Source organism: Kitasatospora sp. NPDC052896, from assembly GCF_044547075.1.
Taxonomy (GTDB): Bacteria; Actinomycetota; Actinomycetes; order Streptomycetales; family Streptomycetaceae; genus Kitasatospora.
This window is the reverse complement of the sequence record NZ_JBITZU010000015.1, coordinates 1-57671: the sequence shown is the minus strand read 5'-3', so window position 1 is coordinate 57671 and position 57671 is coordinate 1. Positions and strand designations below refer to the sequence as shown.

Below are 57671 nucleotides of genomic sequence, written 5' to 3'. Positions count from 1 at the left end.
AGGCAGACCTCGCCGGGGGCGAGCAGGCCCATGTGGTAGCCGAAGCAGGCACCGCAGGTGGAGTTGGTGACCACCGCGCCGGCGTCGGCCAGGTCCTGGAGGTAGCCGGCTCGCATCGCCTCGCGGTAGACGGCCTGGGAGGCGGGGGTGACGAGCAGCCGTACGCCGGGGGCGACCCTGCGGCCCTTGACGGTGGCGGCCGCGATGGCGATGTCCTCGAGCTGCCCGTTGGCGCAGGAGCCGATGAAGCACTGGTTCACGGGGCGCTTTTCGATCGCGGACACCGGGAAGGAGTTGTTGCTGACGCTGCCGGGACGGGCGACGTGGGGCTCGAGCCGGGAAAGGTCCACCGTGCGCACGGCGGCGTAGACGGCGTCCGGGTCGGGGTCGGCGGCCTGGCAACCGTCGGGCGCGGCACCGCGCGCGGTGAGGAAGTCGCGGGCCAGGTCGTCGATGGGGAAGGTGGAGTAGTCGGCGGAGATCTCCGCACCCTGGGTCGCGATGGTGCGGCGGTCGTTCATGGGGATGGAGGCGAGTCCGGTCCCACCGAATTCCACGTTGTGGTTGGTCGCGTCGCCCCACGTCCCGGCGATGTGGAGGAAGATGTCCTTGCCGCTGACGACATCGGGTTTGGTGCCGGTGAACTCGTAGCGCAGCGTGGGGGCGACCTGGATCCAGGTCGATCCGGTGCACAGGATCGAGTAGATCTCCGCGGGGCCCAGGCCTCGGGCGGCGGTGTTGTAAGCACCCGCGGCGCAGGTGTGGGAGTCGGTGCAGGCCAGGATCTCACCCGGGCGGGCGAGGCCGTTCTCGGCGATGACCTGGTGGCAGATACCGTGCCGGCCGACGTCGTAGAACTTCGCGATGTTGAAGTGGCGTGTGAACGCACGGGCGTTGGTGCCGGCGGTGGCGTCGCCGACGGAGGGGGCGGGGACGGCGTGGTCCATGATGACCGCGACCTTGTCGGGATCGTTGATCCTCAGTGGCTGGACCCACAGGGTGGAGAACTGCAGGTCGATCATCACGGTCATGTCGACGTCACAGACGACGGTCTGGCCTGCCGTCACCTGCTCCTTGCCGGACTTGCGGGCCAGGATCTTCTCAATCATGGTCATGCCCATGAGGCATCCACCTTCCTGTACGGAGTCGACTGCGGGGAGCCGGTCGATGCTCGGGGGGGGTGTCAGCGCCGGCCGGTCCGGTACTGCTCGCCGATGGCGCTCCATTCGCGCAGGCCGACGAGTTCGAACAGGCCCTGGGGTCCGGGGGTGAGGCCGGTGGGCGGCCTGCCGCCGAGACGCAGCAGGGCTTCGAGCCCGGCGAGGGCGAACGGGCCGAGCAGGGCACCGGGGTGGATGGCGATGCGATAGCCGAGTTCGGTGAGGGTGGTGGCGGCGGTCTCCGGGCTCAGTCCGTCCTGGACCATGTTGATCAGCAGGGGGGCCTTCACCTCGGTGGCGATCCGCTCGATCTCGGCAGCGCTCCGCGGGGCCTCGACGAAGATGACGTCAGCTCCGGCGGCGGCGTAGCGGTTGGCCCGGGTGATGGCCTCGGCGAGGCCGAGCGGGCCCCGGGCGTCCGTGCGGGCCACGATCACGGTGTCCGGGTCGCTGCGGGCCTCGAGCGCGGCCTGGAGCTTGAGCTCGAACTCGGCGGCCGGGATGAGCTCCTTGTCGGGCAGGTGGCCGCACTTCTTGGGGAACGCCTGGTCCTCCAGTTGGATGGCGGCCACACCCGCGCGCTCGTAGGCGCGCACGGTGCGGACCACGTGCATGGGCTCGCCGTAGCCGGTGTCCGCATCGGCGATCAGCGGGACGTCGCCGAGCACCTCGGCGACGATGCGGGCGCGTTCCACCATCTCGGTGGCGGTCAGCAGGCCGATGTCGGGCAGGCCGAAGCCGGCGACGGCCACGCCGGCGCCGGTCAGGTAGGCGACGGGGAAGCCGCAGCGGGCGACGAGATGGGCGGTCAGGCCGTCATGGACGCCTGGTGCGGTGATCAGAGCGTCCCGTGCCAGGAGCTGGCGCAGGCGGGCGGCGGGGGTGAGGGTGGTGGTCATGGCTGCCTCGTCTCCTGGGCGAGCGGCTCAGTCGAGAGCGCCGCGGACAGGGGCGGCGAGTAGCTCGGTCAGGAGGCCGAGGCTGGTCTGCTGCTCCAGGGCGAGGACCGTGCGCTCGATCTCCCGGGCGCGGTCCTGGCCCATGACGTGGCTGGTCAGGGTGCGGAACTTGGCGACGATCTCGTCGTTGGTCAGCGGGTCGTCCGGCCCGCCATGGGGCTGGTCGAGGGCCCGGGTGAGCTCCCGCCCGTCCTGGAGCCGGAGCGTGACCCGGGTGTTGTAGCCCGGCTGCTCCCAGGACGGATCCTGCTGGGTGTCGACCTGCTCGACGCGGGTGCGCGCGATGAGGGCCCAGACGTCGTCGGCGTCGATGCGGGAGTCGGTGAACTGGGCGGGGCCCACCACGCCGTCGAGCAGGGCGACGGCGACGGCGTAGCCGATGTTCATCTGCGCGCCGATGGTCGTCAGCGGCCGTTCCGGCTGCCACCAGCCGTGGTGGTAGACCGCGGCCGGCACCTGGATGTGGATCCCGGCCACGTCGGCGGCGGACACCTTCTCCTCGTCCCGGAGGGCGACCACGGCATCGATGGCGGGGTGCAGACCTCCCATCGCCGCGTGGTTCTTGACGGTGATCGCCTCGGTGTGCCACTGCCGGCCCAGGCCTTCGGTGATCCGGGTGGCGTCGGGGTTGTGACCCTCGCCGAAGGTGGACAGGAAGCCGCCGTAGGGGCGCTCGAAGACCCGCTTGATCCCGGTGTATCCGGCAGCCGCGAGGCCCGCGGCGTAGAAGCCGTTGCGGGCGGCCAGACCGTGGTGCATCCGCTTGGACATCGCTTCGTACTGTGCGGCCATCAGCCCGGCGGACTGGGTCGCGGCGAGGCCGAGTGCGTCCTCGAAGGCGGCCGCGTCCAGTCCGCGCAGGACTCCCGAGGCGGCCGCCGCGGCGTGGGTACCGAAGACGGAACCCGAATGCCAGCCGCGCACCAGCATCTCGGGACCGTTGAGGGACAGTCCCACGCGGGTGCCCACCTCGAAGCCGGCGATCGCGGCGCGCAGGAAGCGGTCGCCGGGGACGTGGTCGAGGTGCGCGGCCGTGGCCAGCAGGGCGGGCAGCACGAGGGAGGCGCTGTGCAGTGGCGCGGCAGGGAAGTAGTCGTCCAGCTCGAAGCCCTGGACGAAGGTGCCGTTGAGCACGACCGCGGCGGGGGCGCTGGTGGTGCGCCCCCAGCCGATGACCGGGACGCTGCCGGCGCCCTCCATCGCGAGTACCGCGTCGACCGCGGTGCGTGACCACGGCAGCTGCGCGCCGATCAGGGCGCAGCCCAGGCCGTCGAGGATCAGGTGGACGGCTCGCTCCCGTACCCGCGAAGGGACTTCCCAGCCGTCTGTCCCGCTCAGCCACCGGGCGAGCTGCCCCGTGGGGTCGTGCGCCGCTGTCGGCTGTCGGCTCTGGTCGGTGGCGAACGGCTCGGACATCGTGGCGTCTCCCAGGTCGGCGCGGGCTCCAGATCGGAGCATATTCGAATTTATAACATCTATTTTTGCTCCTGTCGTGGGGTAGGCTGCGGGCATGGCTCTCCGACGGACCTCCCTCCCCCGCACCGCCGAGGCGGTGGCGCTCACCGAGTTGCGCGAAGCGATCATCCGCGGAGACCTCGCTCCCGGCGCGCAGATCCGCCAGGGGGCCGCGGCCGAGCAACTGGGGCTGAGCGTCATCCCCGTGCGGGAAGCACTCAAGACGCTCGCGAGCGAGGGCATCGTCAGCTACCAGCCGCAACGCGGCTACGCCGTCACGGAGCTGCGCCCGGAGAGCGTCGACGACATCTTCCGCCTGCGTGAGCTGCTGGAGACCGAAGCCGAGGCGCGGGCCGCCAGCCGCGTGCGACCGGAGGACCTCGCCGCCATGCGACAGGCCGTCGAAGCCCAGCGCAAGGCCGCCGACGAGTCGGACGCCCACACCGCGATACTGGCGAACAAGGCCTTCCACTTCGCCCTGCTCGACCGCTGCGACAACGAGTGGCTGCTGCGCTTCGTGCGCCAGCTCTGGGAGGCGCTGGAACCCCACCGCGCCCTGGCCTACCGACGTGCCGCCGTCCGGGGAGACCGTTCCCGGGCGGAGGAGATCCTGCGGGAACACGAGGCGATTCTGGCCGTGCTGGAGGCAGGCGACACCGCTGAGGCTCTTGAGATGATGGCCAGCCACCGTGCGAACGGCCAAGGGGACTTCCACCGACTGCTGCGGCCCGACGGACAGTAGCCGCTGCGCGTCGACGCCGCGTCACACGAGGTGCTGGCGCCGGCCCGGAAGGCTGGACACCCGCACCCGCGACCGCCCCGTCAACCAGTCACGCGGGCCGGCCCGCGTCGGCATGGTGTGCTGTTCGACGCCCTCGGGAGGGCCCGCCGCGGCCAACATCCGTGTTCATGGCCCTGCTGCCTCAGGCCGTTCCGTCACGTCCCGCACCGATACGCCGACCAGGCAGGTGTCATCGTCGGTGTCCGCGCCGCTGTAACGCAGGAGATAGTCCAGGTGGGCTTCGAGGGCCGCCTGGCTGCCGTCCAAGGCACTGCCGGTCTTCTCCGCGAGGGCGAGCAGGCCGGCCAGGGAGGTCTGGACGGACTCGTGGCGGCGTTCGATGAGCCCGTCGGTGAACATCACCAGGGTGTCGCCCGCTCTGAGGTGGACCTCGTCCTCCTGGTAGTCGGCGTGGTCGAGGGCGCCGAGCAGGATCCCGCCGAGCTGGGGCAGGGTGTCGGCCCGGCCCTCGCGCAACAGGACCGGTGGCAGGTGACCGGCGCGTGCCCAGCGCAGCCTGCGCGTGGTGGGCTCGTAGAGGCCGCAGACGGCGGTGGCGGTGACGCTGTCGGTCAGGTGGTGGGTGACGCTGTTGAGCCAGGTGAGCAGTTGGGCCGGTCCGGCGCCGGTGGCGGCCAGGCCGCGCAGGGCGTTGCGGAGCGCGACCATGCCGGTGGCCGCTTCGATGCCGTGCCCGGCGACGTCGCCGACGCACAGCAGGATCTCTCCGGTCGGTAGCGTGAGCGCGTCGTACCAGTCGCCTCCGACCATGTGGTCCTTCTCCGCCGGTCGGTAGCGCACTGCGACATGGAGGTCGTGCAGCGTCATGGGTCCGTGGGCGGGCGGCATGATGGCGTGCTGGAGTTGCAGGGCGAGGCGGCTGCGCTCGGCGGCCTGCTGCTCGGTCTGGGCGAGTTGGTCGCGTGTCGCGGCGAGTGCGACCTCCGTCCAGTGCTGTGCGGAGATGTCCTGGTAGGCGCCGCGGACGATGTCGAGCCGCTTCTCGGCGTCGTGCACCGGCTCGGCGACCACGCGGATGTGGCGGGCGACGCCGTCGGGCCGCTGTAGCCGGAAGGCGGTCGAGGCCGGGCGCCGGTGGTGCAGGAGGGTGCGCAGGAACCGGCCGATCGCGGGCCGGTCGTCGGGGTGGGCGTGCTCGGCGAGTTGGTCGAGGGCGATCGGCTGCGCGCTCGGTGGCAGGCCGTGCAGTTCGAACAGCGTCTCGTTCCAGGCGATCTGGTGGGACTGCAGGTTCTCCTCGAATCCACCGATCCGCCCCAGGCGCTGGGCGTGTTGGAGGAGTCGTGCGACGCGTGGCGTGCCGTCGTCCAGCCGCCAGGTGACCAGCACGTTGGTTCCGTGTTGGCTGATGTTGACCTGGGCCCCGGTGTGCAGGGGGACGCCGTCGACGGTGGCGGCGAGCCGCATGTGCTTCGTGCGGAACGGCTCACCGGTGGCGAAGACGTACTCGATCTTCTCGGCCAGGCCTCCGGACTCGGCTGCGAGCGGGTAGGCCTCCAGGAGTCGTGCGCCGGCGACGGCACTGGTGGGTCGGCCGGCGAAGTCGACGAAGGCCGGGTTGACGTGTCGGATGACGAACTCCAGGGGCATCTCCGCGCTGCCGGGGGTCAGTTGAAGGATCAGGCAGGGGTCGAGGATGCCCTCGGTCAGCCGTCGCAGGTCGTCCAGGGCCGCGTCCGCCGTGTCCGCCGCGCCGTCGTGTTCGCTCCAGGTCTCCAGGGTGGCGGCGCACAGCTCCGCCAGGGCCTCGAACTGGCGCTGCAGGGGCTGGGACTGCGTCGGCAGGGGTGTTGCCCAGCAGATCTCCAGCACACCGATCAGACGTCCGCCGATCCCGGCCGGCACCACGAGACGGCCACCGGTGAATTCGTGTTGGCCGATCGAGGGCAGCCCCGCCTCGGCGAGGGTGGCGTAGCCGACGGCCGCGCGTTCGTCGAGCGCCCTGCGGGCCGGCGTGGAAACCCCGGGCGGGACGTGGCGCCAGCGCCTGGCCTCCGCTTCGCCGAACCCCGCGCTTCCCTCGAGGGAGAGCGACTGGTCGGGGTGGGCGGCCCAGATCGCGACGGCGCTGGCGCCGAGCGGGCGCAGGGCGTGGTGGAGCATCGAGCGGGCCGCCGACTCGGTGTCACCTGCGGCGAGCACACGGGCCTCGGCGCTGCGCAGCCGCAGGGCGGCCGGGTCCGGCCGGTGTGCGGATGTGGTCACGAAGTCGCGGGCGACGGCGGAGATCTTGTCGGTGGCGACCTGGTTGACGAGGTCGGCCGCGAACTCGAGGACCGGCACCCGGGCCTGCTCGGCCAGGGCGGTCAGCTGTGCCGCAGCCTCGGTCGGGCCGCAGTGCAGCCGCCCGATCAGCACGCCGGCCGCCATTTCGATGAGGGAGCGGCCGGCGGTGTCGGCGTGGGCCCGCGCGAGTTCCGCGCGCAGCCGCTCCACGGTGAGGGCGAGCCTGGCCACCGCGGCGGGCGCCCGGTGGGCCGTGGGTCGGGCGGGAGGCATCTCGAGCGGGGCGCCGTCGCACTGCGTTCCGATCGTGCGCGCACCGGGAGCGGGGGCCGTCGCCGCGGGACTGCCCGCGGCGGGGTCGAGGGGGTGGTGCACGGCGGTCTCCTGGGAAGGCTCGGGTGGCTGTCTCCGGGTCGCGGACCTACCTGGTGAGTTGGTCCTTGATGCGGCTGATCAGCTCGGCGGCGTCGACCGGTTTGGTGATGTAGTCGCTGGCGCCGGAGGCCAGGCTCTTCTCCCGGTCGCCGAGCATCGCCTTCGCGGTGACGGCGATGATCGGCAGGTGCTCGTGTTCGGGCATGGCCCGGATCGTGGCTGTGGCGGTGTAGCCGTCCATCTCCGGCATCATCACGTCCATGAGGATCACGTCGACCCCGCTGTGTGCGGCGATGGCGTCGAGTGCGGCGCGCCCGTTCTCGGCCTGGAGGACCCGCATTCCGTGCAGCTCCAGGATTCCGGTGATCGCGTAGAGGTTGCGCTCGTCGTCGTCCACGACGAGGGCGGTGCGGCCGGCCAGGCTCGGGTCGACGTCCGAGTCCCAGGCGGGTTCGGTGCGACGCACGAGCGGCAGGATGTCGCCGGGCCGGTCGGCGCTCATGTGCAGGGCGACGCGTTCGCGCAGTTCGTCGAGGCTGGAGAGGATCTCCAACGGCCGCGTCACGCCACTGTCGCGGGCGAGCAGTTCGTCATCGGTCGCGATCCCGCGGCTTCGGTGAGCGAGGATCGGCACCGTGTGCAGGGCCGGGTCGCGTTCCATGTCCTTCAGGAACGCGATGGCGGCGCCGTCGGGCAGGTCCAGCTCCAGGACGACGCAGTGGCAGGGGCTGGTGGCCAGAGTCGCGGCCGCCTCCTGGGCGCCGACGGTGGTGATGACCTCCACCTCCTGCTCCGGGGAGCGGGGCAGGTCCGCGAGGGCGTTCTCGGCCACCAGCGTCAGGAGGCCGTGGGCGCGGGACTCGACGACGAGCAGGCGGCGCGGCCGGGCGGGCGCGCTGCCGGCCGGCGGCTGGCCGTCCTGGTCGTCCTGGCCGTCAACGGCGTCGGCCACCGCCTCGGGCGCCGCGGGTGCCCGGTCCGATCCGGCTTCGTCGACATCGGCGCGGGCGGTGGGCAGGTAGAGGGTGAAGGTGCTACCGCGGCCCAGGGTGCTCTCCACCGTGATCGCGCCTCCCAGCAGGTAGGCGATCTCGCGGCTGATCGACAGGCCCAGCCCGGTACCCCCGTACTTGCGGCTGGTGGTGCCGTCCGCCTGCTGGAAGGCCCCGAAGACCGTCTCCAGGTGCTGCGGCGCGATCCCGATGCCGGTGTCCACGATCCGGAAGGCGAGCACCTGGCCCCCGCGCCGGACGGCGTCCGGGATCCGCTCTTCGTCGACCGGTTCCATGTGCAGCTCGACCCGGCCCTTCTCGGTGAACTTGACCGCGTTGGAGAGCAGGTTGCGCAGCACCTGGCGCAGCCGGTAGTCGTCCGTGAGGAGTTCGGCCGGCACCCCGGCGTCGGTGCGCACGCTGAAGGTGAGGTTCTTCTGACCGGTCATCGGACGGAAGGTGGCCTCGACGTAGTCGAGCAGCTTGCGCAGCGACACCACCTCGACGTTGAGGTCCATCTTCCCGGCCTCGACCTTGGACAGGTCGAGGATGTCGTTGATCAGTTGCAGCAGGTCGGATCCGGCGGAGTGGATGATGCCGGCGTACTCGACCTGCTTGGCCGTCAGGTTCCGTGTGGGGTTCTGGGCGAGCAGCTGGGCCAGGATGAGCAGGCTGTTGAGCGGGGTGCGCAGTTCGTGGCTCATGTTGGCCAGGAACTCCGACTTGTAGGTGGAGGCCACCGACAGCTGGTGGGCGCGGTCCTCCAGCTCCTGGCGGGCCTGCTCGATCTCCAGGTTCTTCGTCTCGATGTCGCGGTTCTGCGCCGCCAGCAGCTCGGCCTTCTCCTCCAGTTCGGCGTTGGAGGCCTGCAGCTCCTCCTGGCGGGCCTGCAACTCCTGGGAGCGGGCCCGGAGTTCGCCGGTGAGCCGCTGGGACTCGCCGAGCAGCTCGTCGGTGCGGGCGTTGGCGATGATGGTGCTGACGTTGCCTCCGATCGCCTCCATCAGCTGGTCGAGGAAGTCCCGGTGGATCTGGGTGAACGACTGGACGGAGGCCAGTTCGATGACACCCAGCACCTGGTCCTCGACCACGATCGGCAGCACGATCAGGGCCAGTGCCTCGGTGCGACCGAGGCCGGAGCAGGCGGCGAGGTAGTCGGGGGGCAGCTGGTCGACGGCGATCGTCCGGCGACTACGGGCGGCCTGACCGACGAACGACTCGCCGAGCCGGAAGCGGGTGGGACGCGAACCGTCCGGGAACGCGTAGGACCCGACGAGGTTCAGGACCGTCCCCTCTCCGGTCTCCTCGGCGAGGTAGAAGGCGCCGCACTGGGCCAGGACCAACGGCGTCAGCTCATCCATGATCGACTCGGCGACGACGCCGAGGTCGCGCCGGCCCTGCATCAGCGCCGAGATCCGGGCCAGGTTGGTCTTCAGCCAGTCCTGCTCCTCGTTGGCCCGGGTGGTCTCGCGCAGGGACTCCACCATGAAGTTGACGTTGTCCTTGAGGTCGGCGACCTCGCCGGAGGCGTCCACGGTGATGGAGCGGGTGAGGTCGCCCTCGGCGACGGCGCCGGTCACCTCGGCGATCGCGCGGACCTGGCGGGTGAGGTTGCCGGCCAGTTCGTTGACGTTCTCGGTGAGCCGCTTCCAGGTGCCGGAGACGCCCTCGACCTCGGCCTGGCCGCCCAGCCGGCCCTCGCTGCCCACCTCACGGGCCACCCGGGTCACCTCCGCCGCGAACGAACTCAGCTGGTCCACCATGGTGTTGATGGTGGTCTTGAGCTCCAGGATCTCGCCGCGGGCGTCCACGTCGATCTTGCGGGTGAGATCGCCGTTGGCGACCGCGGTGGTCACCTGGGCGATGTTGCGCACCTGACTGGTCAGGTTGTGCGCCATGAAGTTGACGTTGTCGGTGAGGGCCTTCCAGGTCCCGGCGACGTTCGGGACGCGGGCCTGGCCGCCCAGGATGCCCTCGGTGCCGACCTCGCGGGCCACCCGGGTGACCTCGTCGGCGAAGGCGGAGAGCGTGTCGACCATGGTGTTGATCACGTCGGCGAGAGCGGCGACCTCGCCCTTGGCCTCGACGGTGATCTTCTGGGAGAGGTCGCCCTTGGCGACGGCGGTGGCCACCTGGGCGATCGAGCGGACCTGACCAGTGAGGTTGGAGGCCATCACGTTGACGTTGTCGGTCAGGTCCTTCCAGGTCCCCGAGACGCCGCGAACGGTGGCCTGACCCCCGAGGTTACCGGCGGTGCCGACCTCGCGGGCCACTCTCGTGACCTCGTCGGCGAACGCGGAGAGCTGGTCGACCATCGTGTTGATGGTCTCCTTCAGCTCCAGGATCTCCCCGCGGGCGTCGACGCGGATCTTCTGTGTCAGGTCCCCCTGCGCGACCGCCGTGGTCACCTCCGCGATCGAGCGGACCTGCGCGGTCAGGTTGTCCGCCATGACGTTCACGGACTCGGTGAGGTCGCGCCAGGTACCCGACACGTCCCGCACGTCGGCCTGGCCGCCCAGCCGCCCCTCGGTGCCGACCTCGCGGGCCACCCGGGTCACCTCGCCGGCGAAGGAACTCAGCTGGTCGACCATCGTGTTGATGGTGTCCTTGAGCTCCAGGATCTCGCCCCGCGCGGTGACCGTGATCTTCTGCGACAGGTCCCCCTCGGCGACGGCGGTGGCCACCTGGGCGATCGAGCGGACCTGGCCGGTCAGGTTTCCGGCCATGAAGTTCACCGAGTCGGTGAGGTCGCGCCACGTGCCCGAGACGCCCTTGACATCGGCCTGCCCGCCGAGGATGCCCTCGATGCCCACCTCGCGGGCCACCCGGGTCACCTCGCCGGCGAAGGAGCCGAGCTGGTCGACCATCGTGTTGACGGTGTTCTTCAGCTCCAGGATCTCCCCGCGGGCGTCCACCGTGATCTTCTGCGACAGGTCCCCCTTGGCCACCGCCGTGGCCACCTGCGCGATGTCACGCACCTGGGTGGTGAGGTTGCCGGCCATGGCGTTGACCGAGTCGGTGAGGTCCTCCCACGTCCCCGAGACGCCGGGCACCTGCGCCTGACCTCCCAGCCGCCCCTCGGTGCCGACCTCGCGCGCTACCCGGGTCACCTCGGAGGTGAACCGCGACAACTGGTCCACCATCCCGTTGAACACGGTGGCGATCTCACCCAGCAGACCGTCCGCGTCACCCGGAAGCCGGGTCCCGAAGTCACCGTCGCGCACCGCCGTCAGGCCGGCCAGCAACAACCGCAGCTCCGGCTCACCGATCTGGGCGACCGCGGTGCTCCCGCCGTCGCCACCGCGTGCACCATTGGGCGGAGTTGAGCCAGCCATCGAACGTCGCCTCCCTAGAGCCCGCCTCCGGCCCGCACCCGGGCGGGCGCGCCCCGGACACTGCCGGGCACTGACGGCCAAAGGCACAGGCACGTACCGCCTGGGAGGCTATCGCAGTCCTTACCCGAACAGAAAAGTGTCGTAAAAGCCCCTGCCACCGAGCCCTGCGGCAAAGGATCCGCGCGCACCGCTGCCCGCCAGGGCATGCCTGACGGCCCGGTACCTCCCGGGCCTGCGCAGCTGCTCGTGCGGGGCTCGGGGCCCGGTCCTCAAAGCCGCGTCACGAATGTGGCGTTGGGGGGTTGCGGGTGCCGGCCGAGTACAGGCGGACGGCACCCGTCCCGCGGAGTTCGCCCCGCGGCCTGCCGCGGGGCGAACCGGCGAGCTACCCGTGGGGCAGGAGGGCGGCGCGGAGCTTGTCCAGGGTGCGGGCGAGGAGACGGGAGACGTGCATCTGGGAGATGCCGAGCTCGCGGCCGATCTCGCTCTGGGTGAGGTCGGCGCAGAAGCGCAGTGACAGGATGCGGCGCTCGCGCTCCGGCAGTTCGGCGATCAGCGGCTTGATCGTCTCCAGCGCCAGAACCTGCTCGTAGGACGGCTCCACGAAAGCCAGTCGCTCGACGAGGCCGGGGCCGTCCTCGTCGAGGGTGGGGGCGTCCAGCGAGCGGGTGGACTGTGCCTGGGAGGCGATGAGACCTTCCCGGACCTCGGCCTCGGGCAGGTCGAGGTGGGCGGCGAGTTCGGCGGCCGTGGGCACCCGGTCCAGCACCTGCTCCATCGCGTCGGAGGTCTTGGCCAGGGTGAGGCGCAGCTCCTGGAGGCGGCGCGGGACGTGCACCATCCAGCCGGTGTCCCGGAAGAAGCGTTTGATCTCGCCGGTGATCGTCGGGATCGCGAAGGTGGCGAACTCCACGTCGTAGGAGGGGTCGAAGCGGTCGATCGCCTTGATCAGGCCGACCGTGCCGACCTGCAGGATGTCCTCGAGCGGCTCGTGGCGGTGCGCGAACCGGCCCGCGGAGAAGCGCACCAGCGCCATGTTCAGCTCGACCAGGGTGGCGCGCACGTACGAATGCTCGTCGCTCTCCTCGGCCACCGTGCGCAGGCGCGTGAAGAGCACCTTCGAGAGCTCGCGTGCGTCGGCAGGGCAGACCGTGGCGAGGTCGTCCACCTCGATACCCAACCCTGCCGCCACGGAGCGCAGTTCGGGAGTGCTTGCGATACGGACGACGGTGCTGGGCGAATCGACTGACACTGTGGCCGACATGCTCGCGCTCCTCTGCTTGTCGCGTCTTCCGTCAACCCGTTCCTCCGGGTGCGGCGTAACGCGGCCTCTGCTGCCCGCGATCCGGAACGAGAATCCCCCATCCAGCGAAACACTACAGAAACTGCATGAATACTCCACGAATACCGCCGGCTGGCCCATGAGACCGACCGGCTCACCCCCGTTCCCGGGCGACCACCGATGGGCCGTGGCACACTTGGGCGGCAGCGCCGGATCCCAGTGCAGAGGAGCGTCATGCCCAGTAGTGCCGGTGAAGGAGCCGGATTCACGACAGCTCGACTGGCGGTGGGGACTCGGGGCCACGACCGCAGCATCGTCATCTCGCCGGCCGGTGAGCTGGACCACGACAGCGTCGGCCTGCTCCACGAGCGGCTGGATGCGGCGCTCGCCCGGCTGCGCGACCATGCGGCGAACGGCGTCGTGGTCGACTGCCGCGAGCTGCGCTTCTGCGACTCCACCGGGCTCAACGCCCTGCTCGGCGCCCGGCTCGACGTCGAAGCGGCCGGGGGGAGCCTGGTGCTGACCGCTCTGCGGCCCGCCGTGGCCCGGGTGTTCGAGATCACTGGTGCCGACACGGTGTTCGACATCCGTCCCGACCTGAGCGCCGTCATCACGCACTGAATCCGCCCCGGCCGCGTGTCCGGACCCGATCAGTGGGCAGGCGAGGTCACAGCAGTCAACCCCTTCCCCCCGCACCCAGGTCACCAGAGTGAGGAAAGATGAGCGCGAGCGATTTCCGGACCACCGCTCGGCCGGTGCTGCCCTCGCTCCCGTCGCACGGCCAGATCCGTCGGCTCGCCCTCAGCGGTGCCGCCGGCACGGTGGGACGCTGCCGCGACCACACCCGGCAAGCGCTGCACGACTGGGGCTGGCTGCCCACCGACGACCCGGACCGGCAAGCGCGCGCCGACGACGTCCTGCTGATCGTCTCGGAACTGGTCACCAACGCCTGCCGGCACGCCGGCGGGCCCGACCAGCTGATCCTTCACGCGGCCGGGCAGCGGCTGCGGATCGACGTGCTGGACGGGCTCACCACACCACCGCGCCTCCGCGTACCGCACAGCCCCGGGCAACCCGGCGGTCACGGCCTGCGCACCGTGGCCCTGCTGGCCAGCCGCTGGGGCACCACACCACGGGGCGACCAGCCAGGCAAATCCGTCTGGGCCGAGCTCGACCTCCCGACACACTGACCCGCCGGAGCCCGGCACTGGTCGGGAGCACGGCGCACAGCATGGCCGGGCACCCGGCTGCCCGGCCGGGCCGGTCCTGGATGTCCGCGGACGGCGTCAGTTGGCGCCGGCCGTCGGTTCCAACACGAAGACGGGGATCACCCGGTCCGTGTTCGTCTGGTACTCGGCGTAGTCCGGCCAGACCTCGACCGCGCGGGACCACCACAGCTCCCGCTCCGTACCCTCGACCCTGCGGGCCGTCATGTCCTGCCGCACGGTGCCGTCCTGGAACTCGACCTGTGGGTGCGCGACCAGGTTGTAGTACCAGGTGGGATGCTTGGGCGCACCGCCCTGGGAGGCCACCACGGCGTACGCTCCCCGGTGCTCCACCCGTATCAGCGGGGTCTTGCGGATCTTGCCGCTCCTGGCCCCGAGGCTGGTGAGAACGACAACGGGCGCGCCCTCCAAGGTCGTTCCCTCGGTGCCCCCGGAACTCTCGTACAACGCGACCTGGTCACTCACGAACTGGTCCGGGCTCGGCTGGTACTCGCCGCTGAGAGGCATGCTGTTCTCGTCCCACTGGAGGAGGACCCACCGCGACTGAACTGGTGTCAGCCGCTCGGGGCCCTCGGTCGGATCTGTCGCCTCCATGATTCACCGGAAGACCGCCGCTCGGTAGGGGCGGCGCGGTGGCGGCATGTGCTCAGGAGCACCGAAGACCGCCGGGCCACCCGGGCAACCGCGGCGGATGCCCAGGTGGTCGGCCATGACCACGGTGTGCACGCGGTCGGAGCAAGCTCACCAGCGCATCGGTGACGCCAGGCCCACGGCGCGCAACGACCACACCAGCCAACCCGTTGAACGAACGCCCACCGCCCTCGAACTGAGCACAACCACCTCCCTTGGACGCGTTCATCCGGCGCCGGCCCGAGTCGCGCCGACATCACGGCCTCGTACAGGGATCGGGGATCAACTCGCATCGGGACGCCCTCTCCAACCCCCTCCCATCGCCCGCGGGGGCGATCACGCCAGCGGGGATCCGGCGGGCTCGCCCCGGGGTTCGGTCACGGCTGGGTGCTCGGCGATGGCTCGGGCGACGTCGAACGGCACGATGGTGGCGGCGACGTGCGGCAGCCGACTGGCGGCGTGCGCGATCGAGTCGCCGCTGCGGGCGTGCAGCAGGCGGCCGGCCAGCGGCCCGTAGGCGCGGCGCGGGATCAGCAGCGTGAGGTCGGTGCGGCCGTCGGCGGTGAACTGGGCGGCGTGGGCGGCCATGGCGTGGTGCAGGCGTCGGTCGGGGCACTCGACGACGTCCAGTGGGAGGTCAGCGGCCTGGTTGGCCTCCCACTGCTGCCTCAGCTCTGCGGTGTGCTGCTTGTCCAGCATGAAGTGCACGGCTCGCAGTTCGTCGGGACGCAGGCCGCGGGCGTGGTGGAGAGCCTTGACGGCGGCGAGGTCGAGCCGGTCCACCAGGACGCAGACGACGCTGCGCTCGGCCCGCACCGCCGTGGCGGAGGCGGGTGCGGCAGCGAGCGCGGCCCGCTCGGCGCGGTAGCGGTCGTTGGTGCGGACCAGTGCCCAGACACCGAGCGGGAAGACCAGCACGACCATCCAGGCTCCCTCGGTGAACTTGGTCACGGTGAACACCACCACGACCGCCGCGGACGCCGTGGCTGCGCACGCGTTGAGCACGATCTTTGCCGTGCGGCGTTCTTCCCGCCGCACCCAGTGGTGCCTGACCAGTCCCGCGGCCGCCATCAGGAAGCCCGTGAAGACCCCGATCGCGTACAGCGCCACCAGTTTGGTGAGGTTGCCCCGGGTGACGACCAGCAGGGTCAGCGAGGCGACGGTCAGCACGATGATCCCGTTGGAGAAGGCCAGTCGGTGGCCGCGCAGGGTCAGCCGGCGGGGCAGGAAGGAGTCCTCGGCGACGAAGCTGGCCAGGAACGGGAAGCCGTTGAACGAGGTGTTGCCGCCGGTGTAGAGGATCAGCGCGGTGGCGACCTGGACGAAGGTGAACATCACGTTCCCGAAGCCGCTCTGACCGAAGACCAGGTGCGCCTCCTGGGCCAGCACGGTCGGGCTGCCCGAGGAGTACGGCACCGCGTGGGTCCGCCAGGCGAGCGCGGAGACGCCGAGCACCAGCAGGCCGAGTACGCAGCTCATGATCACCAGTGTGCGGCGGGCGTTGGGTCCCTGCGGATCGCGGAAGGCACTGACACCGTTGGAGATGGCCTCCAGGCCGGTCAGCGACGACCCGCCGTTGGCGAAGGCCCGCATCATGATGAAGAGCGAGGCACCCATCAGGACACCGCCGCCACGGTGGCCGACCTCGATCACACCGGGCGCGTGCAACTGCGCGTCGGTGAGCCGTGGCAGGTCACCGAGGAGGAGGCGGATCAGGCCGACCACGACGGTCAGGCCGGCCCCCAGGACGAACAGGTACGTGGGCACCGAGAAGGCCTTTCCGGCCTCGCGGATGCCGCGCAGGTTCCCGTAGCAGAGCAGCAGGACGACGCCCACGGTGATCCACAGCTTGTCACCCTCGATGTCCGTGTGCAGGAGCAGTTGGAGCAGCGAGGCCAACGCGTCGGTGCCCGCCGAGGTCTGCACGGCGACCGTCACGACGTAGTCGATCAACAGCGCGACGGCCGCGACCTGGGCCACTCGCGGGCCGAAGTTCTCGCGCGCCACGACGTAGCTGCCGCCGGCCCGGGTGTACGTCACCGCGACTTCACGGTAGGAGAGCGTGAGCAGGAACAGCAGTGCCAGGATCACTCCGGTGACCGGCATGACCAGGGCGAACCCGGCCACACCGACCGCCGGGACCAGTTGGGTCAGCATCTGCTCGGTCCCGTAGGCACTGGAACTGATGCAGTCCGGCGCCAGCACGCCCAGCGCCACCGTCTTCGACAGCTTCTCGTCCCGCAGCTCGGACGTCACCAACGGCCGTCCCAGCAGTGCCCTCTTCAGACGGTATCCCGCCCGCTCCGACGCCCGCACCGACATCCCTCCCTCGTGCTCCGTGATCGCACCGACATGCTCCGGTGCCGGCTTCCTGATCCACCTCTGTGCGTTGGCCACGCCGCCCGGCAGCGCGCTGTGCCGTTCGCCACAGCCACGGAAGGCTGAAGGGGTGGGCGCCCGGTCCCGGCCATCGACGGCATCCACCCCACTCGTCCGGGCGTTTCACGGCGATCTGTGGCCTGGTGCCGGACATCGTGCACTGCGCTAGGAGTGGCCAGGCCGCTGGGGGTTCGTGGTCTCGGCTCCGTGCGCGAAGCCCCCGGCGTCGTCGACGTTCCGGCGGGGTGCGGTCTGGGACCGCAGGCGTGGGAGGACGGCGCGCAGGTCGCGCAGGAACATGTCGGCCAGGTCGTGACTGAAGCCGTTGCGTACCACGATGCGCAGGACGTCGAGGTCGGTGCGGTTGGGTGGGAGGGAGTAGGCGGGTACGAGCCAGCCGTGTTCCCGCATCGCGGCGGAGACGTCGAAGACGGAGAAGCTGGTGATGTCGTCGCGGACGCGGAAGGCGAAGACGGGCAGTTGGGAGCCGTCGGTGATGAGCTCGAAGGGGCCGAGGGATGCTATCTGGCCGGCCAGGCGGGTGGCGATGTCGCGACAGGTGCGCTGGATGCGGCGGTAGCCGTCGAAGCCCAGGCGCAGGAAGTTGTAGTACTGGGCGACGACCTGGGCTCCGGGCCGGGAGAAGTTGAGGGCGAAGGTGGGCATGTCGCCGCCGAGGTAGTTGACGTGGAAGACCAGGTCCTCGGGCAGCGCGGCGGCGTCGCGCCACAGGGCCCACCCGACGCCGGGCATCACCAGGCCGTACTTGTGGCCGGAGGTGTTGATGGAGGCCACCCGGGGCAGGCGGAAGTCCCATGCGAGGTCGGGCTCCAGGAAGGGGGCCACCATGCCCCCGGAGGCGGCGTCCACGTGGATGGGGATGTCCAGGCCGGTCCGTTCGTGGAGGCGATCGAGTTGGTGGGCGAGTTCGGCGACCGGCTCGTAGCTGCCGTCGAAGGTGGAGCCCAGGACGGCGACCACGCCGATGGTGTTCTCGTCGCACAGCTCGACCGCTCCCTCGGGGGAAAGGTGGTACCGCCCGGCCTCCACCGGTACGTAGCGGGCCTCGACGTCGAAGTAGTTGGCGAACTTCTCCCAGCACACCTGCACGTTGATGCCCATGACCAGGTTCGGTCGGTCCGCCGCCCGCTCCTTGCGGCTGCGCTCGTGCTGCCAGCGGCGCTTGAGCGCGAGTCCGGCGAGCATGGCGGCCTCGCTGGAGCCGGTGGTCGAGCATCCCACCGCCTGTTGAGGGTCGGGGGCGCACCACAGACGCGCGAGCATGGCCGTGCAGCGGGCCTCGAGTTCCGCGGTCTGCGGGTACTCGTCCTTGTCGATCATGTTCTTCTCGGCGCACTCGGCCATCAGCCGCTGGGCCTGCGGCTCCGCCCAGGTCCCGACGAAGGTCGCCAGGTTCAGGCGCGCGTTGCCGTCCAACATCAGCTCGTCGTGGACGACCTGATAGGCCGTGTCGGGATCCATCTCCCGGCTGGGCAGCTCGTCACGCGGCACGGCCAGCGGTTCGCGGGTGAAGAGCGGATTGACCGTCAGGTCCTTGTGGCTGCTGCGGTGATGGCGAGGATGCTTCAGTGGCACGGGAACTCCCCTTGTGCGCGGGTTGGTGTGGACTCCCGGCTACCCCGGTCGGTCGCTGCCATGCCCTGCCTCCCGCCCCCGTCGCCGTGAACGGTCCCTTCACGACGCCGTCCGCACGGTGTCGCTGGAAAATCCTCCGAATATCGCCGCGGGACCGGGGCAGCAGAGCGTCTGACTCCGCCCATTCGATGCCGAGGAGGCCGGTTCCCGTGGCTGTCCTGTTGCTCGTTCTCCTACTCACCCTGCTGCTGTTCGGGCTCGGCTTCGCCGTCAAGGTCCTGTGGTGGGTCGCCGTCATCATGTTCGTGCTCTGGCTGATCGGCTTCATCGCCCGCACCACCGACGCGGCCGGCTCCCGCAGCCGCTGGTACCGCTGGTAGATCGGTGGCTCCACGCGGCACGTCGAAGTGCGCCGGGGTGCGTCCACGTCCCTGCGGGGACACGGACGCACCCCGGGCAGTGACCCGCTCGACGTTTCCCGAGGGGCGTCCTCGGTGCCCGCTCGGTGGATCAGGGGTTGACGCCGAGGACAGTGAATCCGTGAGGACTGGACACTGGAGCCATTGTCATGACCCTGGCTATCGTCTCGCTGCTGGTGCCGGCGAGCTTGGCGGCCGTTGCGGCCGCACTCCTTCCCCTGAACGTGGTCGTCGTCGCCAACGCAACCGGCGCCGCCGCCTGGACCGCGCTCTGGACCGCGCTCGGCTACAGCGCCGGCACGGACATCGACCCCCTCTACCACCAGGCCGCGCGCTACCAACTCCTACTGCTGCCCGCCGCCGCGCTGCTCGTCGCCACCCTCACCGCCCGCGTGCTCTGGCGGCAGCACCGCCCACGCCCCGACTGTGGTGGCCGCGCCCGCCGCGCGATCCGGACACGCCTGGGCTGGGCGAGGACGAGACGGGCGAGGGATGAGTGCGTGCGGCCCCGTGCTGGCGCGCCCGGGCACGTGTCCTCATCGGCGGACCGTGAGGCCGTCCAGGGTGAGGTCGAGCAGGCGCTCGGCTTGCTGTCGGTGTTCAGCGCCCGCCGAGGTGAGGGCGATGCCTTCGAGGGCGGCGCTGATGTCGGTGGGCCTGATGTCGGTACGGATCATTCCGGCAGCCGCGCACGCGTCCATGAGTGAGGTGATGGCGGCCTGGATCATCTCCCGGCTGTGACCGTAGGGGTTGCCTCCCGTCGCGGCGATGGCGCGCAGTGCGTCGATCATGCCGTACTTGGCAGTGACGTAGTCCAGGAAGAGGCGTGTCCACGCGCGCAGGGCTTCGGCGGGTGGCTTCCGCGCGAGCAGGGCGGGAACCGCGTCGCACAGGTGGGCCACCTCGTTGCGGTAGACCGCCTCGACCAAAGCCTCCCGAGTGGGGAAGTTGCGGTACAGGGTCGCGCTGCCCACGCCCGCCTCCTTGGCGATGCGCTCCATCTGGGCGTCCAGCCCCTGCGTCGTGAACACGCGCACGGCGGCGGTGAGGATCTTCTCCCTGTTGCGCCGCGCGTCAGCCCGCAACGGTCGGTGTGCTTCGTCGGCCATCAGTGCTCGCCGTCCCCTCTCATGTGCCCTCCAACTTGCCAAGCGGAGACGCCCCCACTTAGCCTGAACAAACGGGGAAGCCCCCACTTTCACTGTAGGTCAACGCACCGACCGGCGCACACCCACGTAAGGAAGCTGATCATGTCGGGTATCCAGGGCAAAGTCATCGCGATCACAGGTGCCAGCAGCGGAATCGGCGAAGCGACCGCGACCTACCTCGCCGAAAGAGGCGCCCGGCTCGTACTCGGCGCCCGCAGGGAGGACCGACTGAACGCTGTCGTGGACAGCATCACGGCCAAGGGCGGCACCGCCACCGGCGTCATCGTCGACGTCACGCGCCGCGAGGACCTCCAGCGCCTCACCGACACGGCGATCGAGCAGTTCGGCCGACTCGACGTCCTCGTCTCCAATGCGGGCACGATGGCCGTCTCTCCGTTCGACGACCTGCGCCAGGACGACTGGGACTCCATGGTCTCCACCCACATCACAGGCCTGCTCAACGGCATCGGGGCGGCACTGCCCGTCTTCCGCCGACAGCACTCCGGCCAGTTCGTCAACGTCGGCTCCACCGCGGCCTACGTCGTCAAGCCCCCGCAGGCCGTCTACGCGGCCACCAAGACGGCGGTGAAGGTGCTCACCGAGGGCCTGCGCCAGGAATCGGGCCCCGACCTGCGCGTGACCCTCGTCTCGCCCGGCTTCACCAACACCGAGGGCGTGGGCAAGGGGGCGGGCCCCGAGATCGCGGCCGCGATGACCCGGCAGCGCGACGAGATCGCCATGCCGCCCTCCGCCATCGCCTCGGCCATCGGCTACGCCATCGAGCAGCCCGACGGCGTCGATGTCAGCGAGATCGTCGTCCGTCCCACCGCGCAAGCCTGACAACGCCACGGGAGCCGCTCGCATCCGCGCGGTCCGGTCGCTTCCCGCCGGTTGCGGCTGGGAGTGCAGCGCGCGCAGCAGCAGGCGGGCCAGCCGGCTGATCGCTCGAACGCGGCGTGGAGAGGGACGTGGCGCCTACGGCGCTGCACCACGGCCTCGGTGTGCTGCCGTGCTATCCGCTCGTCAACGGCATGCTGACCGGGAAACCGGTGGGCGGTTCGGGTCGCCCCGGACCGCCCACCCTTGACGAATGCGTGCGTGGTCTACGGGTGGTAGGCCTGGGTGATCGAGGTGATCACGTTCTGGCCGTTGGCCGTGATGAGGTACTGGTTGCCGAAGCAGGCGCCGGGTGCGGCCACGGCGCTCGGGTTGTGCAGGCAGTCGTCCTGCTGCTTCATGAACGCGTCCAGGCTGACCGGCTGCGGGGTGGCACCGTTCAGGACGTAGGTCTTGACGTCGTTGCTGAACGTGTAGACGACCGGGCTGCCGTAGCTCTCGTAGTAGCCGTCGTCCGGGACGTCGGAGCCGCAGACGAACTTGGTGGGCTTGGCCTTCATCCACACCGAGGTCATGTAACCGTTGTCGGTGGCCTCCACCACCACCTGACCAGCCAGATCCTGCTTCGCCGCCGCCGTACAGTCCTGATTCGGGGCGGCACCGCCCGACGGCCTCACACCAGTCGGCTTGGCACCGGTCGGCTTGCCACTCGGCCTGGCGACACCGGTCGGCTTCGCCGCACCGATGGGCGCGGCCGACTGGGTGGGGGCCGGCTGGGCGCCGCCGCCGGTGGACGCCACGGCGCCGGCCGTCGACGAGCCAGCGGCACCGTCGATCTCGTCCGGGCCACAAGCGGCCAGAGCGAGACCAACGCACACGGTGGCGACAGCGGTTATGGCGAGACGGGTGGCCTTCATGGCGAGTTCCCCCAGGGAGCGGTGAGTGATACTGACTGGCCGTCAGGGCCGATCACTTATTTCTACGCGCCAAGCGCCAGCACAGATCCCCCTGTTGCGCCCCTGTGACAAGGACCGGACAACCCCGCATCGTTGTCGCAGCCGTACCCCTCAATGCGCCTGCCGCGAACGCCCCCGGCGGACGGAATCCCCTGATGAGCCCTTGACGCGATCCACGGGGGTGCCCGTACCCGCAGCGCCCCCCGATGTCCTCACCCGCAGCTCGGCCACCCCGACCGGATCGACGCCGCCATGAAGGCGTGAAACTCGCCACCGGCAGCCCCGCCCATCCCACGATGGCTGCCAGCCCCGTTCGCGCGGCGCCTGTGCCCCGTGGGCGTCCCCGGTGGGCGGCCGGCCGGGACGGCCGCACCTCGCGCAGAGTCGGAGCTGGCTGGAACCGGCCCGAACGGTGGGTCGGTCGGCTGCTAACCTCATCGCATGATCACCCGGGGGATCACGGGCCGACGCGCCGTCACACCGCGCCCGGGGGCCCGCGAACAGCGGGCGATGATCCTCTCCAGCCTCACCAACCGGATCGGCAACGGGCTCTTCAACCCCGCTGCGGCGCTCTACTTCACCCGTGTGGTGCACCTCTCGGCCCGTGGTGTCGGCCTCGGCCTCACCCTGGCCGGGCTCGTCGGCCTGCTGGCCGGCGTCCCCGCCGGGCGGCTCGCCGACCGGCGGGGCCCGCGCACCGTCATGCTCGCCACCCTGGCCGTCCAGACGCTCACCATGCTCGCCTTCGTCCTGGTGCGCGGCTGGGCCGTCTTCACCGCCGTCGCCACCCTCGACCTGCTCGCGCTCTCCGCCAACAACGCCGCGCGCGGTGCCCTGATCGCGCGGGTCGGCGGGGAGCGGCCGGCCGCCTTCCGGGCCCGGCTGCGCTCCTTCGTCAACCTCGGGGTGGTGATCGGCACGGTCGGCGCAGGCTTCGCGGTGCAGCTGGACAGCCGGGCCGCCTACACCGGGCTGGTACTGGCCAACGCGGCCAGCTACCTGCTCTGCGGCCTGCTGCTCCTGCGGGTGCCGAACTACCCGCCGCTGCCCCGGCCCGCCGAGCGGGCGCGGCTCGGGGCCCTGCGCGACCGCCCGTTCGTCACCTTCGCCGTGCTGAACGGTGCGATGGGGCTGCAGTACACGGTGGTCTCGCTGGTGCTGCCGATCTGGATCGCCGCACACACCCACGCCCCGCGCTGGACGGTGGCCGCGGTAGCCGCGCTCAACTCCGCCGTCTGCGTGCTGCTCCAGGCCAGGCTCGGCACCCGGGTGGAGACCCCCGACCAGGGCGGGGCCGCACTCCGGCGGGCCGGGCTGCTCTTCCTGGTGAGCTGCCCGCTGATGGCGGTGGCCGCCTCGGTGCCCGCCTGGGCGGCCGTCGCGCTGCTGGCGGTGGCGATCACCGTGCACAGCCTCGGCGAGATCTGGGAAAGCTCGGCCGGCTTCGCCCTCGGCTTCGGCCTGGCCCCCGACCACGCCCAGGGGCAGTACCAGGGGCTGATCGGCCTGGGCTTCGACCTCGGCCAGGCGGTCGGCCCCGCACTGCTCACCACGCTCTGTCTCGGCCTCGGCCGCTGGGGCTGGTACGCCCTCGGCCTTTGCTTCGCCGCGCTCGGCGCCGCCGGCCCGGCGGTCGCTGCCTGGGGAGCCCGCACCCGGGACGGTGCGGCGCCCCAACCGGCCGCCGCCTGACTCGGCGTTTCGTCCTGGGCGCTTCGCCCAGCCGCAGGGCTGCCAACAGCCCGCGGTCATCGGGCGGCCAGACCCGCGCCGACCAGAGTCCACCGACAGCGTTCCCCCGGCCCGTGACCTCCACCGTCACCTGCCGCCCTGACAGCAGCCCCCAGCCACCACCCAACCCCCGACAGGCCGGCCCCCGCACCGCCAGGCGCAGCCGAACTCCGAGCCAGGGACCAGTGGCCAGAACGAAGGGGCGAGCCGCATGGGCCCGCCCCTTCCATCGCTGTTCAGCCTTCCCTGGCCGCCGGACCGCCAGTAGCGGGGTGCGGGGCACTCGGTCCGCTCCGGTCGCGCTTGGGCAGCGGTCTCTAGAACCAGCGCTCGTTGTTGTTGTTCGCGTTCCCGTCGTGGGCGTACACCGACCCCCAGGTGTCGCTGCCGGTCTCGTCCAGGTAGTAACCGGTCGTGGCGCTTATGAGGTTCCAGCCTTGCCCTGACCCCTGAAAGTGCTCGTGCCAGCGCTCGTTCGCGCTGGTGTGGTTCGGCGTGGGGTTGCAGTTCTCAGTGACGACATTGCGGCCGTAGGCCGCCAGGCAGTGACCGTAGACGTCCACTTCGTTCCAGGTTCCGTCACTGTTCTCGCTGTCATACCACTGAAAAGGCTCGCTGATCACGTTGAGCGAGCCGCCGTTTTGGTCTGCCCAGAGCCAGCCACCGAGAGCGCTCCGCCACGTGATGGGTGAGCCGTAGCCGTCAGCGGATGCGGACCCGGACATGCCACACGTCAGCAGCGAAGCAGCAGCCGCAGCCACCACGAACGCCTTGACAACACGCCCCTTGCTCATACCGTTCCCCCCGATGTCTGTTTCATGGACCAGAAGACATGATGGCCGTACGCCAGCACCTCGGCAATAGTTCGAAAGCTCGCGGAAAGAATGTGGCGATGTGACCGAACTAGAACGGTTTCTCCTGAATTACTTTCACTGTTCCGTTCCATCGGGATTGACGGAGTTTCAGCGTCCGCCTTGCCGCGGATCGAGCCCGGCACGTCCAGCACGGGCGCAGCCCGCGTCGAGAGGCCGAGCCCGTCCGAGCCTGGCCGCGCCCACCCAGCACCGGGAGCACACCGGTTCCAAGCCAGGACCCGCCCGACCCGGCGCGTCGACACGGGAGGCGACGAACACGTCGGTGGCGGCACCAAGCGCTGTCTGCCGGTTGCGCTGCTCGTCGGCCCGCTCGCCCCGGGGCGGCGACTCCCCCGCGGGGCTCTCGGTGGCCACCACGTAGTCCTCCCATCCCGATTGACAAAACGGAACAGCGCTCCGGATACTAAGTGGAGCACCGTTCCGTTTCAGGCCGGCTGAAGCGGCGGGCCGCACCTGACCGCCTTGCCCGTCGCCAGTCGCAGGAGACCGGCGGACGGCGGGTGCCACCGAAAGGGAATCCACATCGTGAGCACATCCACTGCCACCGGCGCCGACGCCTTGGGCACGCCTGCCCCGGTCCTGTCCTTCAGCCCGGTGGTCCTCCCCGTGCCCGGACGTCCCGTGGAGCTCCAGGTGCGCGTCTCCGCACCCGCGACCGGAACCGGCCTCCCCGTCATCCTGCTCTCCCACGGTCACGGTCCCTCGAACAACCTCTCGTCGCTCAACGGCTACGCGCCACTCGCCAACTCCTGGGCCGCCCACGGATTCGTCGTCGTCCAGCCCACCCACCTCACCTCCCGCACACTGAGCCACCTGGTCGCCGGCGCACCCGGCGCACCCGACTTCTGGCGCTCCCGCGCCGAGGACATGACCCACATCCTTGACCGGCTCGACGTGATCGAGCGCACCGTGCCACAGCTAGCGGGACGGATCGACCCCACCAAGGTCACCCTCGTCGGACACTCGCTCGGCGGATTCACCGCCGCCCTCCTGCTGGGCGCCGGGCTCAAGGACCCCGACACCGGGAACGTGGTGCGCCTCGTCGAGCCCCGGATCAAGGCGGGCGTACTGCTCGCCGCACCCGGCAGGGGCGGCGAAGTCCTCAACGGGCCCATGGCCGAGCAGTGGCCGATCATCGGAGCTGTCGACTTCTCCACCATGACCGCACCCGCGCTGGTCGTCGCCGGCGACAAGGACGACCCCCGGCACTTCACAGACATGGGGCCGGACTGGCACGCCGACCCCTACACCCTCGCCCCCGGCCCCAAGACCCTGCTCACCCTGTTCGACGCGGAGCACGGACTCGGCGGGATCGCCGGATACGACGCCGCCGAGACCACGGACGAGAACCCCGAGCGAGTCACCGCCCTCGCCCGGCTCACCGCGGCCTACCTCCGCACCCAGCTTCACCCTGGCGCCCCCACATGGCAGACCGCGTGCGAGGCGCTGACGACCGACCCCGACCCGGTAGGACGAGTCGAATCCAAGTAACCCCCCCCGCCCCCACAGGCGCCCTGCCGGGCAAGGCGGAAGGGGCGCACAGGGACAGGACAGCGAGCGGGCTCGTAGTCGACGACGATGTCGGGGCAGCCGACCGCCACGGTGTGACGCGCCTCGGCACCCAGGGCCCTCAAGGGACGGCTCCGCCCTTCACCGGCTCGGCGCCAGGACTGCCCGGACTCGTCGCACCGTCGTTCCGCGAACCCGGTGTGTACACGCCTGCGGGGTCGCAGTTACGCGTTGTCGGGGGCCTCGGTGTCGAACTGGGCTGTCAGGTGCTCGGCTCGAGATGCGGTGACGATGCGGGTGAGGCCGTCGGCCCGGGCGGCGTAGCAGGCCTGGAGGCGTTGCGCGCTGACGGGGCCGAGGAGTTCGGCGGCGCGTTCGACGGAGGCCCAGGTCCAGCTGTCGAGTTCGTCTTCCTGGAGGGTGATCGGGGTGTCGGCGGGGATGGTGCCGAGGTCGATGAAGAACTGGGTTCCGGGCTGGTCCTCGAGACTGGTGCCGGTGGCGGTGAGCCAGGAGACGCAGAGCAGCCGGCCGGGCCGGAGTTCGATGCCCAACTCCTCGCTGGTCTCACGGACCGCGCACTCCTCGGGGCCCTCCGACAGCTCGATCACCCCACCGGGGAACTGGTGGTGCGGCCGGTAGCTCTTGACGAGGAGCACCTCACCCGCGGGGTTCGTGATGAAGGCACTGGCCGCGGTGAACGCGCGCGGAAGACCCTTCAGCCACTCCTGACGGTTGATCGGCGTCTGCGATGCCATGGGCTGCTCCTCTGCTCGGGGCGGTCGGTCGACAGCTTCAACCAAGGGGATCGCAGCGGCAGCTGGTTCGGCCGGCCCGCTCTGGTCCCCTTGGAGAGGACGCGCTACTCCGCCTGAACGATCCAGTACCGTTCCACATACTCGTTCGGGCCTTGCGAATCCCCCCGGACTGCCGATTGGTCGGCTGGCACCACCGGTATCACCAACTGCGAAGCGAGGCTTCGAGGCGGTGCGGGAGGCCGTGAAGGCGTGGCGTACGGAGCGTCGATGCCGCTGGCATCCGCGATCTGCCTGAGCGTAGCCGGGCCGTCGCGGGGCCGAAGGAGTATCTTGCCCCGGCCGCCACCGAAGCGGAACCCGAGCACCCCGGCGAGCTCACCACGCTACCGTCCGGCCGAGGTAGTCGACGTAGTGCAGACCTGGGCTTTCCCGGAGGGCGTCGAGCGTCCTGACCACGTTCGGGATGCTGTCGTCGATGCCGAGCCGGGCCTCCGGGCCGCCCATGTCGGTGCGCACCCAGCCGGGGGCCATCAGGACCAGCGCACGGTGCTCGCCGCGGTGCCGCGCCGCGTAGCTGCGCACGAACGTGTTGAGCGCCGCCTTGCTACCGCGGTACACCTCGTGGCCGCCGTGCTCGTTGTTGGCCACGCTGCCCTGACCCGAGGACATCACCGCGATCGTGCCCGCGGGCTCGACGAGGTCCTGGAGGGCCTCGATGACGCGCAGCGGGCTCAGCGCGTTGGTCACCATGACCCGGACGAACTCCTCGGTGGAGGTCTGCGCCACCGTGCCCTCGGGCTGGTTCGTGACGCCGGCGTTCACGAAGAGCAGGTCGAACCTCCGGTCCGCCAGACGATCGCGCAGCGCCGCGATCTGCTCGGGCTCCGTGACGTCGACGGTCTCGATCTCGATCTGCCCGGCGCAGGTTTCGGCGAGGTCGTGCAGGCCGGTCCGGCCGGAGCCGCGCACGGTGGCCACGACATGCCGGCCGCCCCCTGCCCATTCCCGGGCCAGCGCGAGGCCCAGACCGCGGGACGCGCCGATGAGGAGCACGCGCCCACCCGGGAGCGGGTGCTGGGAGTGACTCCCGAAATTAGTTGTAGTCATACAATGATTGTGCGAGATGCAACCACCTCCGTCAAGCTGCGGCCGCTTCAACACGCCTTGCGTCGCATGGCCGTTCGTGTGTTAGCGTCTTTGACGGACGTACGAAAGTCACGGTCCGGTAGGTAGTCCGGATGGCGATTCCTCGCTCGTACGGTGCCCTTGAGGCACGTCCGGTGCGTCCCTTTTCGTTCATGATCGAGAAGGGACACGACCGTGTCGGATCTGCATGTCGTCATCGCCGGGGGCGGACTGGGCGGCCTGGCCCTCGCACAGGGCCTTCGCCAGGCGGGGATCAGCTTCGCCGCCTACGAGAAGGACCCCGGCCCCGACTTCCGCAACCAGGGCTACCGCATCCGCATCAGCCCCGACGGCATCACCGCCCTCAAGGCACTGCTGACGCCGCGGGCGTACGAGGTGTTCGCCGCCACGGCCGCGACCCCCGGCCCGCGCACGGACACCTTCGACCACCACCTGAACCTGCTGCACACCCAGGAACTCCCGCACCTCCCGGGCCTGCCGGGCAGCGGAAACCTGGCGGTCAACCGTCTGACACTACGTCAGATCCTGCTCTCCGGACTGCGGGACGCCGTGCACTACGGCGCCCGGCTCACCCACTACGACGTCAACCGCTCGGGCTCGGTGACCGCTCACTTCGCGGACGGCACCACCGCCACCGGCGACGTGTTGATCGGCGCCGACGGCGTCAACTCGGCCGCGCGCAAGCAGTACTTGGCGCAGGCACAGGTCGTCGATGCCGGGCTGCGGCTGCTCTACGGCAAGGTCCCCCTCGCCGACGACCAGGCCCGGGCCCCGCTCCCGCCCGAGTCGCTCGGACTGTGGACCACCGTCGTCGGACCGCAGCGGCGCTTCGTCGGACTCGCCCCCGTGCGGTTCCGCGAACCGGTGCACGAGGTGGCCACCCGGCTCGCACCACCCATCGAGCTGAGCGGCGTCGACGACTACCTCACCTGCGTCTTCGGCGCCCGCCGGGAGCAGTTCCCCCACACCGACACGGAGTTGTTCGCCATGAACGGCGAGCAACTGAAGGCACTCACCCTGTCCCTGGTGAACGGCTGGCACCCTCGACTGGTGGAGACCGTCTCCTGCCAGGACCCCGCCTCGATCTTCCCGGTCACCGTGCGCACCAGCGTGCCCGTAGCCGCCTGGGAGACCACCACGGTCACCCTGCTCGGCGATGCCATCCACGCCATGAGCCCCGCGATCGGCGTCGGCGCGAACACCGCACTGCGTGACGCCCGTATCCTGGCCGGCCGCCTGGTCGAGGCCGCCGCCGGCCGGCCACTCACCGAGGCCCTGCACGCCTACGAGGAGGAGATGACCGGGTACGGCTTCGACGCGGTGCGCGACTCCGCCGCCCACGGGCATCGCCTGGTGGGCCAGGACCCGCTCCCCTCAACGCAGTTGTAGACGCCGACTGGTCCAACGTCCGCCCGCGCACCGAACCGCGCGAACCGGCGACGGGCCCGGACCGCGGGCCACCACCAGGGAACGTGGATCCCGCACGGGCCAGGTCCCACCGAACGCGGCAGGCCGAGTTCCTCGGCGACGAGGGGCCTGCCGGCCTCGGAGGCCAGGGCGGACTTGGCAACCTCGGGCATGGTCACCCTCGGGCATGGTCACCCTCGCGCCCGATGCGCATCAGCTCGACCGTGGTCGTCACCATCGCCGCACGGGTGCGCAGCTTCTGGTTGGTGCGGATCCTTCGCCCGTCGGACTCACCTCATCCGACTGGGCGAAGGATCGCTCGGCAGGCCGCGGGGGCGGTGCGGCCGGCTCGTGGTCGGGCCGGTCACGGTGAGTCGGTCAGCCGGCCGACGCCGCGGTGAGCATGGGTGGATCCTCCGTCAGGCCGGCTGCCACCCACACTGGCTGACGGCCCGCTCGAACGCTTCCCGGTCGAAGTCGCGATCGCCCACCCAGGCGACGATGCCGTCCGGCCGGACGAGCACGGCGCCCAGTCCGAGGTCGTCCTTCGCCGCACCGGCCGCATAACGCAGCCGGCTCTCCCCGCCTGTCGCCGAATCGCGCAGGCGCCGGTCGGTGCTGAAGTCCAGGACGACGCCGCCGCCGTCCTGCAGCAGGCCGCCGAGGCGGGTGCCGTCCGCCAGCTGGAAGTCCGGGGCGTTGCGGCCGACCAACGGGTGCTCGCCGCCGAGGTCGTAGCGGAGCGACGAGCCGGAGATCTTCCCGTACACGTAGGTCGTGCCGTCCCGGGTGTCGAGCAGGTCGCGGATCACACCCTGCACCGCCTGGCCGTGCGCGTCCGGCCGCATGGCCACCGACTGGGCACGAGTCCAGTCGAGTACCCAGGCGCCGATCGGATGGCGTTCACGGGTGTAGGTGTCGAGAAGCCCGTCCGGCGCCTGCCCACGCACTACCGCCGCGAGCTTCCACCCCAGGTTCACGGCGTCGCCGATGCCGGTGTTGAGCCCCTGCCCGCCCAGCGGGGAGTGGACGTGCGCGGCGTCGCCGGCGAGCAGCGCACGGCCTCGCCGGTACGTCGTGGCCTGCATCGCCCGGTCGGTGAAGGTCGAGACGAGCTGGACGTCCGCCAGCGTGACGTCGGTGCCGGACACCCGGCGCAGCACGGCCTGGAGGTGGTCGCGGCTCGGCTGCCGGGTGCGGTCGAACGCGCCGCCGTCGAAGTCCATCATGCCGATGTGCCCCTCGGTGGGCATCCGGACGTACATGCCGGTCGGCGTCAGGTTGAAGCCGGGGTTCAGCTTCTCGGGATCGGTGATGCCGACGAGCATGGTGTAGCCGGTGAACTGGGGCTCGGTGCCGACGAAGTCGAAGCCTGCCAGCCCGCGCACGGCACTGCGACCGCCGTCGCAGCCGACGGCCCAGCGCGCCGCGTACTCCTGCCCGCCGGCACGCACGATCACACCGTCCTCGTCCTGCTCGACGGCGCGGACCGTGACACCGCGCCGGATCTCCACGCCGAGCTCGGCCGCTCGCTCGGACAGCACCGACTCGACCGCTCCGAGGCTGGTCATCATCACCTCCAGCACCGGGCTGGGCAGCCGGTACGGCAGCGCGTCGACGTCGACCCTGGCCGGATCGAGCACCATACCGGCGAAGTGGCCCACGGCCCGCGGGCCTGACGGCTCGCACCCCTCGGGAGCGTCGTGGACGCCCGACGCCGCCAGCAGCGGGGGCAGCATCCCGCGGCGGTAGAACGCCTCGACCGACGTGGCCGACAGGCCCCGCATCCCGAGCGGCGCCGCCCGCCACCGGGAGCCGGGCTCCGGCTCCCGCTCGAGCACCAGGACCGAGCAGCCCGCGAGACCGAGCTCGCAGGCCAGGAACAGACCGACCGGGCCGGCCCCCACGATCACTGCGTCATGCATGAGAAATCCCCTTTCAGCAGCGTGTTCTCGTTCGATGCGGCAACCCTGACGCCGGCCGCTCACACGGGGCTCACACGGCGCTCAGCCGGGGGCGCATGGCGCTGACACGGGTGCTCGCGCGAAGATGACGCAATGGACGGGGGTGCGCGGCTTCGGGTCACGCTGCTCGGCGCCTTCCAGGCGTCGCGCGGTGACGCCGCCTTGACCGTGCCCGGCGCCCGGTTGCAGGGGCTGGTCGTGCGGCTGGCGCTGGCCGGCGGGCGAGCGGTCGAGCAGGGCGTCCTGGTCGACGCGATCTGGGCCGAGGACCCGCCGGCAGGTCCCGCCCACGCCTTGCAGGCCCTGGTCTCGCGACTGCGCCGGGCCCTCGGTTCGCCCGGCGACGTCACGCCGCTCGCGGGCGGCTACCGGCTGGCGGTGGACGCCGCCGACGTGGACGCGCTGCGGTTCGAGCAGCTCGCCGCTGCCGGCCACGACCGCCTGCGCGCCGGCGACCCGAGCGCCGCGGCGGCCGTGCTCGGCGAGGCCGTGGCGCTGTGGGGCGAGGACCCCGGTGTCGAGCCCACGGCCGTCGCCGCGGTCGCACCGGCCGCCGCGACCAGGCTGGCCCGCGCCTCGGTCGAGGCCGTCACCGACCTCGCCGACGCCGAGTTGGCCCTGGGGCGCGCCGACGCGGCCGCCGCCCGCCTGACCGCCCTGCTGGCCGATCATCCCGTCCACGAACGCGCCGCCGCGTTGCTCATGGACGCGCTCGCCGCCCAGGGCCGCCAGGCCGAGGCCCTGGCCCGGTACGAACAAGTGCGGGAAACCCTGGCAGACGCCCTGGGCACCGACCCGGGGGCCGCGCTGCGTGAGCGTCACCTGAGCCTGCTGCGCGCCGAGCCTGCCGCCGTGGAGACCAAGCCGACCAATCTGCCCGCGCCGCTGACCAGCTTCGTCGGCCGTGACGAGGACCTGGCCCGGATCGACATGCTGCTCGCTGCCGGGCGGCTGGTCACCGTGGTCGGTCCCGGCGGTGCCGGCAAGAGCCGCCTCGCGTTGGAGGCCGCCCGTCGGCACCAGCGGGAATACCGGGACGGAAGTTGGCTGATCGACCTCTCCCCGGTCACCGAACCGGCCAAGGTCGGCGCGGCACTGCTGACGGCGATCGGGCTGCGCGGCACGGCTCTGTTCGAGGCCTCGGCCAGGCCGGCCGGCGACCTGGACGTGCTGGCGGACCAGCTGAGCGGCCGGGCAAGCCTGCTGGTGGTGGACAACTGCGAGCACCTGGTCGACGCCGTGGCCCACTTGCTCTCAGCACTGCTGGCCCGCTGTGCCGGCCTGCGGGTGCTGGCCACCAGCCGCGAACCCCTCGCGATCGACGGCGAGGCGCTGGTCCCACTCGGCCCGCTCACGCTGCCCGAGCCGGACGCGGACGTCGGGCAGGCCCACCGCACGGCGTCGGTGCGGCTGTTCACCGAGCGGGCGGCGGCCGTGCGGCCCGGGTTCGACATCGACCAGCGCAACGTCGGCGAGGTGCTGCGGATCGTCCGCAGCCTGGACGGCATGCCGCTCGCGCTGGAACTGGCCGCGGCCCGCCTGCGCACGCTCTCGCTGGCCGACCTGGCCACCGGGCTGTCCGACCGCTTCCGCCTGCTCACCACCGGCAGCCGCACCGCCCTCCCACGGCACCGCACACTGCGGGCGGTCATCGCGTGGAGCTGGGACCTGCTCGACGAGGACGCGCGCACGGTCGCGGAGCGGATCTCGGTCCTACCTGGCGGCGTCACGCCGGCCTCGGCAGCCGCGGTCTGTGCCGGCACGACGGTGCCGGCCGCCGAGGTCCGGGAGCTGCTCGCGGGCCTGGTCGACCGGTCGTTGCTCCAGCTCGCGCCGGATACCGGCCGTTACCGGATGCTGGAGACCATCCGGGAGTACGGCTTGGAACGCCTGGCCGAGCAAGGCGTTCTGACCACCGCGAGGGACCTGAGCGCCCTTCACTTCGCCGAACTGGTCGCCCGCCACGACCCGCTGCTGCGCGGCCCCGGGCAACTCGACGCGCTCGACGTGCTGAGCGCCGAGTACGACAACGTGCTGGCCGCCCTGCGCCACTTCTGCGACACCGGGGACGCCGACGGCGCGCTCGGGCTCGCGGTGGACCTGACCTGGTACTGGCACATGCTCGGCCGGCATCCCGACGCGTCCTACTGGCTCGGCCAGGCGGCCGCGTTGCCGGCCGGGCGGGCGGGCGTGGACCGCGACATCGCCGAGGGGATGCTGCTGCTCGACGCCTACGACATCCGGGGCGTGCCAGTCGACGACTCGGCCCGGGAGTTCACCGACCGGCTGCTGAGCCATCCGGAGCCGCGGGGCTTCGGCGTGCTGACCGCGGCCCGGCTGGCCGCCCTGGCCGGGATCGACACCTCGCCGGTCATCCAGCGGCTGGTCGACGGCCCGGACGGGTGGCTGGCCGGGCTGGCCCGGATGGCCCGGGCCGAGCTCGCCGAGAACAACGGCCACCTCGACCAGGTCGGCATCGACGTGGCCATGGCACTGGACCGCTTCACCCGAGCGGGCGACCGTTGGGGCCTGGCCATGGCACTGCCGACGCGCGCGCTGCTGCGACAGTACGACGGCGATCTCGACGGCGCGCTGGCCGACCTGACCGAGGCCAAGCGGCTGGCCCGCGGGTTCGGGTCGCTCAGCCACAGCGACGAGACCTTCGTCGACCTGCGCCTGATCGACCTGCACGCGCGGCTCGGCCGGACCGAGCAGGCGGCGGCGATGATCACCGTGACCCGGGAACGCACGCTGCGCTCGACCGCGCCCGAGACGGTGGTGCTGCTCGACGCCCGGGAGGCCGGCCTCCGGCTGCGGACCGGTGATCCGGACCGGGCACGTGAGCTGGTCGAGGCGGCCGAGGCCGGGCTGTCCGACCGGCTCCCGTTCGGCGGCGACCACGCGCGGGCCCTGGTCGGTGCCGTGCGGGCCGAACTCTGTCTCGAACTCGACGACGGCCCCGCCTGCGAGGCGGCGCTGGACCGCGCGTACGCGGCCGCGGTCAACAGCAAGGACCTGCCGATCGTGGCCATGGTCGCGGTGACGGTGGCCGGCCTCGCCACGTTGTACGGGCGCTTCCTGGACGGGGCCGTCGTGCTGGGCGCGGCGGCCCGCCTGCGCGGCGCCCACGACCACACCGATCTCCAGGTCCGTACGCTCAGCAGCCGCGCCCGGGCCGCGCTCGGCAACGAGCGCTTCGCCGAGGCGTACGAGAGCGGCTGGCGGCTGGCCGCCCAGACGGCCCTGAGCCGGACCGATCCCGCACGGCTGCGCCGTACGGCGGCCGGCGCCGCACCTCCCGGACCGGATCGCGCCCAGTAGCCGCGCCGCCTGAGCGTCGTTCCTCCGGTGGGGGCCCGCTGTACCGCCGGAGGCCCGGGCCCCGGCTCCGTCCTCGGCCCCCTCGTCCAGGGCCTGAGCCCGGCTCCCGTGGTCGACCGCTCCGGACTCGCCCTCGAATGCGACGGCCCCGGCAGTACGCATCAGGCGGTCGAGGTGACCGCTCGGGTGACGGCCGTGATCGCCGGGGTGGGGCGGCCGGGGAGGCGCGCCACGAGCACCCGGCGGATCTCGGGAGGCGCACCCTCGACGTGCAGCAGGCTGATCCCGGACGGCAGGACGGGCGAGAGCCGGGAGGGCACCGTCGTGACCCCGAAGCCGCCGGCGACCAGCTGAAGCTTGGTCAGCCAGTCGCGCGCGCGGTGGACGATGTGCGGCCGTCCGGGCAGGCCGGGCCAGACGCCGAGCAGTGGCTCGGAGTTCGACGACGGAGTGGCGATCCACGGGGCGTCGACCAGCTCGTCGACGTGCACCGCGGTGCGGCCGGCGAACTCGCCGGTCGAAGGCGCCGCCACGACCAGTTCGGTGTCCGCGACGGTCTCGACGTGCAGGCGCGGCGACTCGCCGTCCAAGGGCCGATGGGGCGGGCGGGACGTCAGCACGGCGAGGTCGATCGAGCCCGCGCGCAGTGCCCGGAGCAGGGTGGGCGTGGTGCCCTCGGTCGTGGTGACCGTGATCTGTGGGTCGGTTGCCGCGAGGCGCGCGAGCGAGGGAGGCAGGATGGCCGCGCCCGCGCTCAGGACCAGTCCGAGCCGCACCAGTTCGGTCCGCGGGACGGCTCCGGTGAGGTCGCGCTCGGCCGCCGCCAGGCAGTTCAGGATCGTGCGGGCGTGGCGCAGCAGGGTCAGACCCGCGGGGGTGAGCCGCACCCCGTCGGGGCGCCGTTCGAACAGGGCGGTGCCCGCGCTGCGTTCGAGGGAGGCGGCCTGTCGCGAGACCGCCGACTGCGTGTAGCCGAGCCGGGCGGCTGCCGCGGTGAAGCTGCCGGACTCGGCGATCTGCCGCAGGACCCTCAGGCCCGCACTGGAGATGTCCATGCGACATAGGCATACCAGAGATGCCAGATCATCGCTTCCGGCATGCCTTGCGGGTCTCTAGTGTCGATCCCGACGGACAGGGACGGACATGGAGGTCATCACGTGCGAGCAGCAGTTCTGACGCGGTTCGGCGCCCCGCTCACGGTGCGGGAGGTGCCCGACCCCGAGGCCGCGGGTGGTGAGGTGATAGTCGACGTGCTCGCCGCCTGCGTACTCCCGTACGCGGCCGAGGTGTTCAGCGGCGAGCGGAACTATCCCCTCGTGCCTCCCGTCGTGCCCGGGACCGGCGCCGTGGGGCGGGTCGTCCACGTCGGCGCGGACGCCACCCGGCTGCGTGTCGGCGATCTGGTGTGGTGCGACCCGGCGGTGCGCTCCCGGGACGACGCTCTGACGCCCGACATCACCCTCCAGGGCTGGAGTTCTCGCGGCGAGGGAGGCGCGAGGCTCGCCCGCTACATGCACGATGGATCGTTCGCCGAGCGCATGCGGATCCCGACGGAGAACGCCTTCCCGCTGCCGGCCGCCGCGGGGGACGACCCGGCCCGCTGGGCCGCGCTCGGCGTCCACGTCATCTCCTACGGCGGGCTGCTGGCGGGCGGGCTGGCGGCCGGTGAGACGCTGCTCGTCAGCGGGGCCACTGGCAACCTCGGCAGCAGCGCGGTGGCTGTCGCGCTCGCGATGGGGGCGGGCCGGGTGATCGCCCCGGGCCGCAACCAGGCCGTACTCGGCCTCCTCGCCGACCGGTTCGGCCCACGGGTGCGCCCGGTCGAACTGACCGGGGACGAGAGCACCGACCGTGCCGCGATGTCCGCGGTGGCCGACGGCCCGATCGACATGGTGATCGACCTGCTCCCGCCGAGCGCCCCCAGCTCGGCGACGCGCGCGGCGGCCATGACCTTGCGCGAGTACGGTCGCGTCGTCCTCATGGGCGGTGTCGGCATGCTCGGTGGCGACGACCTCGCGCTCCCGTACCCATGGATCATGCGCAACTCGATCACCGTGCGCGGGCAGTGGTTGGGCCCGCGCTCGGCGAACGCCGGCATCATCCGGCTCCTCGCCTCGGGCGCCCTGGACCTCGCCCCCGAACGGGTCCGGTCGTTCGGCCTCGACGCCGTCAACGAGGCCGTCACGTACGCCGCCGCACATGGTGGCCCGTTCGACCGCACCACCCTCACCCCACCGGCCGGCTGACAAGGCCGACTGATCTCCATCCGCCCGCTCCCCCACCGCCAGGGCGGTCGCCGCGGAGTAGCAGCTGCGAGCACGGCGAGGCCGTGCTCCCGCTCTGCACGGGAGCCGGACCGGGTCCCGCGCCAGGCAACCGGCGCGACAGTCGAGGAGTCCGTCCACCTCCCCGGCGCGCCCCGGCCCCAGGCCCACGACGGAGGGCCCGGCCGGGTCACCAACCGAGCAGATCCGGCTGCTTGACCGGTGCGGTCGGCTCGCCGCCCGCCTCGGCGAACGCGTACAGCGCGGTGACCAGCCCGCTGCGCTGGTCCTCCGGCATGGCGCCCACCACCCGGGCGATCTCCGACCGCCGCCGCTCGGTGGCCTCCGCCACCGTGCGGGCCCCCTCCTCGGTGAGTGCGATCCGTACCTCGCGTCGGTCCTGCTCGCTGCTCTCGCGCACCACCATGCCGGCGGTCACCAGGCGCTCGATCATCCGCAGCGCGGTCGAGGGGTTGACCGCCAGCTGTTCCGCGAGTCGGGACATGCTCATCGCTCCCCGGCTCTGCAGCACCACCAGCATCCGGAACTGCGGCAATGTCAGCGCCTCCGCCACCTCACCCAGCGACCGCGCCGAGATCGCCACCAGCACGCGCGAGGCGGTCAGGACAGCGGTGACCAAGTCCTCCTCCACCCCCGACGGAGGCGAGTCGGTGCTGGCGGCGGGCAGGGCACGGTCATGAGGCATGGGTCATTTCTACCTCCCGCTCGCCCCGACCTGCACCCCTGCCGCCTGGCACCCTCGTCACCATCAGGAGCCCGAGGCAGGTCGGCCCGCAGCGGGCGACCCCCGTGCGCCCGCCCGGCGACCCGGCCAACGGCGACGCCCCCGGCCCGCCCGAACCCGGGCCACCACGGGCCGCAGCACCGGGCGCCCCGGGACATCCCGGCGCCGCGGGGTGGGCGGCCCGCATCGGCCGCCCCGCCGCCGTCACGGTTCGGGGCACTCCTCCGTCGCGCGGGGGCGGTGCAGGGCGGTGAGGACGGACTGGTGGGTGATCCAGCCGGTGAGGCGCGCGTGGGAGGGGTCGAGGACGGGCAGGCCGGCGCCTTCGCCGCCGACGAGGGCGTCGAGCGCGTCGGCCAGGTCGCTGTCGCTGGTCACCGGAGCGGGGCGGTGGGTGATGGCGGCCACCGTGGTGGCACCGTGCGTACCGTCGGCGAGCATCTCGGCCGCCGCACGGGCGGTGGCGGTGCCGAGGTAGTCACCGTGGGCGGTGAGGATCGGCAGCACGCCGTGCGGGGAGGCGGCCAGCACGTCCGCGGCCTCCGCGAGCGGCATCGTCTCCTCCAGAGCCGTCGGCAGCGCCTCCATCACGCTCTCGACGGTGATCCCGGCGAAACGAGCACCCGGGAGCTTCTCGTCGAGGTCGATGCCGCGCCGGCGCAGCTTGAGGCTGTAGATGGTGTCGTGCGACAGGGCGCGGCTGACGCCGGTGGCGAGCACGATGGCGGTCATCATCGGCAGGATGATGCTGTACTCGCCGGTGAGCTCGAACAGGATGATGACGGCGGTGATGGGGGCGCGGGCGGCGCCGGCGAAGACCGCGCCCATGCCGATCAGGCCGTAGGCGCCGACCGGACCGGTGATTCCCGGGGCCAGGTGCTGTGCGGTGGTGCCGAACGCGGCGCCCAGCATGGCGCCCGTGAACAGGGAGGGCGCGAAGACGCCGCCGGAGCCGCCGATGCCGATGGTGAGGCTGGTCGCGGCGATCTTGCCGATGAGCAGGAGCAGCAGGAAGCCGATCACGTACTTGCCGTTGACGGCGTTCTCCAGCACCGGGTAGCCGACCCCGTACATCTGCGGCAGCAGGAGCAGCAGGCCGCCCAGCAGCAGGCCGCCGACCGCCGGGCGGGCCCACTCGGGGCCGCGCCAGGCCCAGTCGCAGGCGTCCTCGATCCGGTAGAGGACGCGGGTGAAGCCGACCCCGACGACCCCGGCCAGTACCCCGAGCAGCGCGAAGAGCAGGTACTGCGAGAGGTGGTGGACGCCGAAGGCGGGCAGTTGTAGGAAGGGCGTGTTGCCGAAGGCCGCCCGGCCGATGACGGAGGCGACCACGGAGGCGAGGACCACCATGCCGAAGGACTCGGCGGTGAAGTCGCGCAGGATCAGCTCCATCGCGAAGAACACCCCGGCCAGCGGGGCGTTGAAGGTGGCGGCGATCCCGCCGGCCGCGCCACAGGCGACCAGGACCCTCATCCGGTCCTCGGCGACCTTGATCAGCCGGCCCAGGGTGGAGCCGAGAGCCGAGCCGATCTGCACGATCGGGCCCTCCCGGCCGACCGAGCCGCCACCGCCGATGCACAGCGCCGAAGCCAGCGACTTGACGACCGCGACCTGCGGCGCGATCCGCCCGCCCCGACGCGCGACGGCGTACATCACCTCCGGCACCCCGTGCCCGCGTGCCTCCCGGGCGAAGCGCTGCACCAGCGGCCCGTACAGCAACCCCGCCGCCACCGGGGCCAGCAGCACGAACCAGTGCCCGAGGAACGGGACACGGGGGTTGGCGGCATGCCCGGCCGCCGAGTAGTCGGCATGCCCGGACAGCAGCAGCGTGAAGGTCTTGATCAACCATCGGAAGGCGATCGCGCCCGCACCGGCACCCGTGCCGACCAGCAGGGCGAGCGCCAGGAGGCCGCCCCTGGTCTCACGCAACGCCGTCAGGACTCCGGGCAGGCCGCGCCGCACCCGCGGCACGGCACGGGGTGGGAGGGAGGAGGAGGGCTCCGCCATGCTCATCATATTTGCATTATGCAATAAAATCCTTTGCCCTATGCAAGATCTTCCCAGGCCATCGAGACACGCCCCCGCCGCACCCCGGGCAGGGGCGGCGGCCTCGCGGCTCTTGTGTCAGCTCACTTGCGGCCCTCGGCGCGGGCCTGGGTCCAGGCGGCCTCGCGCAGCAGGCGCAGGCCGTTGAGGCCGACGATGACGGTGGAACCCTCGTGCCCGAGGACTCCGAGCGGCAGCGGCAGGGTGGCGATCAGGTCCCAGACGACCAGGCCGGAGATGAACAGCGCGGCGATCACCAGGTTCTGCACCACGAGGGAACGGGCCCGGCGGGAGAGCGCGACGACGGTGGGGACGGTGGCGAGTTCGTCGCGGACGATGACCGCGTCCGCGGTCTCCAGGGCGAGGTCGGAGCCGGCGCGGCCCATGGCGATGCCGGTGTGGGCGGCGGCGAGAGCGGGAGCGTCGTTGACACCGTCGCCGAGGACCAGCACCTTGCGGCCGGTGGCTTCCTGGTCCTTGACGGCGGTGACCTTGTCCTGGGGCAGCAGGCCGGCGCGAACGTCGGTGATGCCGACCTCCGCGGCGAGCCGCCGGGCGGCACGGGGGTTGTCCCCGGTGACCAGCATCGGCGCCACCCCGGTGAGCGCCGTCAGTGCGGTGACGGTGGCGGCGGCATCCGGGCGCAGCCGGTCCGCGATGCCCAGCACGCCGACCGGGACACCGTCCGCCTCGACCAGCACGGCCGTGTGGCCGGCCGTCTCCAGCCCACCCGCGATCGCGGCGACCTGCTCAGCCGCGGCGCTTTCGGCGCCTCCCCCGACCTCCGACCGGGAGCCGCTCCCGAGCAGCCGGGCAGGGGCGCCGACGACGATGGCGCGACCGTCGACGGTGGCGGTGACGCCGATGCCGGGGGCGGAGGTGAAGTCCTCGGCGGTGGCGAGGACCAGGCCACGGGTGCGGGCGGCGTCGACGACGGCGCGGGCGAGCGGGTGCTCGCTGGGGTGTTCGGCCGCCGCCGCCAACGCCAGCAGCTGCGACTCCTCCAGGCCGGAAGCGGCCAGCGGGTGGATGTCGGTGACGCGCGGCGTGCCCTCGGTGAGGGTGCCGGTCTTGTCGAGCGCGACGGCGTCGACCTGGCCCAGGCGCTCCATGACGACGGCGGACTTCACCAGCACGCCGTGGCGCCCCGCGTTGGCGATGGCGGACAGCAGCGGCGGCATGGTGGCCAGCACGACCGCGCACGGGGAGGCGACGATCATGAAGGTCATCGCGCGCAGCAGTGAGCCGGTGAACGCGGCGCCGAAGGCGAGCGGGACGGCGAAGACGGCCAGGGTGGCGACGACCATGCCGATCGAGTAGCGCTGTTCGACCTTCTCGATGAACAGCTGCGTGGGGGCCTTGGTCTCGGACGCCTCCTCGACCATCTTGACGATCCGGGCGATCACCGAGTCGGCGGCGTCCCGCTCGACCTTGACCCGCAGGGCGCCGGTGCCGTTCAGGGTGCCGGCGAAGACCTCGTCGCCGATCTCCTTGGCCACCGGCAGCGGCTCGCCGGTGATGGTGGCCTGGTCGACCTCGCTCACGCCGTCCAACACCCGGCCGTCGGCGCCGATCCGCTCGCCGGGACGCACCAGGATGGTCTCCCCGATGGCCAGTTGCTCGGTCGGCACGCTCTCCTCGGTGCCGTCGTCCAGCAGCCGCGTCGCGGTGGCGGGGGCGAGGTCGAGCAGGCCGCGCACCGAGTCGGCGGTGCGGGCGGTCGCCAGGGCCTCCAGGGCGCCGGAGGTCGCGAAGATGACGATCAGCAGTGCGCCGTCCATCACCTGCCCGACCGCGGCGGCACCCAGCGCGGCGACGATCATCAGCAGGTCGACGTCGAGGGTCTTCTCCTTCAGTGCCTGCAACCCGGCCCAGGCCGGCTCCCAACCGCCCGTGGCGTACGCGAGGGCGTACAGCGGGCCCCAGGCCCAGGCCGGGGCGCCGGTCAGCTGCAGTGGCAGCGCGATCAGGAACAGCACGGTCGCGGCGAGAGCCCAACGGGCCTCGGGCAGTGAGAACACCCGGGTGCGCCGCCGAGGGGCGACACCAGCGGATTCAGCGGCCACCCCGGGGGCGGGGCGCTCGGTCAGGGTGGAGGACATGGCGGGCAGGACCCTTCGCGCAGGGCAGGATGAACGACCCGTCCACCATACAGGAACATATGAACAGCTCTTCAAGCGTGAGTTCCAGCAATGGGGTCATGAGCGACACCGCCGACGCCGACACCGTGGACGCCGACCTCGCGGGCGACACGACGGCCGAACCCGCACGCTGACCTCGCGCGCGGACCGGGGATCACGGGTGCGCTTCAGGGACCGGACGCTCACGGCAGGTGCGCAGGGCGTGGCGGTCGTAGTCGACTGAGCACGGGGGCAGCCCGGAGGCCGACGGTGGCCGTCCGGGCTGGCGCGGGGTGCCATCGGGATCGGGGCCGCCGCAGGACGTCGAGCTGGCTGGTCACGCCGTCGACGAGGTGGACGGCGTCGCGGTCCTGGTCGACGGCCGGGCCGAAGAGGGCGCCGGCTGTCGGGCTGGCGCGGGCGCGGGCCTGGAGGGTGGCGACGAGTTGTTCGGCGGCGCGGGCGTCCAGCGGGGCGGGTGCGGCCACCGGTGGACCGGGCGCGTGCCCGATCGGCTGGTCCTGCTTCCCGGGTTCGGGCGGACGGGCATCTCGGCTGCCCGCCACGCGCGATGGCGGCGGGCAGCCGAGGGTGCGTCAACGCCGCGGTCGGGCCCGGGCGATCTCGAGGGGTGGTGTCATGCGGCGCGGTTCGCAGCCGCGGGGCGGCGAACAGAGTGGTGACGGTCGGCTGCACCAGGGGAAGCACCACGAACGATCACCCTGGCGCAACCACCGAGCGAGTCCTCGGACCGCAGGGATGAGATGCTCGGCGGGCGCGGTGGCCTGCCGGGCCGACGCCGTGCGGGTGTTCGGTCACCCCCGCTCCCGCGGTCTCACGACGCCGGCACAGCTGCTACCCCTCCACGATCAGGTCCGTCACCACGGGCAGGTCGGACGGCAGGCCCCACTCCCCCCAGGAACCGTCGTAGACGGCGAGGTCGTGGTACCCAGCCAGCTCGGCTCCCAGTGTCAACACGCATGCGGTGACCCCGGAACCGCAGCTGAACACCAGCCGCTCGCACTCTCCGGCGGCGTCCGAGACGAGGGCCCGGAGTTCGTCGGCGGGACGCATCCGGCCGTCCATCTGGAGATCACCGAACGGCAGGTTCACAGCACCCGGCATGTGTCCGCGCCGCAGTCCCGGGCGCGGCTCCTCGACCTGCCCCGCGAAGCGTTCCCGGGTGCGGGCATCGAGGACCGCGGCGGCACCGTCGTCAAGTGCCGCTCGCACCACGCCGCTGTCGACGATCAGCCCCTCGCGCGGCCTCGCCACGAAGTTGCCGGGCGCCGGGACCTCCGGCGACGAGGGCTGCTGCGGCAGCCCGGCTGAGTTCCAGGCCGGCAGGCCGCCGTCGAGTACGGCGGCCTGGTCGAAGCCCATCGCCCGAAGCATCCACCAGGCGCGTGCGCTGGAGTAGATGCCGGCGCCGTCGTAGACCACGACGACGCTGTCGTCGTTCACGCCGAGCGCCCGCATCTGCTGGGCGAAGTGCTCCGCGCTGGGCATCGTGTGCGGCAGCGGGCTGGCCTGGTCGGACATCACTCCGTCGATGTCGAAGACCCGCGCACCCGGGATCCGCAGTTCCGCGCGGCGGTGCGCGCCCACGCCGGCGTCGAGCACCACCAGGTCGGGGTGGCCCAGCCGCTCGGCGAGCCAGTCGACGGTGACCAGGGGCCCGGGCGGGGTGAGCGAGCTCATCGTGCATCTCCTTCGGTGGCGACGGGCCGCCACTTGGTCTGCTCGGCGAACCAGGTCGCGACCATTTCCATGTTCCTGGCCACCTCTTCCTCCGACTCTCCGGCGACCACGTAACCAGCCAGGAAGAGACCGGACTTGACGCCCCCGTTGAACACCTGACCGGGCGCCCCGGCCATGGCCGCCTCCCGTACGCAGTCCGGCTCCCCGCCGACCGGGAGGTGCTCCAACACCCCGTAGGACGGTGGGATGTTGAGACCTCCGGCAGGTCGGTACGCAGGGCGGTCGAAGGTCATCGGCAGCCCGCACTCGGCGTACAGCCACTCCTTGTCGAGGTCCATCCCGAAGGCGTACTTGACGGTAGCGCTGATCATGCCGCCGCCGGTACGGCTCGCGATCTCGCAGAACACCACCCGGTCGTCCGGGGTGATCCACAGTTCGGCGTGGAACGCGGTGTTGGCCGGGGTGGGCAGCCGGTCCAGGACCGCCCGCGTCGCCGCGACCAGCCGGTCGTAGGTCGGATCCCCCTGCACCAGCGGGAGGCTGGCCACGTAGTCGTTGTCACGGAAGGCGAGGCAGTCGTTGACGTACTGGAACGGGTGGATGAACGCGATCTCGTCCGCGACCACCAGCCCGTCGATGTGGTACATCGGGCCTTCGACGAACGACTCGATCTGGCTCGTCCCGCGCCACGGCCGACTGAGATAGGCATCCAGCTCCGCTTCGTCGCGGATGATGTTCGCACCCAGCGAGCCCGACTCCGACACCGGCTTGATCACGACCGGATAGCCGTGCTCCTCGACGAACTCCAGCGCGGTGTAGGCCGAGTCGATCAGGCGGTATCGCGGCAGCTCCACCGCCCCGCCGGCCAGGTGGTCCTTCATGACGACCTTGTCGCGGAACGCGAGCGCGCTCGCGGTGCGCTGCCCGGGCAGGTCCAGCACGTCACGGAGCTGAGCGGCGCGCAGCACGTCCGCCTCGGCACGGGCGAAGACCGCCTCGACCTGGTGGGTGCGCGCCAACCGCAGGGCCGTCTTCTCGACGAGCTGGTTGGCATCGTAGTCGTCGAAGGCGTGCACGTGCGGCAGGCCCTGAGCCCGGTAGCCCTCGGCGTACTCCTCCGTCGTCAGGATGACCGGCTCGATTCCCGAGCCTTCCAGCCACTGGTCGTACGGCGTCTTGCTGTGGGGAGTCTTGGCGAAGATGAGGACGTGGCGCATCGTGGCCCCCTCAGTTCGTCGTGAGGATGGGCAGACGGCGACGCTCGGGGACGCGCGAGACCAGGCCCTGCTCCTCGGCGAGCTCGCGGGCGAAGCAACCGTCCTTGTAGACCCCGGAGAGACGCTTGGCCGTGAAGGCCTCGATCCCCTCGTGGTCGAACTCGAGGCTGTAGCTCGCGCTGTGTTCCCGGGTGTCGACCGTGCGCACGAGGATACCGAGGTGGGGCTCGAAGGTGTTGACGCAACCCACGATGTCGCCGATCTTCTCGCGGCGCTCCCCGTCCGACTCGTGCAGGACTTCCTGGTCCGCCGGGATGGCGGCGAACAGCTGGCGACCGGCCCGGCACCAGCCCACGTGGCCGGGGAAGCCCATGGCCTTGATGCCGAAGGTGCCGAAGTCCTCGCTGACGGCGAGTTGGAAGCTCAGGTCCACGTTCTCGTGCAACCACTTGAGGTCGCGGTAGACCTCCTCGATCTCCTCGTGGCTCATCTGCAGCTCGGGGTGGCGGCCGCCGTGGTCGGAGAAGTTGTTGAACCGCACGGTGTCGACGCCGAGCCTGTTGAAGTAGTGCGCGTAGCGTTCGAGGGACTCGCGGCTGTTGTTGTGCTTGCCGACCGTGACACCGATGTTGACCCGGAAGGCGTCCGTTTGCTCGTGGTCGCCGTCGGCCAGTGCCTTGCTCTTCTGCAGCTCGTTGTAGTCGGTGATGCGGCGGAGGACCTCCTCGGTGAGCGAGCCGCTGAACACCCCCTTGATCGGGTAGCTGCCGTCGTCGATGACGGCGAGGTTCTCGTCGATCACTCCGTGGTACGTGATGGAGATCGTGCCGTATCCGCTCTCCCTGGCGAGGTCGAGGAGCTCGACGTAGTTGTCCGCCAGCAGCGGGCGGCCACTCGTCCAGGCGTCGCCCATCTCCATCGTCTCGGTCGGCGTGTGGTCGGCCTCCTGGCGGAACTCACGGTTGTTGGCCGGACCGTAGATGCGCATGAACTCGCCGTCGTACGCGAAGCTGTCGACGTAGCGCGGGTAGACGTGGAAGCCCTGCGACTCCAGGCCTTCCTTTATCAGCGGACCCTCGGCCATGTCGAACGACTTGTCGTAGACCTTCTCGTAGTTGACGAACCAACAGTGCGTACATTTCTGTCCGCACGTGTTCTTCCCGACCTTGGTGTCCAGGTCGAGATAGATGTGGATGTCCTCGGGCTTGATGTCCTTGAACGGGGTCGTGAATGGAGCGTCCCCGTGGAAGTCGTAGGCGATGGGCGTGTTCTGGGCAGGCATGATTTTCCCGTTGGTTCGTGTGTGTGAAGAAGTGTCTGGAAAGCGCTGGGACCCGTCAGCGGGCGGGTTCGACCACAACAATCTGCCGTACCGTCAGTTCGACCACGCCTGTTGGCACTTCTCGGTACTGGCAGCTGTCGGAACGGCGACACCCAGGCGGTCCGGCGAGCTTCGTAGCGGCTGGATCAGGCCGCTCGGCTGGACGGAGACGGACCGGTCCACGAGGGCCCCGTGAGGCAGGACCAGCTGTTGCACGACGGCCGTGACCAGCTCCTCCCGGACATCGGCACCGATCGCCAGCCGAGGGAGGAACGCCGCCGGTCGATGCCGCGGGTGGGTCTGCGATGCCGTCTCCGCCGAGGCGGCTGTGGGTTCGGATGACGATGAGGCTCACGAAGCCCCTCGCGCTCGCATACGACGTCCATCGCTGGGCCCCCTTCCCCAAAACCGCCCCGGTCACAGGTCACGGAGCGTCAACAAACTGACGTCGGCCGCCACCACAGGTCGCGCGGAACAATCGGCTGGTCGGTGGTCGATCCATGCCAAGATCCCAGCGTGCACGGCAATGTGTCAATCCCCAACTTCGGCACCACGTGCCATCACGAACACGGACTCAGGCCGCCGTTCGATCGCTGGCCACCGAAGCGGCCTGAGTCACAGTCAGCTCGCGCAATCCCGCCGCGAGATCCTCTTCGAGGTCGCCGATGTCCTCGAAACCGACGTGCACGCGCAGGAGCGGGCCGCGGCCCCGCCAAGTACCGGGGAGGCGGTGGGAGACGGGGTCGGCGGGCACGATCAGGCTCTCGTAGCCGCCCCAGCTGTGCCCCAGGCCGAAGAGCCGCAGCCGCCCGAGCATCGCGTCCACCGCGGGCTTCCCGAACCGGGGGTCCAGGACGAGTCCGAAGAGGCCGGCCGCACCCGAGAAGTCCCGCCGCCAGAGCTCGTACCCCGGGTTACCGGGCAGCGCCGGGTGGACGACCGCACTGACCGCGTCCTGGCGTTCGAGCCAGTGCGCGAGTTCGAGTGCCTGCTGCTGGTGCTGACGCAGTCGGACGCCCAGTGTGCGAAGTCCCCGCAGGCCCAGATAGACGTCGTCGGCACCGGCACACTGGCCGAGCCGGATCGCCGCGCCGCGGACGGAAGCGAATGTCTCCTCGGTGCAGACGACGGCCCCGAGGAGGCTGTCGGAGTGACCCGTGAGGTACTTCGTCGCCGAGTGCACCACGACATCCGCCCCCAGTGCGAGCGGCCGATGGAAGACAGGCGTGGCCCAGGTGTTGTCGATGACCGTGACGATTCCCCGGGGACGGCACACCCCGGTGATCGCCGGCACGTCCTGCACCTCGAAGGTCGTGGAGCCAGGGGACTCCAGATAGACCAGACGGGTGTTCGGGCGGATCAGCTCCTCGATCTCCGCGCCCACGCAGGGGTCGTAGTACTCGGCCTGCACTCCGAACACCTGCAACGAGTCGCAGAACTTCCGGGCGGGCAGGTAGACGGAGTCACTGACCAGGATGTGGTCGCCGGCCTGCACGAAGGCCAGGATCGACGTCGTGATCGCGGCCAGACCCGAGCAGGTCACGACCGCCGCGTACCCGCCTTCGAGCTCGCTCAGCGCGGTCTCGAACCCCCGACTGGTGGGCGTGCCGAAGCGCCCGTATGCCGGCAGGTTCCGTTTGAGGGGATCGGCCTGCGACGTGTCCATCGCGGCGACGTCGTCGTACAGCACGGTCGAGCCCCGGTAGATCGGCGGGTTCACGTAGCCGTGCTGTTGGCGTGGATCGGACCCAGCGTGCACCAGTCGGGTCTCCAGCGAGTCGACGGCGCGGAACGCGGTCGAGGCTGAGGACTTAATAAGCATGACGAGTTCTCACTTCTTGACGAGGGAGTAACCGTGGACGGCGCAGGACGTCGACGCGAGGACGTCCAACAGGAGGCGCCGGGCCTGCTTCTGCGCGGCCGTCGAGTTGTGGGCCCGGACGTAGACGACGAGACCGATGCCCCCGGGGATCGCGCGTGCTCGGACGTGTTCGAGCCCGGTGTCGGGTGCCGCGTGCGCCCATACCGTGTCCTGGACCGCGATGGCTTCACTCTCGGTCGGGGCCTGGTCCCGGTTCCGGTCCCGCAGGAGGGTCAGATGGACGGGCAGCATCGCGGGTCAGTCCCAGCCGATGCCGTTGCCGGCGACCGGGGAGACCACGGGTGCGGCGGAGGCGACGGGGGCGGCGGTCGAGTCCCAGCCAATGCCGGTGCTCGCGAACGCGACGGTGGAGAGGACGGTCGCGACGGCTGCGGCGGCGAAGAGGCGAGTGATCCTGGACATGGCTGTCCCCCGTGGGTGATGGGTCGGTGGTCTCGGTGGGCCGAGGTGTTCTCCCGCTGCCCTTCCGGTGATCACCATCCTGCTGGCGACCGAAAGCCCGAGGAAGATGTCCGGCCTGGCAGCATCAGGCCGGGCAGCTTGGTGCCTGACGCCGCAGCAGATGCTCCGAACGGACAGTCGCCGCTTGGGCCTTCTGCTTGCGGAGCCCCGGGGAGCGCTGTCATGATCAGGCTTTGTCGCGGTGACGGTCGACTCGCACCGCCGCGCCATGGGGGGTGTTGCGCGCATGCTGGCCGTACTGGGGCTGGATTCGGAAGCGGAGTCCGTGTACCGGGCGATGCTCGCCGATCCCACCGGCGGGGTGGCCGAACTCTGCGGCCAGCTGGGCCTGTCCGAGACGGCCGTGCGTGAGGCCCTGGACCGGCTCGCGGACTTACAGCTGCTGCGAACCTCTCGGGATCTGCCGGGTGAGCTGCGGCCCGTCAGCCCGGAGCTGGGACTGGAGTTGATACTCCGCCGCCAGGAGGAGGACCTCCTCCGCCGCCAGCAGGAACTCGCCCTGAGCAAGGCCGCGGCGTCCCGGGCGATCGCCGAGTACGCCGGCCTCCGGCCGAGCGCCACCGCCGACACCACGGAGCGACTGGTCGGGCTCGACGCCATTCAGGCGAAGCTGGAGGTCCTCGCCGAGAAGGTCACCCGCGAGTGTCTCTCCGTCATGCCCGGCGGGGCCCAGTCCCAGGCCAGCCTGGATGCCTCCCGGCCGCTCGACGCGGACGCGATGAACCGGAACGTCGCACTGCTCACGCTCTACCAGGACAGCGTCCGGAACGACCCCGCCACCCTTGCCTACGCGCGCTGGATGACCGAGCAGGGCGGCAAGGTCCGCACCTGCCCGACGCTGCCGCCCCGCCTGCTGGTCTTCGACCGTGAGGTCGCCGTCGTCCCCATCGACCCGACCAACACCCGCCTCGGCGCGCTGTGCACCAGAGAACCGGGGATCGTGGCATCGCTGGTCGCCCTGTTCGAGCAGACCTGGCAGGCTGCCGTGCCGCTCGGCGCCGACCGGCCCCAGGACGCGGAGACCGGGCTCAGCGCCGGTGAGTGCGAACTGCTCAGACTCCTCGCCAGCGGCCTGACCGACGAGGCCGCCGGGAAGCGCCTCGGCATCTCGGTGCGCAGTGTGCGCCGCCAGATGGCCGCGCTGATGGAACGGCTCGACGCGTCCAGCCGCTTCGAGGCCGGCCTGCGCGCAGCCCAGCGGGGCTGGCTCTGAGTGGTGTCGAGGACCAGCGCGGTGGCCGGGGTTCCGGCATGGAGTGCACCCGTGCGGGCTCGTCCCGACGTCCGGGCCGGTTGAGGTCGGCAAGCTCGCGGACGGGGTGGACCTCGAGGTTCGCCCGGCTCCGCGGATCTCGCGGTACTCGGAGAGCAGTACTCGGAGTTGGGCCGGCGGATCAGCGGACAACCCCTGGCCATGGCGATATCGAGCATCTTGACATCGCTGTTAGTAGCGGCGAGGCTACTCCATGATCTTCAGGGGAACGGGGGCTTTGCCATGCGACGGCACGGGGATGGATTGATCGCACAGCTCCGGAGGCCGCCAGGCGGGCGGGATGCGCGGCTGATGCTGTTCGCACAGGGGCTGGACCGGACCGGAACGGGCATGTGGGCGGCCGCCTCGGTGCTGTACTTCACCTTCGTCTGCGGGCTGGACGCTCGACAGGTGGGGTTGCTGCTGGGCGTGGCCGCGGTGGCGGGCATCGCCGGGTCGCCGATCGCCGGGCGACTGGCCGAACGGCTGCCGCTCAGAGGGCTGCTGATCGGCAGTCACCTGCTCCGACTCGGGACCATGGGGTCGTTGCTGGTGGTCCACGGCTTTCCGGCGCTGCTGCTCATGGTCTCCCTCACCTGCCTGGCCGAGCGGGCGGCCAAGACGCTGGAGATGCTCTTCGCCACCCGGGTCGCCGGCGAGCGGCGGGGCACCTACCAGGCGCTCTTCCGCACCGTGGCCAACGCCGGCTACGCGGTCGGGGCGGGCGTCGCGGCCGCCGCACTGGCCCTGGGGACGCTCAACGCCTACCGCGCGCTGATCCTCGCCAACGCGCTCTCCTACGTCCTGGCCGCCGCCCTGGTCCGGCAGACCAGGGAGCCGGACGGGCACGGGCAGGCGCCGGCCGGGACCGCGAACGAGAGCGCTGACGTCCCGTCACCCGCGCCCAGCCCCTGGCGGGACCGCGGCTACCTGCTCTTCGTGCTGCTGGACATGCCGATGAACATCGACGACTCGGTGCTCAACGTCGGCCTGCCGCTCTGGCTGGTGCACCACACCCGGGCCCCGCACACCCTCGTCCCGGCCTTCCTGGTGCTCAACACCGTGCTGGTGGTGCTGCTCCAACTGCAGTTCTCCCGACGGGCCGAGGGGCCGCGCCGGGCAGCCACGGCGGTCGCCGCATACGGGGTGACGATGCTGACCTGCTGCGCGGTGCTGGCCGCCAGCACCGGTGCCGGGGCCTGGCCGGCGTCGGTCGCCCTGCTGCTGGCCGCGGTCGCGGTCACCATGGCGGAGCTGATGCGCTCGGTCAGCTCCTGGGAACTGGCGGTCTCGCTGGCTCCACCGCAGGCACGGGCCTCCTACCTGGGCGCGGCCGGGATGTCCCAGGCCGTGCAGAAGTCGGCCGGGCCACTGCTGCTGACCGGCGCGGTGATGACCGCGGGACCGGTCGGCTGGCTCTTGCTCGGAACGGCGGTCACCGGCCTGTCGCTGGTCCAGCACCGCGCCTGCCTGCGGCGACTGACAACCATCGAGCGAAGTGCCCGACCCGACAGCACCACCGCCACCACTCCGCTGCTCCGGACGGGCTGATCAGATCAGTCGCGAGCGCAGCGGGAACCGAGCCTGACCCTGCGGACACGCGCGCCGCCCGGGCCGAGCGGCACCTGGAACACGTCGTCACCGACCTCACCGCGCGGGGCCACCTCGCTCTGGTGACCGCCGTACGGCTGGTCGCCCTCGCCGCCGCGGACGTCCTCGGCGGCGAACGCACCGGGCCTTCCCCGGTCGGCCCATCCGGACGGGCACCGGCACGGGTCCCGTGTTTGCATCGGCCTGTGGAGGTGATCCTGTGACGACCGAGGGCGGGACCCAGGGGAACGGTGCTCGGTCCGTCCTGCCGCGGCGGCCGCGGTTGACGGCGGCCGCCGCGGTGCCGGTGCTGGCCGGCTTGGGGCTGGATGCCGCCGCGGGGCGGGCCGCAGCCCATGATCCCGGCAGTATGGGGCTGGTCAGGCCGGTGCGGACCACCGAGGCGCACTGGGGCGAGATCGTGCAGGTGCTCGGCAGGCCGGGCCACCTCATCCGTGGGATCTACCACCACACACCCTTCCCGCGGCACGACCTGCGCGTGGCCTGCCGCAGCGTCGCCGTCACCCCCGGGCTCGCGCTGGGTGCGCACGTCTCCTTCGCCCGGTACGACGACGGCAGCACGCTGATGATGGGCGATCTGGTGGTGACCGAGGTCGAGCTGTCGGCGATGACCGACGCCCTGCAGGCCCACGGGATCGCCCAGACCGCCATCCACAAGCACCTGCCGTCACACCGGCCCGACCTCTGGTGGACCCATGTCTGTGCGCACGGCCATGATGCCGTGGCGCTCGCCCGCGGGCTGCGGAGCGCGCTCGACCGTACCGGCACTCCGCCGCCGCACCCTCCTCGAGCGCACCGGCCCCTCGATCTTGACACCGCCGGCATCGACGCCGCGCTGGGTGCCAAGGGCACGAGCGGCGACGACGTCTACACGTGTGTCTTCGTCCGCCGCGAGACCGTCAGCGACGAGGGGCACGTCCTGCCGGCCGGCCTGGGCGCGACTTCGGCCTTCAACTTCCAACAGCTCGGCAGGGGACGGGCCGCGCTCAGCGGCGACCTCTGCATGGTCGCCGCCGAGGTCCAGAAGGTTCTCACGGCGCTACGGCGGGGCGGCATCGAACTCGTCGAACTCCACAACCACGGTCTGACGGACGAACCGCGCCTCTTCTTCACCCACATCTGGTCGGTGGGCGACGCCGTGGAGCTGGCCAGAGCGGTCCGTTCCGCGGTCGCCGTCACCAACGTGGTGCCGGCCTCCATCTGATCTGTTCGGCGGCCGGCGCAGGCCTTCCCCGTCGCGCCCGACGAACACGCGCCACGTTCCCCGCCCTCGCACGGCGCGTACCCGGCCACCTCTCCCCCACCTCCCCACTCGGTACGGGGGACACGGCACTGCCGCCCGACACCGCTGCCCGACCATGAACCACCTGACGCCACGTCAAGGCGGGCCGGCTCCCGGCACGACGCCCGGCGCTGGGCCTCCACCGCTCCCGACAGGAGCCAGGTGGGCCGGAGTCGGGCTTGTTAAGCGGACCGGCAGTCCGTATGCTCACATCATTCGGACTGCCGGTCCGTTTTCATTCGGATTCCCCACCCCGACGAGCCGCGATCACGGAGATCGCGCTTCTCGTGACGAGCGGCCGTACTCGGCGGCCCGGGACCGCCGCGACTTCGAGCAGAACGGAAGCCTCGATCATGACAATCCCCGTGACACCCGCCGAGCTCTACCACCACGGCCTGCAACTGCTGCTCCAGAAGGACATCCCCGCCTGGGTGAACCTGTGGGACGACAACGGCGTCCTCGAATTCCCCTTCGCACCCGAAGGCCGGCCCCCGCGCCTCGAAGGCAAGGCTGCGGTCGGCGACTACATGCGCCGCTACCCCGACCACGTCGACATGCACGACTTCGCCGACGTGAAGCTCCACCAGACCACGGACCCCGAGACGATCGTGGTGGAGATGCGAGGGGTCGGCCGCCTGGTGGAAACCGACAGCCCCTTCGACATGACCTACATCGCCGTCGTCACGGTCAAGGACGGGCTCATCACCTCCTACCGTGACTACTGGAACCCCCTCGCGGCCTCCCAGCCCGGCGCCGACTTCGCGGGAGCGCACTGATGACGACCTCCGACACCACCCTCGTCATCGGAGCCACCGGCACCACCGGCCGCCGGGTCACCGCCGGCCTGATCGGCAAGGGCCACCACGCCAAGGCCGCCGGCCGGACCGCCACCCCGGTGGCGGGTGCGCAGGCCGTCCGCTTCGACTGGGACGAGCCCGAGACCTGGGACGAGGCACTGGACGGCGTCGACCGCGCCTACCTCGTCCCGCCCATCGGCTCCTCAGACCCGGCCACGGTCATGCTGCCCTTCCTCCACAGGGCCCGCGCGGCAGGCGTGCACCGCGCGGTGCTGCTCAGTTCCTCGGCGATCCCCGCGGGCGGTCCGGCGGTGGGCCGGGTCCACGAGGTACTGCCCAGCCTGTTCGAGGAGTGGGCGGTGCTGCGGTCCTCCTGGTTCATGCAGAACTTCACCGGCACCGCCCCTCACGCACGCAGCATCCGCGAGGACGGCGCCATCCTCACGGCCTCCGGACGCGGACGCGTCGGATTCGTCGACGCCGAGGACATCGCCGCCGTCGCCGTACACGCCCTGACCGGCGACCGGGCCCCCAACACCGACCTGATCCTCACCGGGCCGCAGGCCCTGAGCCACGACGACGTCGCCGCGATCATCACCGAGGTCACCGGTCGGCCCGTGACGCACCGGAACCTGACGCTCGAACAGCTGCGCGACCGCTGGGCGGCCGAGATCCCACCGGAGTTCGCCACCATGCTGGCCGACATGGACCGCGCCATCGCCGACGGCGCCGAGGACCGCACCTCGGACACCGTCGAGCGCCTCACCGGCCGCCCCCCGGGCACCTTCCGTGCCTTCGTCGAACGGGAGATGTCGTGAAGCAGTTGATGTTCCACGACGATCCGGCGTTCTGGTTCGAGACGCCGCGAAACCTCGGCCTCGCCGCCTACGGCGGCTCGGACGTCGGCGAAGTCATCGCCGCCACCTCCCGCGTCGCCTCCAGCGACTACGACGGCTGGCTGTCCACCGCCGAGCGTCTGGCGGCCGAGGCCCGGGCGGCCGCTACGTCACCAGGACCTCGACCGACCGGGGGTTCCTCGCGGAGTACGCCCGCCACACCTTCGACGACGGCAGCGCGAGGAAGATCACCTGCCCGGTACTGGTGTGCGAGGCGACCGACGACCCGTACTACTCCGCCACCGAGGAATCCGATCCGCGCAAGCTCTACCGACACCTCACCGCGCCCAGGAAGCTTCTGAGCTTCCCCGAGGAGGAAGGCGGCGACGCCCGCTGCCACCCGGGCGCCATCCGCCTGGCAGTTGCGCGGATCTTCGACTGGCTCGACGACACGGTCCGCCACTCCTGTGCGGCGGCCGAATATCATTCCCGGGGCCGGGACCGGCCGGAGAACGAGGAGGATCTGTGGATCAGCGCCCAGAGCGCGTGGACGCCCTGCGCAACCGAGAAGCGGTCCTGGCTGCCGCCGACGTCCTCTTCGCCGCCAGCAGCAGCCCCCACAGCGTGTCGATGGACGACATCGCGACGGCCGCGGGCGTGGGCAAGGGCACCCTCTTCCGCCGCTTCGGCGACCGCGCCGGCCTGATCAGCGCCGTGATCGCCTCTCGTCTCGAACCCCTGCGGCAAGCCGTGTGCGAGGCGCAGGACGCGGCCGGGTCCGCACCGCGGCAGCGGGTGCTGGACCTGCTCGACGCCTCACTGCACTTCAAGATCGAGAACCGGAACCTGATGGCGGCCGCGGAGGACGCCGGGCTCAGCAGCCCCTACCAGGCGGAGCACTACGACTGGTGGCACGGAATGCTGCGGGCGGCGCTGGGTCAGCTGCCCGGCGTCCACGACGCGGACTTCACCGCCCACGCACTGCTGGCCGCCATCCGCGCCGACCTCGTGGCACACCTGATCGACGACCAGAAGATGACATCCGACGGCCTGCGCGCCTCACTCGCGGCCTACGTCGACAACGTCCTCGGTTCCAGCACCCCCGGGGAGGCATGAGCGACCGCTCCCCGGGTCATGGACGCGGCCGGCACCGAAGCAATGGGACCGGGTCCCGTCACTCCTCTCACCGTAGCGCGCGATGGGACTCGGTGCCATCACTTTGGACGTGCCCATGGCCAGATGGGAACCGGACGCGCGAGAACGCCTCGAACGCGCCGCGCTCGCGCTGTTCGCCGAACACGGGTAGGACTCCACGACCGTCCCCGGGATCGCGGACCGCGCGGGACTGACCAAGAGCACGTTCTTCCGGCACTTCGCCGACAAGCGCGAGGTGGTGTTCGGCAGGCCGGACATGCTGCCGGACCTCTTCAGCGATGCGATCCGAGCCGCCGCACCCTCGGCGACGTCGACACCAGGACCTGAAGGACCTGAGCCGGAGGGGCCATCAGGATTCCGACCCTGGTCCGCAGTCGGCGGTCACGCCGCATCTTCGCCAGGCGAGGAGGGTCCGGTGGTGGCAGGAGCTGCCGCCGACGTCCGGCCGCAGTCGTATGCTGGGGCCCGTGACACCGAAAGCCGAACAGGGGCCGATGCTGCGGGCCGACGCCGCTCGCAACCGTGCCCGGGTGTTGCAGGTCGCCCGCGAGCAACTGGCCGCCGGTGACGACTCGCTGCAGTTGAACGCCATCGCCCGGCTGGCCGGCGTGGGCGTGGGTACCGTGTACCGGCATTTCCCCAACCAGCATGCGCTGCGGGAGGCATTGTCGGCCGAGCGGTTCGGGGAACTGGTCGGCGAGGCCCAGGCAGCGGCGGATACCGAAGACGCGCTCGCGGGGCTGCACCGCCTGCTGCGGTTCACCCTGGCGCGAGCATTGGAGGACACCGGGTTCGCCGCCGTTCTCGAGTCCTCCGCCGACACCGAGGCGCACACCTCGCAACTGAAGGCCGAACTCGACCGGGCTGTCGCCCACCTACTCGACCGCGCCCGCCTGCTGGGCGCCATCCGGCGCGATGTCGAGGCCGACGACCTGCGTCGCCTGCTGTGCGGCATCGAGCACGCCGTGCGTGCCGGCGACAGCGATCCCGCGCGCACCGAGGTCTACCTCGGCGTCCTCCTGGAAGGCCTGCGTCCCCCGCGCTGACCCCGGCCCGGCAGTCGCCGCAAGGGACTGCACCACCACTGCCCCATCAACCGGATAGTCATCCGCTTGTGCTAACGTGCCCACATCGAAACGGATAATCATCCGTTTCATCCGGCGAGGCAGCGGAGGACGGACATGACGGAGCAGCGGGCGGTCGTGACGGCGGGGACCGGCGGCATCGGCCTGGAGACGGCGATCGGACTGGCGGCGCGTGGGCTCGCCGTCACCGTGGTCGGCCGCGACGCCGAGCGGGGTGCCCGCGCGGTCGAGCGGATAGCTGCGGTCGCCACCGGCGGTGAGCCGCGGTTCGTGGCCGCCGACCTCGCGTCGCTGGGTGAGGTCCGGGCACTCGCCGCGCGACTGGCGGGCGAGGGGCCGCTGAAGGTCCTGGTCAACAACGTCGGCGCGATGTTCGCGCAGCGGCAGCGGACCGTCGACGGGATCGAGGCGTCGTTCGCGGTCAACCACCTCTCGCCGTACCTGCTGACCGAGCTGCTGCTCGACCGGCTCCGCGCCGGGGCCCCGAGCCGGATCGTGAACGTCAGCTCCGGTGCGATCAGGACCGCCAAGCGCTCCTTCGACGCCGTCGAACCGCCGGGCGGCTACTACGGCTTCCACTGGTACGGCCGGGCCAAGCTCGCGAACCTCGCCTACACCCTGGACCTGGCCGAGCGCCTGCGCGGCAGCGGTGTCACGGTCTTCGCCGCCGACCCCGGCGGTGCCGCGACCGACATGACCAACGGCACCATGACCTCGCCCAGGATCGTCTCCCCGCCCCTGCGACTGCTCTGGCCCCTGGTCCGCCGCACCTTCGAACGCTCCACCGCCGGCCCCGCCTCGGTGGCCGCCAAGCCGTCCATCGCCGCGGCCACCGACCCCGCACTCGACGGGCGGACCGGCCTGGTCATCGGCCCCCAAGCCCACCCGGTCCCCGCCTTCCGGCCCGGCACCGACCCCCGCACCGTCGCCGACGTGCTCAGGCTCAGCCGAGAGCTGGCACCCCTGACCGGCGACCAGTGATCGGGGGACGCGCGTCCAGCCTGCGGGCATCCGACCGACGCGACGTGGCTTGAGTCCCAGCGGTGGGGATGCGGCCCGCCGCCGACGCGACGGAGCCGGGAAACGGGTGGACCACTGGGAAGGCTGCCAGCCCTGGTCGCCGATCCTGGCAATGGGGCGCGGCCAGTTGACTTGCCGTCAAATAGCCGTGTTCGCCCGCTCGGCTGCCGACGCGTCGGCGTCGGTGAGGAGGTGGACGGTGCGGCGCATGAGGTGGGTGCGCACCACGTGCCGCCCGGTCAGCAGGTCCGAGAGCACCGCCGGATCACGCAGAAGGAGGCTGCTCCTCCTGGGCTCGGCCGGCCCGGTGGTGGCGGCGGAGTGTGAGGGCGAAGGCCAGTGCGGAGGCGGCGAAGAGGGCGGCGGTGATGGCCAGCCACCGGCCGA

The 57671-nt window shown here is 71.4% G+C and carries 44 protein-coding genes and 2 pseudogenes (1 of these 46 running past the window's edge); 19 read left to right on the top strand and 27 right to left on the bottom strand.

Going from position 1 to position 57671, the window contains the following annotated elements:
• The 3 genes from ACIGXM_RS25705 to ACIGXM_RS25695 form a co-directional block, all read right to left on the bottom strand.
• A protein-coding gene (locus tag ACIGXM_RS25705; RefSeq protein WP_396564727.1) for an aconitase/3-isopropylmalate dehydratase large subunit family protein crosses the window boundary here: on the bottom strand, nucleotides 1-1115 show its 5' portion. It extends 133 nt beyond the left edge of the window; 1115 of the gene's 1248 nt are visible here — the first part of the coding sequence; it begins with the start codon at nucleotides 1113-1115; its stop codon lies beyond the left edge, outside the window.
• A gap of 68 nt (nucleotides 1116-1183) precedes the next feature.
• A complete protein-coding gene (locus ACIGXM_RS25700) occupies nucleotides 1184-2059 on the bottom strand; it encodes an oxaloacetate decarboxylase (protein WP_396564725.1) in 876 nt (291 codons plus the stop codon).
• Between the two features lie 27 nt (nucleotides 2060-2086).
• On the bottom strand, nucleotides 2087-3577 hold the full coding sequence (locus ACIGXM_RS25695; protein ID WP_396564723.1) for an MmgE/PrpD family protein: 1491 nt from the start codon (nucleotides 3575-3577) through the stop codon (nucleotides 2087-2089).
• A gap of 52 nt (nucleotides 3578-3629) precedes the next feature.
• Here ACIGXM_RS25695 and ACIGXM_RS25690 point away from each other — a divergent pair, with 52 nt between their 5' ends.
• Nucleotides 3630-4316 (top strand): GntR family transcriptional regulator, encoded by a 687-nt coding sequence (locus tag ACIGXM_RS25690; protein ID WP_396564721.1) that lies wholly within the window; start codon nucleotides 3630-3632, stop codon nucleotides 4314-4316.
• Between the two features lie 165 nt (nucleotides 4317-4481).
• Here ACIGXM_RS25690 and ACIGXM_RS25685 read toward each other — a convergent pair whose 3' ends face one another.
• The 3 genes from ACIGXM_RS25685 to ACIGXM_RS25675 form a co-directional block, all read right to left on the bottom strand.
• Nucleotides 4482-6875: a SpoIIE family protein phosphatase gene (locus ACIGXM_RS25685; protein WP_396564883.1), complete on the bottom strand. Its 2394-nt coding sequence runs from the start codon at nucleotides 6873-6875 to the stop codon at nucleotides 4482-4484.
• A 148-nt stretch (nucleotides 6876-7023) separates the two neighbouring features.
• Nucleotides 7024-11304, bottom strand: coding sequence for a HAMP domain-containing protein (locus tag ACIGXM_RS25680; protein WP_396564719.1), 4281 nt, complete (start codon nucleotides 11302-11304; stop codon nucleotides 7024-7026).
• Between the two features lie 385 nt (nucleotides 11305-11689).
• A complete protein-coding gene (locus ACIGXM_RS25675; protein WP_396564717.1) occupies nucleotides 11690-12568 on the bottom strand; it encodes a SigB/SigF/SigG family RNA polymerase sigma factor in 879 nt (292 codons plus the stop codon).
• A 252-nt stretch (nucleotides 12569-12820) separates the two neighbouring features.
• Between ACIGXM_RS25675 and ACIGXM_RS25670 the strand changes: the two genes are divergently transcribed.
• Together ACIGXM_RS25670 and ACIGXM_RS25665 are read left to right on the top strand one after the other, a co-directional pair.
• Nucleotides 12821-13207: an STAS domain-containing protein gene (locus ACIGXM_RS25670; protein ID WP_396564715.1), complete on the top strand. Its 387-nt coding sequence runs from the start codon at nucleotides 12821-12823 to the stop codon at nucleotides 13205-13207.
• Between the two features lie 98 nt (nucleotides 13208-13305).
• Complete coding sequence (locus tag ACIGXM_RS25665) at nucleotides 13306-13776, top strand: ATP-binding protein (protein ID WP_396564713.1); 471 nt, start codon at nucleotides 13306-13308, stop codon at nucleotides 13774-13776.
• Between the two features lie 96 nt (nucleotides 13777-13872).
• On the opposite strand, the gene ACIGXM_RS25660 is transcribed toward ACIGXM_RS25665, so the two are convergent.
• From ACIGXM_RS25660 to ACIGXM_RS25650, 3 genes are all read right to left on the bottom strand, one after another.
• Entirely contained in the window at nucleotides 13873-14319 is a 447-nt protein-coding gene (locus ACIGXM_RS25660) for a nitroreductase family deazaflavin-dependent oxidoreductase (RefSeq protein ID WP_396564711.1), read from the bottom strand.
• A gap of 459 nt (nucleotides 14320-14778) precedes the next feature.
• Nucleotides 14779-16764: an APC family permease gene (locus ACIGXM_RS25655; protein WP_396564709.1), complete on the bottom strand. Its 1986-nt coding sequence runs from the start codon at nucleotides 16762-16764 to the stop codon at nucleotides 14779-14781.
• A gap of 222 nt (nucleotides 16765-16986) precedes the next feature.
• Entirely contained in the window at nucleotides 16987-18417 is a 1431-nt protein-coding gene (locus ACIGXM_RS25650; protein ID WP_396564707.1) for a glutamate decarboxylase, read from the bottom strand.
• Nucleotides 18418-18626: 209 nt separating this feature from the next.
• Between ACIGXM_RS25650 and ACIGXM_RS25645 the strand changes: the two genes are divergently transcribed.
• Entirely contained in the window at nucleotides 18627-18797 is a 171-nt protein-coding gene (locus ACIGXM_RS25645) for a hydrophobic protein (RefSeq protein WP_396564706.1), read from the top strand.
• A 575-nt stretch (nucleotides 18798-19372) separates the two neighbouring features.
• Here ACIGXM_RS25645 and ACIGXM_RS25640 read toward each other — a convergent pair.
• The gene (locus ACIGXM_RS25640) at nucleotides 19373-19945 is read right to left on the bottom strand and encodes a TetR/AcrR family transcriptional regulator (protein WP_396564705.1); all 573 of its coding nucleotides are present in this window, start codon (nucleotides 19943-19945) and stop codon (nucleotides 19373-19375) included.
• A gap of 141 nt (nucleotides 19946-20086) precedes the next feature.
• Here ACIGXM_RS25640 and ACIGXM_RS25635 point away from each other — a divergent pair, with 141 nt between their 5' ends.
• A complete protein-coding gene (locus tag ACIGXM_RS25635; protein WP_396564704.1) occupies nucleotides 20087-20824 on the top strand; it encodes an SDR family oxidoreductase in 738 nt (245 codons plus the stop codon).
• 263 nt (nucleotides 20825-21087) lie between these two features.
• Here ACIGXM_RS25635 and ACIGXM_RS25630 read toward each other — a convergent pair whose 3' ends face one another.
• Nucleotides 21088-21738, bottom strand: coding sequence for a hypothetical protein (locus tag ACIGXM_RS25630; protein ID WP_396564703.1), 651 nt, complete (start codon nucleotides 21736-21738; stop codon nucleotides 21088-21090).
• Between the two features lie 480 nt (nucleotides 21739-22218).
• On the opposite strand from ACIGXM_RS25630, the gene ACIGXM_RS25625 reads away from it, so the two are divergent.
• Nucleotides 22219-23469 (top strand): MFS transporter, encoded by a 1251-nt coding sequence (locus ACIGXM_RS25625; protein ID WP_396564701.1) that lies wholly within the window; start codon nucleotides 22219-22221, stop codon nucleotides 23467-23469.
• Between the two features lie 356 nt (nucleotides 23470-23825).
• On the opposite strand, the gene ACIGXM_RS25620 is transcribed toward ACIGXM_RS25625, so the two are convergent.
• Complete coding sequence (locus ACIGXM_RS25620; RefSeq protein WP_396564700.1) at nucleotides 23826-24302, bottom strand: hypothetical protein; 477 nt, start codon at nucleotides 24300-24302, stop codon at nucleotides 23826-23828.
• Nucleotides 24303-24908: 606 nt separating this feature from the next.
• Here ACIGXM_RS25620 and ACIGXM_RS25615 point away from each other — a divergent pair.
• Complete coding sequence (locus ACIGXM_RS25615) at nucleotides 24909-25874, top strand: alpha/beta hydrolase family protein (protein ID WP_396564698.1); 966 nt, start codon at nucleotides 24909-24911, stop codon at nucleotides 25872-25874.
• A 242-nt stretch (nucleotides 25875-26116) separates the two neighbouring features.
• On the opposite strand, the gene ACIGXM_RS25610 is transcribed toward ACIGXM_RS25615, so the two are convergent.
• Together ACIGXM_RS25610 and ACIGXM_RS25605 are read right to left on the bottom strand one after the other, a co-directional pair.
• Nucleotides 26117-26650: an NUDIX domain-containing protein gene (locus ACIGXM_RS25610; RefSeq protein WP_396564696.1), complete on the bottom strand. Its 534-nt coding sequence runs from the start codon at nucleotides 26648-26650 to the stop codon at nucleotides 26117-26119.
• A gap of 375 nt (nucleotides 26651-27025) precedes the next feature.
• Entirely contained in the window at nucleotides 27026-27757 is a 732-nt protein-coding gene (locus tag ACIGXM_RS25605) for an SDR family oxidoreductase (protein ID WP_396564694.1), read from the bottom strand.
• A 213-nt stretch (nucleotides 27758-27970) separates the two neighbouring features.
• Between ACIGXM_RS25605 and ACIGXM_RS25600 the strand changes: the two genes are divergently transcribed.
• A complete protein-coding gene (locus tag ACIGXM_RS25600; RefSeq protein ID WP_396564693.1) occupies nucleotides 27971-29185 on the top strand; it encodes an FAD-dependent oxidoreductase in 1215 nt (404 codons plus the stop codon).
• Nucleotides 29186-29622: 437 nt separating this feature from the next.
• On the opposite strand, the gene ACIGXM_RS25595 is transcribed toward ACIGXM_RS25600, so the two are convergent.
• Nucleotides 29623-31128: an FAD-dependent oxidoreductase gene (locus ACIGXM_RS25595; RefSeq protein ID WP_396564691.1), complete on the bottom strand. Its 1506-nt coding sequence runs from the start codon at nucleotides 31126-31128 to the stop codon at nucleotides 29623-29625.
• 132 nt (nucleotides 31129-31260) lie between these two features.
• On the opposite strand from ACIGXM_RS25595, the gene ACIGXM_RS25590 reads away from it, so the two are divergent.
• Nucleotides 31261-34488 (top strand): BTAD domain-containing putative transcriptional regulator, encoded by a 3228-nt coding sequence (locus ACIGXM_RS25590; protein ID WP_396564689.1) that lies wholly within the window; start codon nucleotides 31261-31263, stop codon nucleotides 34486-34488.
• Between the two features lie 161 nt (nucleotides 34489-34649).
• On the opposite strand, the gene ACIGXM_RS25585 is transcribed toward ACIGXM_RS25590, so the two are convergent.
• Entirely contained in the window at nucleotides 34650-35543 is an 894-nt protein-coding gene (locus ACIGXM_RS25585; RefSeq protein WP_396564687.1) for a LysR family transcriptional regulator, read from the bottom strand.
• Nucleotides 35544-35645: 102 nt separating this feature from the next.
• Here ACIGXM_RS25585 and ACIGXM_RS25580 point away from each other — a divergent pair, with 102 nt between their 5' ends.
• Entirely contained in the window at nucleotides 35646-36734 is a 1089-nt protein-coding gene (locus ACIGXM_RS25580; RefSeq protein ID WP_396564686.1) for an alcohol dehydrogenase catalytic domain-containing protein, read from the top strand.
• 208 nt (nucleotides 36735-36942) lie between these two features.
• On the opposite strand, the gene ACIGXM_RS25575 is transcribed toward ACIGXM_RS25580, so the two are convergent.
• From ACIGXM_RS25575 to ACIGXM_RS25530, 10 genes are all read right to left on the bottom strand, one after another.
• Nucleotides 36943-37458, bottom strand: coding sequence for a MarR family winged helix-turn-helix transcriptional regulator (locus ACIGXM_RS25575; protein WP_396564684.1), 516 nt, complete (start codon nucleotides 37456-37458; stop codon nucleotides 36943-36945).
• A 243-nt stretch (nucleotides 37459-37701) separates the two neighbouring features.
• A complete protein-coding gene (locus tag ACIGXM_RS25570; protein WP_396564881.1) occupies nucleotides 37702-39402 on the bottom strand; it encodes a chloride channel protein in 1701 nt (566 codons plus the stop codon).
• Between the two features lie 224 nt (nucleotides 39403-39626).
• Nucleotides 39627-41645: a heavy metal translocating P-type ATPase gene (locus tag ACIGXM_RS25565; protein ID WP_396564682.1), complete on the bottom strand. Its 2019-nt coding sequence runs from the start codon at nucleotides 41643-41645 to the stop codon at nucleotides 39627-39629.
• A 221-nt stretch (nucleotides 41646-41866) separates the two neighbouring features.
• Entirely contained in the window at nucleotides 41867-42151 is a 285-nt protein-coding gene (locus ACIGXM_RS25560) for a hypothetical protein (protein WP_396564680.1), read from the bottom strand.
• Between the two features lie 367 nt (nucleotides 42152-42518).
• Nucleotides 42519-43364: a sulfurtransferase gene (locus ACIGXM_RS25555; RefSeq protein ID WP_396564679.1), complete on the bottom strand. Its 846-nt coding sequence runs from the start codon at nucleotides 43362-43364 to the stop codon at nucleotides 42519-42521.
• Entirely contained in the window at nucleotides 43361-44581 is a 1221-nt protein-coding gene (locus ACIGXM_RS25550) for an acetyl-CoA carboxylase biotin carboxylase subunit family protein (RefSeq protein ID WP_396564677.1), read from the bottom strand. Before ACIGXM_RS25550 ends, ACIGXM_RS25555 begins: the two co-directional genes overlap by 4 nt.
• A 10-nt stretch (nucleotides 44582-44591) precedes the next feature.
• The gene (locus ACIGXM_RS25545) at nucleotides 44592-45863 is read right to left on the bottom strand and encodes a radical SAM protein (RefSeq protein WP_396564676.1); all 1272 of its coding nucleotides are present in this window, start codon (nucleotides 45861-45863) and stop codon (nucleotides 44592-44594) included.
• Nucleotides 45864-46476: 613 nt separating this feature from the next.
• Nucleotides 46477-47724 (bottom strand): cystathionine beta-lyase, encoded by a 1248-nt coding sequence (metC, locus tag ACIGXM_RS25540; RefSeq protein WP_396564674.1) that lies wholly within the window; start codon nucleotides 47722-47724, stop codon nucleotides 46477-46479.
• Nucleotides 47725-47733: 9 nt separating this feature from the next.
• Entirely contained in the window at nucleotides 47734-48015 is a 282-nt protein-coding gene (locus ACIGXM_RS25535) for a hypothetical protein (protein WP_396564672.1), read from the bottom strand.
• Between the two features lie 6 nt (nucleotides 48016-48021).
• Entirely contained in the window at nucleotides 48022-48186 is a 165-nt protein-coding gene (locus ACIGXM_RS25530) for a hypothetical protein (protein WP_396564670.1), read from the bottom strand.
• A gap of 286 nt (nucleotides 48187-48472) precedes the next feature.
• Between ACIGXM_RS25530 and ACIGXM_RS25525 the strand changes: the two genes are divergently transcribed.
• From ACIGXM_RS25525 to ACIGXM_RS25485, 9 genes and pseudogenes are all read left to right on the top strand, one after another.
• On the top strand, nucleotides 48473-49459 hold the full coding sequence (locus ACIGXM_RS25525; protein ID WP_396564668.1) for a LuxR C-terminal-related transcriptional regulator: 987 nt from the start codon (nucleotides 48473-48475) through the stop codon (nucleotides 49457-49459).
• 351 nt (nucleotides 49460-49810) lie between these two features.
• On the top strand, nucleotides 49811-51049 hold the full coding sequence (locus tag ACIGXM_RS25520) for an MFS transporter (RefSeq protein ID WP_396564666.1): 1239 nt from the start codon (nucleotides 49811-49813) through the stop codon (nucleotides 51047-51049).
• Nucleotides 51050-51308: 259 nt separating this feature from the next.
• On the top strand, nucleotides 51309-52313 hold the full coding sequence (locus ACIGXM_RS25515) for a DUF1259 domain-containing protein (RefSeq protein ID WP_396564665.1): 1005 nt from the start codon (nucleotides 51309-51311) through the stop codon (nucleotides 52311-52313).
• A gap of 431 nt (nucleotides 52314-52744) precedes the next feature.
• Nucleotides 52745-53167 (top strand): nuclear transport factor 2 family protein, encoded by a 423-nt coding sequence (locus ACIGXM_RS25510; RefSeq protein WP_396564663.1) that lies wholly within the window; start codon nucleotides 52745-52747, stop codon nucleotides 53165-53167.
• Complete coding sequence (locus ACIGXM_RS25505; protein WP_396564661.1) at nucleotides 53167-54006, top strand: SDR family oxidoreductase; 840 nt, start codon at nucleotides 53167-53169, stop codon at nucleotides 54004-54006. Before ACIGXM_RS25510 ends, ACIGXM_RS25505 begins: the two co-directional genes overlap by 1 nt.
• 543 nt (nucleotides 54007-54549) lie before the next feature.
• Nucleotides 54550-55140, top strand: coding sequence for a TetR/AcrR family transcriptional regulator (locus ACIGXM_RS25500; protein WP_396564659.1), 591 nt, complete (start codon nucleotides 54550-54552; stop codon nucleotides 55138-55140).
• A gap of 115 nt (nucleotides 55141-55255) precedes the next feature.
• A pseudogene (locus ACIGXM_RS25495) lies at nucleotides 55256-55513 on the top strand (helix-turn-helix domain-containing protein); the annotation flags it as partial.
• 133 nt (nucleotides 55514-55646) lie between these two features.
• Nucleotides 55647-56225 carry a TetR/AcrR family transcriptional regulator gene (locus ACIGXM_RS25490; RefSeq protein WP_396564657.1) on the top strand — a complete coding sequence of 193 codons (579 nt, stop codon included), beginning with the start codon at nucleotides 55647-55649 and terminating at the stop codon, nucleotides 56223-56225.
• A gap of 135 nt (nucleotides 56226-56360) precedes the next feature.
• Nucleotides 56361-57245, top strand: coding sequence for an SDR family NAD(P)-dependent oxidoreductase (locus ACIGXM_RS25485; protein WP_396564655.1), 885 nt, complete (start codon nucleotides 56361-56363; stop codon nucleotides 57243-57245).
• A gap of 204 nt (nucleotides 57246-57449) precedes the next feature.
• Here ACIGXM_RS25485 and ACIGXM_RS25480 read toward each other — a convergent pair.
• A pseudogene (locus tag ACIGXM_RS25480) lies at nucleotides 57450-57569 on the bottom strand (winged helix DNA-binding domain-containing protein); the annotation flags it as partial.
• Nucleotides 57570-57671: the final 102 nt, after the last annotated feature.

Excerpts from the sequence above, each read along its gene's own strand:
- ACIGXM_RS25680 (WP_396564719.1), bottom strand. The coding sequence starts at position 11,304 with ATGGCTGGCTCAACTCCGCCCAATGGTGCACGCGGTGGCGACGGCGGG.
- ACIGXM_RS25585 (WP_396564687.1), bottom strand. The coding sequence starts at position 35,543 with ATGGACATCTCCAGTGCGGGCCTGAGGGTCCTGCGGCAGATCGCCGAG.
- ACIGXM_RS25700 (WP_396564725.1), bottom strand. The coding sequence starts at position 2,059 with ATGACCACCACCCTCACCCCCGCCGCCCGCCTGCGCCAGCTCCTGGCA.
- ACIGXM_RS25525 (WP_396564668.1), top strand. The coding sequence starts at position 48,473 with ATGCTGGCCGTACTGGGGCTGGATTCGGAAGCGGAGTCCGTGTACCGG.
- ACIGXM_RS25630 (WP_396564703.1), bottom strand. The coding sequence starts at position 21,738 with ATGAAGGCCACCCGTCTCGCCATAACCGCTGTCGCCACCGTGTGCGTT.
- ACIGXM_RS25485 (WP_396564655.1), top strand. The coding sequence starts at position 56,361 with ATGACGGAGCAGCGGGCGGTCGTGACGGCGGGGACCGGCGGCATCGGC.
- metC (WP_396564674.1), bottom strand. The coding sequence starts at position 47,724 with ATGCTTATTAAGTCCTCAGCCTCGACCGCGTTCCGCGCCGTCGACTCG.
- ACIGXM_RS25610 (WP_396564696.1), bottom strand. The coding sequence starts at position 26,650 with ATGGCATCGCAGACGCCGATCAACCGTCAGGAGTGGCTGAAGGGTCTT.
- ACIGXM_RS25535 (WP_396564672.1), bottom strand. The coding sequence starts at position 48,015 with ATGCTGCCCGTCCATCTGACCCTCCTGCGGGACCGGAACCGGGACCAG.
- ACIGXM_RS25665 (WP_396564713.1), top strand. The coding sequence starts at position 13,306 with ATGAGCGCGAGCGATTTCCGGACCACCGCTCGGCCGGTGCTGCCCTCG.
- ACIGXM_RS25510 (WP_396564663.1), top strand. The coding sequence starts at position 52,745 with ATGACAATCCCCGTGACACCCGCCGAGCTCTACCACCACGGCCTGCAA.
- ACIGXM_RS25640 (WP_396564705.1), bottom strand. The coding sequence starts at position 19,945 with ATGGCCGACGAAGCACACCGACCGTTGCGGGCTGACGCGCGGCGCAAC.
- ACIGXM_RS25685 (WP_396564883.1), bottom strand. The coding sequence starts at position 6,875 with ATGCCTCCCGCCCGACCCACGGCCCACCGGGCGCCCGCCGCGGTGGCC.
- ACIGXM_RS25655 (WP_396564709.1), bottom strand. The coding sequence starts at position 16,764 with ATGTCGGTGCGGGCGTCGGAGCGGGCGGGATACCGTCTGAAGAGGGCA.
- ACIGXM_RS25505 (WP_396564661.1), top strand. The coding sequence starts at position 53,167 with ATGACGACCTCCGACACCACCCTCGTCATCGGAGCCACCGGCACCACC.
- ACIGXM_RS25575 (WP_396564684.1), bottom strand. The coding sequence starts at position 37,458 with ATGCCTCATGACCGTGCCCTGCCCGCCGCCAGCACCGACTCGCCTCCG.
- ACIGXM_RS25620 (WP_396564700.1), bottom strand. The coding sequence starts at position 24,302 with ATGAGCAAGGGGCGTGTTGTCAAGGCGTTCGTGGTGGCTGCGGCTGCT.
- ACIGXM_RS25625 (WP_396564701.1), top strand. The coding sequence starts at position 22,219 with ATGATCACCCGGGGGATCACGGGCCGACGCGCCGTCACACCGCGCCCG.
- ACIGXM_RS25675 (WP_396564717.1), bottom strand. The coding sequence starts at position 12,568 with ATGTCGGCCACAGTGTCAGTCGATTCGCCCAGCACCGTCGTCCGTATC.
- ACIGXM_RS25605 (WP_396564694.1), bottom strand. The coding sequence starts at position 27,757 with ATGACTACAACTAATTTCGGGAGTCACTCCCAGCACCCGCTCCCGGGT.
- ACIGXM_RS25555 (WP_396564679.1), bottom strand. The coding sequence starts at position 43,364 with ATGAGCTCGCTCACCCCGCCCGGGCCCCTGGTCACCGTCGACTGGCTC.
- ACIGXM_RS25690 (WP_396564721.1), top strand. The coding sequence starts at position 3,630 with ATGGCTCTCCGACGGACCTCCCTCCCCCGCACCGCCGAGGCGGTGGCG.
- ACIGXM_RS25660 (WP_396564711.1), bottom strand. The coding sequence starts at position 14,319 with ATGCCTCTCAGCGGCGAGTACCAGCCGAGCCCGGACCAGTTCGTGAGT.
- ACIGXM_RS25670 (WP_396564715.1), top strand. The coding sequence starts at position 12,821 with ATGCCCAGTAGTGCCGGTGAAGGAGCCGGATTCACGACAGCTCGACTG.
- ACIGXM_RS25565 (WP_396564682.1), bottom strand. The coding sequence starts at position 41,645 with ATGTCCTCCACCCTGACCGAGCGCCCCGCCCCCGGGGTGGCCGCTGAA.
- ACIGXM_RS25530 (WP_396564670.1), bottom strand. The coding sequence starts at position 48,186 with ATGTCCAGGATCACTCGCCTCTTCGCCGCCGCAGCCGTCGCGACCGTC.
- ACIGXM_RS25545 (WP_396564676.1), bottom strand. The coding sequence starts at position 45,863 with ATGCCTGCCCAGAACACGCCCATCGCCTACGACTTCCACGGGGACGCT.
- ACIGXM_RS25695 (WP_396564723.1), bottom strand. The coding sequence starts at position 3,577 with ATGCTCCGATCTGGAGCCCGCGCCGACCTGGGAGACGCCACGATGTCC.
- ACIGXM_RS25520 (WP_396564666.1), top strand. The coding sequence starts at position 49,811 with ATGCTGTTCGCACAGGGGCTGGACCGGACCGGAACGGGCATGTGGGCG.
- ACIGXM_RS25590 (WP_396564689.1), top strand. The coding sequence starts at position 31,261 with ATGGACGGGGGTGCGCGGCTTCGGGTCACGCTGCTCGGCGCCTTCCAG.
- ACIGXM_RS25550 (WP_396564677.1), bottom strand. The coding sequence starts at position 44,581 with ATGCGCCACGTCCTCATCTTCGCCAAGACTCCCCACAGCAAGACGCCG.
- ACIGXM_RS25595 (WP_396564691.1), bottom strand. The coding sequence starts at position 31,128 with ATGCATGACGCAGTGATCGTGGGGGCCGGCCCGGTCGGTCTGTTCCTG.
- ACIGXM_RS25635 (WP_396564704.1), top strand. The coding sequence starts at position 20,087 with ATGTCGGGTATCCAGGGCAAAGTCATCGCGATCACAGGTGCCAGCAGC.